At 60.9% G+C, this 57,549-nt stretch carries 49 protein-coding genes and 9 pseudogenes (2 of these 58 only partly in view); 25 read left to right on the top strand and 33 right to left on the bottom strand.

Annotated elements, in window-relative coordinates:
• The 6 genes from ABEB22_RS17185 to ABEB22_RS17160 form a co-directional block, all read right to left on the bottom strand.
• A protein-coding gene (locus ABEB22_RS17185; RefSeq protein WP_349295534.1) for an MFS transporter crosses the window boundary here: on the bottom strand, nt 1-933 show its 5' portion. Its footprint begins 399 nt before the window's first position; 933 of the gene's 1,332 nt are visible here — the first part of the coding sequence; its start codon is at nt 931-933; its stop codon lies off the left edge, out of view.
• A gap of 127 nt (nt 934-1,060) precedes the next feature.
• A complete protein-coding gene (locus ABEB22_RS17180; protein WP_339114695.1) occupies nt 1,061-1,888 on the bottom strand; it encodes an amidohydrolase family protein in 828 nt (275 codons plus the stop codon).
• A complete protein-coding gene (gene aroQ, locus ABEB22_RS17175; protein WP_349295533.1) occupies nt 1,881-2,339 on the bottom strand; it encodes a type II 3-dehydroquinate dehydratase in 459 nt (152 codons plus the stop codon). The genes ABEB22_RS17180 and aroQ overlap by 8 nt, the downstream gene beginning before the upstream one ends.
• A 458-nt stretch (nt 2,340-2,797) precedes the next feature.
• On the bottom strand, nt 2,798-3,943 hold the full coding sequence (locus ABEB22_RS17170) for a muconate/chloromuconate family cycloisomerase (RefSeq protein WP_339114697.1): 1,146 nt from the start codon (nt 3,941-3,943) through the stop codon (nt 2,798-2,800).
• 11 nt (nt 3,944-3,954) lie between these two features.
• Complete coding sequence (locus tag ABEB22_RS17165; protein WP_349295532.1) at nt 3,955-4,812, bottom strand: alpha/beta hydrolase; 858 nt, start codon at nt 4,810-4,812, stop codon at nt 3,955-3,957.
• Nucleotides 4,809-5,189, bottom strand: a complete 381-nt coding sequence (locus tag ABEB22_RS17160) for a hypothetical protein (protein ID WP_339114699.1) — start codon at nt 5,187-5,189, stop codon at nt 4,809-4,811. Before ABEB22_RS17160 ends, ABEB22_RS17165 begins: the two co-directional genes overlap by 4 nt.
• Before the next feature lie 176 nt (nt 5,190-5,365).
• Here ABEB22_RS17160 and ABEB22_RS17155 point away from each other — a divergent pair, with 176 nt between their 5' ends.
• Genes ABEB22_RS17155 through ABEB22_RS17145 form a run of 3 tightly spaced genes read left to right on the top strand, consistent with a single transcriptional unit; the run spans nt 5,366 to nt 6,775 of the window.
• Nucleotides 5,366-6,100, top strand: coding sequence for a class II aldolase/adducin family protein (locus ABEB22_RS17155; protein ID WP_349295531.1), 735 nt, complete (start codon nt 5,366-5,368; stop codon nt 6,098-6,100).
• 28 nt (nt 6,101-6,128) lie between these two features.
• Nucleotides 6,129-6,254 carry a hypothetical protein gene (locus ABEB22_RS17150; RefSeq protein WP_339114701.1) on the top strand — a complete coding sequence of 42 codons (126 nt, stop codon included), beginning with the start codon at nt 6,129-6,131 and terminating at the stop codon, nt 6,252-6,254.
• A 29-nt stretch (nt 6,255-6,283) separates the two neighbouring features.
• On the top strand, nt 6,284-6,775 hold the full coding sequence (locus ABEB22_RS17145) for a nitronate monooxygenase (RefSeq protein ID WP_349295530.1): 492 nt from the start codon (nt 6,284-6,286) through the stop codon (nt 6,773-6,775).
• Between the two features lie 42 nt (nt 6,776-6,817).
• On the opposite strand, the pseudogene ABEB22_RS17140 reads toward ABEB22_RS17145, so the two are convergent.
• The 10 genes and pseudogenes from ABEB22_RS17140 to ABEB22_RS17095 form a co-directional block, all read right to left on the bottom strand.
• Nucleotides 6,818-7,008: pseudogene (locus tag ABEB22_RS17140) on the bottom strand (transposase); the annotation flags it as partial.
• A 23-nt stretch (nt 7,009-7,031) separates the two neighbouring features.
• Nucleotides 7,032-8,678 carry an NAD(P)/FAD-dependent oxidoreductase gene (locus ABEB22_RS17135; protein ID WP_349295529.1) on the bottom strand — a complete coding sequence of 549 codons (1,647 nt, stop codon included), beginning with the start codon at nt 8,676-8,678 and terminating at the stop codon, nt 7,032-7,034.
• Nucleotides 8,679-8,697: 19 nt separating this feature from the next.
• Complete coding sequence (locus ABEB22_RS17130) at nt 8,698-10,050, bottom strand: hypothetical protein (RefSeq protein WP_339114704.1); 1,353 nt, start codon at nt 10,048-10,050, stop codon at nt 8,698-8,700.
• On the bottom strand, nt 10,047-11,273 hold the full coding sequence (locus ABEB22_RS17125; protein ID WP_349295528.1) for a pyridoxal phosphate-dependent aminotransferase: 1,227 nt from the start codon (nt 11,271-11,273) through the stop codon (nt 10,047-10,049). The genes ABEB22_RS17130 and ABEB22_RS17125 overlap by 4 nt, the downstream gene beginning before the upstream one ends.
• 10 nt (nt 11,274-11,283) lie before the next feature.
• The gene (locus ABEB22_RS17120) at nt 11,284-12,279 is read right to left on the bottom strand and encodes a D-2-hydroxyacid dehydrogenase (protein WP_349295527.1); all 996 of its coding nucleotides are present in this window, start codon (nt 12,277-12,279) and stop codon (nt 11,284-11,286) included.
• A gap of 82 nt (nt 12,280-12,361) precedes the next feature.
• A complete protein-coding gene (locus tag ABEB22_RS17115) occupies nt 12,362-13,624 on the bottom strand; it encodes an FAD-dependent oxidoreductase (protein ID WP_349295526.1) in 1,263 nt (420 codons plus the stop codon).
• A 106-nt stretch (nt 13,625-13,730) separates the two neighbouring features.
• Nucleotides 13,731-14,873, bottom strand: a complete 1,143-nt coding sequence (locus tag ABEB22_RS17110) for an enolase C-terminal domain-like protein (protein WP_406871194.1) — start codon at nt 14,871-14,873, stop codon at nt 13,731-13,733.
• A gap of 24 nt (nt 14,874-14,897) precedes the next feature.
• Nucleotides 14,898-15,701 (bottom strand): amino acid ABC transporter ATP-binding protein, encoded by an 804-nt coding sequence (locus ABEB22_RS17105; RefSeq protein WP_339114709.1) that lies wholly within the window; start codon nt 15,699-15,701, stop codon nt 14,898-14,900.
• A complete protein-coding gene (locus ABEB22_RS17100; RefSeq protein ID WP_349295524.1) occupies nt 15,701-16,363 on the bottom strand; it encodes an amino acid ABC transporter permease in 663 nt (220 codons plus the stop codon). The genes ABEB22_RS17105 and ABEB22_RS17100 overlap by 1 nt, the downstream gene beginning before the upstream one ends.
• A 93-nt stretch (nt 16,364-16,456) precedes the next feature.
• The gene (locus ABEB22_RS17095; RefSeq protein WP_339115111.1) at nt 16,457-17,290 is read right to left on the bottom strand and encodes a transporter substrate-binding domain-containing protein; all 834 of its coding nucleotides are present in this window, start codon (nt 17,288-17,290) and stop codon (nt 16,457-16,459) included.
• Nucleotides 17,291-17,529: 239 nt separating this feature from the next.
• Here ABEB22_RS17095 and ABEB22_RS17090 point away from each other — a divergent pair, with 239 nt between their 5' ends.
• From ABEB22_RS17090 to ABEB22_RS17065, 6 genes and pseudogenes are all read left to right on the top strand, one after another.
• Entirely contained in the window at nt 17,530-18,447 is a 918-nt protein-coding gene (locus tag ABEB22_RS17090; protein ID WP_339114711.1) for a LysR substrate-binding domain-containing protein, read from the top strand.
• An 80-nt stretch (nt 18,448-18,527) separates the two neighbouring features.
• Nucleotides 18,528-19,298: pseudogene (locus ABEB22_RS17085) on the top strand (IS3 family transposase); the annotation flags it as partial.
• A gap of 283 nt (nt 19,299-19,581) precedes the next feature.
• On the top strand, nt 19,582-20,313 hold the full coding sequence (locus ABEB22_RS17080) for a GntR family transcriptional regulator (protein ID WP_349295523.1): 732 nt from the start codon (nt 19,582-19,584) through the stop codon (nt 20,311-20,313).
• A gap of 77 nt (nt 20,314-20,390) precedes the next feature.
• On the top strand, nt 20,391-21,218 hold the full coding sequence (locus ABEB22_RS17075) for an amidohydrolase family protein (RefSeq protein WP_349295522.1): 828 nt from the start codon (nt 20,391-20,393) through the stop codon (nt 21,216-21,218).
• Nucleotides 21,219-21,242: 24 nt separating this feature from the next.
• Entirely contained in the window at nt 21,243-22,541 is a 1,299-nt protein-coding gene (locus ABEB22_RS17070) for an SLC13 family permease (protein ID WP_339114714.1), read from the top strand.
• Nucleotides 22,542-23,026: 485 nt separating this feature from the next.
• Nucleotides 23,027-23,401 (top strand): hypothetical protein, encoded by a 375-nt coding sequence (locus ABEB22_RS17065; RefSeq protein WP_406871183.1) that lies wholly within the window; start codon nt 23,027-23,029, stop codon nt 23,399-23,401.
• Here ABEB22_RS17065 and ABEB22_RS17060 read toward each other — a convergent pair.
• The gene (locus tag ABEB22_RS17060) at nt 23,350-23,610 is read right to left on the bottom strand and encodes a PepSY domain-containing protein (protein WP_349295521.1); all 261 of its coding nucleotides are present in this window, start codon (nt 23,608-23,610) and stop codon (nt 23,350-23,352) included. The two genes, ABEB22_RS17065 and ABEB22_RS17060, sit on opposite strands and share 52 nt — an antisense overlap.
• Nucleotides 23,611-24,473: 863 nt before the next feature.
• A pseudogene (locus ABEB22_RS17055) lies at nt 24,474-25,187 on the bottom strand (transposase); the annotation flags it as partial.
• 59 nt (nt 25,188-25,246) lie between these two features.
• On the opposite strand from ABEB22_RS17055, the pseudogene ABEB22_RS17050 reads away from it, so the two are divergent.
• Nucleotides 25,247-25,607 (top strand): annotated as a pseudogene (locus ABEB22_RS17050) (transposase); the annotation flags it as partial.
• 28 nt (nt 25,608-25,635) lie between these two features.
• Here the strand turns inward: ABEB22_RS17050 and tnpC are convergent.
• Nucleotides 25,636-27,201: pseudogene (gene tnpC, locus ABEB22_RS17045) on the bottom strand (IS66 family transposase).
• A 266-nt stretch (nt 27,202-27,467) separates the two neighbouring features.
• Between tnpC and ABEB22_RS17040 the strand changes: the two are divergent.
• Nucleotides 27,468-28,489: pseudogene (locus tag ABEB22_RS17040) on the top strand (IS110 family transposase).
• A 180-nt stretch (nt 28,490-28,669) separates the two neighbouring features.
• On the opposite strand, the gene tnpB reads toward ABEB22_RS17040, so the two are convergent.
• Nucleotides 28,670-29,020, bottom strand: coding sequence for an IS66 family insertion sequence element accessory protein TnpB (gene tnpB, locus ABEB22_RS17035; protein WP_406871182.1), 351 nt, complete (start codon nt 29,018-29,020; stop codon nt 28,670-28,672).
• A gap of 417 nt (nt 29,021-29,437) precedes the next feature.
• Here tnpB and ABEB22_RS17030 point away from each other — a divergent pair.
• Nucleotides 29,438-30,170 (top strand): annotated as a pseudogene (locus ABEB22_RS17030) (DDE-type integrase/transposase/recombinase); the annotation flags it as partial.
• Nucleotides 30,171-30,715: 545 nt separating this feature from the next.
• On the opposite strand, the gene ABEB22_RS17025 reads toward ABEB22_RS17030, so the two are convergent.
• On the bottom strand, nt 30,716-31,078 hold the full coding sequence (locus ABEB22_RS17025; RefSeq protein ID WP_339114716.1) for a metalloregulator ArsR/SmtB family transcription factor: 363 nt from the start codon (nt 31,076-31,078) through the stop codon (nt 30,716-30,718).
• Between the two features lie 283 nt (nt 31,079-31,361).
• Here ABEB22_RS17025 and ABEB22_RS17020 point away from each other — a divergent pair, with 283 nt between their 5' ends.
• From ABEB22_RS17020 to ABEB22_RS16995, 6 genes and pseudogenes are all read left to right on the top strand, one after another.
• Nucleotides 31,362-32,216 (top strand): ABC transporter substrate-binding protein, encoded by an 855-nt coding sequence (locus tag ABEB22_RS17020; RefSeq protein WP_339114717.1) that lies wholly within the window; start codon nt 31,362-31,364, stop codon nt 32,214-32,216.
• A 41-nt stretch (nt 32,217-32,257) separates the two neighbouring features.
• Nucleotides 32,258-33,397, top strand: a complete 1,140-nt coding sequence (locus ABEB22_RS17015) for an LLM class flavin-dependent oxidoreductase (RefSeq protein WP_349295519.1) — start codon at nt 32,258-32,260, stop codon at nt 33,395-33,397.
• Between the two features lie 10 nt (nt 33,398-33,407).
• A complete protein-coding gene (locus ABEB22_RS17010) occupies nt 33,408-35,252 on the top strand; it encodes a TRAP transporter large permease subunit (protein WP_349295518.1) in 1,845 nt (614 codons plus the stop codon).
• Nucleotides 35,253-35,303: 51 nt separating this feature from the next.
• Entirely contained in the window at nt 35,304-36,311 is a 1,008-nt protein-coding gene (locus ABEB22_RS17005) for a TRAP transporter substrate-binding protein (RefSeq protein ID WP_406871181.1), read from the top strand.
• Nucleotides 36,311-37,903, top strand: a complete 1,593-nt coding sequence (locus ABEB22_RS17000) for a gamma-glutamyltransferase family protein (RefSeq protein ID WP_349295517.1) — start codon at nt 36,311-36,313, stop codon at nt 37,901-37,903. The genes ABEB22_RS17005 and ABEB22_RS17000 overlap by 1 nt, the downstream gene beginning before the upstream one ends.
• Nucleotides 37,904-38,116: 213 nt before the next feature.
• Nucleotides 38,117-38,839: pseudogene (locus ABEB22_RS16995) on the top strand (bile acid:sodium symporter).
• Here ABEB22_RS16995 and ABEB22_RS16990 read toward each other — a convergent pair.
• From ABEB22_RS16990 to ABEB22_RS16945, 10 genes and pseudogenes are all read right to left on the bottom strand, one after another.
• Nucleotides 38,807-39,907: pseudogene (locus ABEB22_RS16990) on the bottom strand (IS3 family transposase). The pseudogenes ABEB22_RS16995 and ABEB22_RS16990 overlap by 33 nt on opposite strands.
• Before the next feature lie 112 nt (nt 39,908-40,019).
• On the bottom strand, nt 40,020-40,370 hold the full coding sequence (locus ABEB22_RS16985) for a RidA family protein (RefSeq protein WP_349295516.1): 351 nt from the start codon (nt 40,368-40,370) through the stop codon (nt 40,020-40,022).
• 41 nt (nt 40,371-40,411) lie between these two features.
• On the bottom strand, nt 40,412-41,533 hold the full coding sequence (locus ABEB22_RS16980) for an FAD-dependent oxidoreductase (RefSeq protein ID WP_339114722.1): 1,122 nt from the start codon (nt 41,531-41,533) through the stop codon (nt 40,412-40,414).
• Nucleotides 41,530-42,927, bottom strand: a complete 1,398-nt coding sequence (locus ABEB22_RS16975; protein ID WP_349295515.1) for a (2Fe-2S)-binding protein — start codon at nt 42,925-42,927, stop codon at nt 41,530-41,532. The genes ABEB22_RS16980 and ABEB22_RS16975 overlap by 4 nt, the downstream gene beginning before the upstream one ends.
• Nucleotides 42,924-43,226: a (2Fe-2S)-binding protein gene (locus ABEB22_RS16970; protein ID WP_349295514.1), complete on the bottom strand. Its 303-nt coding sequence runs from the start codon at nt 43,224-43,226 to the stop codon at nt 42,924-42,926. The genes ABEB22_RS16975 and ABEB22_RS16970 overlap by 4 nt, the downstream gene beginning before the upstream one ends.
• The gene (locus tag ABEB22_RS16965) at nt 43,198-44,337 is read right to left on the bottom strand and encodes an FAD-dependent oxidoreductase (RefSeq protein ID WP_349295513.1); all 1,140 of its coding nucleotides are present in this window, start codon (nt 44,335-44,337) and stop codon (nt 43,198-43,200) included. The genes ABEB22_RS16970 and ABEB22_RS16965 overlap by 29 nt, the downstream gene beginning before the upstream one ends.
• A complete protein-coding gene (locus ABEB22_RS16960) occupies nt 44,334-45,134 on the bottom strand; it encodes an ABC transporter permease (RefSeq protein WP_339114726.1) in 801 nt (266 codons plus the stop codon). Before ABEB22_RS16960 ends, ABEB22_RS16965 begins: the two co-directional genes overlap by 4 nt.
• Nucleotides 45,131-45,991: an ABC transporter permease gene (locus ABEB22_RS16955; protein WP_339114727.1), complete on the bottom strand. Its 861-nt coding sequence runs from the start codon at nt 45,989-45,991 to the stop codon at nt 45,131-45,133. The genes ABEB22_RS16960 and ABEB22_RS16955 overlap by 4 nt, the downstream gene beginning before the upstream one ends.
• A complete protein-coding gene (locus ABEB22_RS16950) occupies nt 45,988-47,064 on the bottom strand; it encodes an ABC transporter ATP-binding protein (RefSeq protein WP_349295512.1) in 1,077 nt (358 codons plus the stop codon). The genes ABEB22_RS16955 and ABEB22_RS16950 overlap by 4 nt, the downstream gene beginning before the upstream one ends.
• A gap of 104 nt (nt 47,065-47,168) precedes the next feature.
• A complete protein-coding gene (locus ABEB22_RS16945; protein WP_406871180.1) occupies nt 47,169-48,200 on the bottom strand; it encodes an ABC transporter substrate-binding protein in 1,032 nt (343 codons plus the stop codon).
• Nucleotides 48,201-48,244: 44 nt separating this feature from the next.
• On the opposite strand from ABEB22_RS16945, the gene ABEB22_RS16940 reads away from it, so the two are divergent.
• Entirely contained in the window at nt 48,245-49,237 is a 993-nt protein-coding gene (locus tag ABEB22_RS16940; protein WP_406871179.1) for a LysR substrate-binding domain-containing protein, read from the top strand.
• Between the two features lie 27 nt (nt 49,238-49,264).
• On the opposite strand, the gene ABEB22_RS16935 is transcribed toward ABEB22_RS16940, so the two are convergent.
• On the bottom strand, nt 49,265-49,690 hold the full coding sequence (locus ABEB22_RS16935; RefSeq protein WP_349295509.1) for a heme-binding protein: 426 nt from the start codon (nt 49,688-49,690) through the stop codon (nt 49,265-49,267).
• 15 nt (nt 49,691-49,705) lie between these two features.
• Nucleotides 49,706-51,835, bottom strand: a complete 2,130-nt coding sequence (locus tag ABEB22_RS16930) for a malate synthase G (protein WP_349295508.1) — start codon at nt 51,833-51,835, stop codon at nt 49,706-49,708.
• 87 nt (nt 51,836-51,922) lie between these two features.
• On the opposite strand from ABEB22_RS16930, the gene ABEB22_RS16925 reads away from it, so the two are divergent.
• From ABEB22_RS16925 to ABEB22_RS16900, 6 genes are all read left to right on the top strand, one after another.
• Nucleotides 51,923-52,723, top strand: coding sequence for an IclR family transcriptional regulator (locus ABEB22_RS16925; protein ID WP_349295507.1), 801 nt, complete (start codon nt 51,923-51,925; stop codon nt 52,721-52,723).
• A 93-nt stretch (nt 52,724-52,816) separates the two neighbouring features.
• On the top strand, nt 52,817-53,926 hold the full coding sequence (locus tag ABEB22_RS16920; RefSeq protein WP_339114734.1) for an FAD-dependent oxidoreductase: 1,110 nt from the start codon (nt 52,817-52,819) through the stop codon (nt 53,924-53,926).
• 28 nt (nt 53,927-53,954) lie between these two features.
• The gene (locus ABEB22_RS16915; protein WP_339114735.1) at nt 53,955-54,947 is read left to right on the top strand and encodes a TRAP transporter substrate-binding protein; all 993 of its coding nucleotides are present in this window, start codon (nt 53,955-53,957) and stop codon (nt 54,945-54,947) included.
• A 67-nt stretch (nt 54,948-55,014) separates the two neighbouring features.
• On the top strand, nt 55,015-55,521 hold the full coding sequence (locus ABEB22_RS16910) for a TRAP transporter small permease subunit (RefSeq protein ID WP_339114736.1): 507 nt from the start codon (nt 55,015-55,017) through the stop codon (nt 55,519-55,521).
• Nucleotides 55,518-56,810 carry a TRAP transporter large permease gene (locus ABEB22_RS16905; protein ID WP_349295506.1) on the top strand — a complete coding sequence of 431 codons (1,293 nt, stop codon included), beginning with the start codon at nt 55,518-55,520 and terminating at the stop codon, nt 56,808-56,810. Before ABEB22_RS16910 ends, ABEB22_RS16905 begins: the two co-directional genes overlap by 4 nt.
• A 21-nt stretch (nt 56,811-56,831) precedes the next feature.
• Nucleotides 56,832-57,549 carry the 5' portion of a hydantoinase/oxoprolinase family protein gene (locus ABEB22_RS16900; protein ID WP_349295505.1) on the top strand. The gene runs 1,304 nt beyond the window's last position, so the window shows 718 of its 2,022 coding nt (coding positions 1-718); the start codon lies at nt 56,832-56,834; the stop codon falls past the right edge of the window.

Raw genomic sequence — 57,549 nt, 5'->3', positions numbered from 1 at the left:
CCGTCCGATACGGTCGGCCAGACGCGCCCAGAGCGGGATCGCGACGATGGCAACAATATTGGCCAGCACGATCACCCAGAGCATCGTCGAACGCTCGACCCCCATGGTCTGCACCGCGAAATTGAGGCCATAGATGGCCGAAAGGGTGGAGGTGATCGAGGCGAAAGCGGCGAAGAGCACCTTGAGCACATCCGGCAGATAGCCCAGACGGATCAGCACCCGCAGCGGGTTTTCCGTCTTTCCGCTCCCGGTCTGCCGGTCCTCGAACACTTCCGGCTCGGGCACGGCGCGACGGATCCACCATGCGATGGCCATCACGACGACGCTCAGCAGGAACGGCACCCGCCAGCCCCAGCTGAACAGCGCCTCTTCGGGCAGCGCCGAGATCGGCAGGAACACTGCCACCGCGAGCACCTGACCCGCCTGCGTCCCCGCCATTGTCGAACTGGAGAAGAAGGCACGGCGTCCATGCGGCGCATGCTCGAGCGTCATGGAGCTCGCCCCTGCCCCTTCGCCCGCGACCGCAAGCCCCTGACACAGGCGCAGGAAGACCAGAGCTACCGGCGCCCAGCCACCCACCTGTTCATAGGTCGGCAGCAGCCCGATAAGGAACGTGCAGACCCCCATCCCCATGAGCGTCAGCAGCATGACCGTCTTACGCCCGAAGACATCGCCGATATAGCCCATCATGAACGACCCGAGCGGGCGGGCGATATAGGCGATGGCGAATGTTGCCAGCGACAGGATCGTGGCCAGCGCGGGATCATCGGACGCAAAGATGATATGGTTGAACACCAGTGCCGCCGCACTGCCATAAATGAAGAAGTCATAATATTCGAGCGCTGATCCGATCCATGCCGCGACTGCGGATTTTCGGGAATTGGCGGATGTGGGCGCGGGCGCCTCTACCTCTATATTGGTTGTTGTATCCATTCTCTCCTCCTTGGACCTGTGGCGGATGTGCCTGCACAGTGCCGGGCGGGTCGGTCAGCTCCGCGCATATTCCTATCGGCCACCCGTCACAACCGCCTCCGACGCAAGTGACGGCAGCGGTTCGCGGTCAAAGCTGCGAATTACCCCAGAACAGCTGTAATGCAGTGTCGCGCAGCACCTGGCGACGCGCCGTTTCATCGGGGAAATAGCGTTCCACCAAGGGCCGCAGGGGGCCGTAATCCACCCGCTCCGGCACCCGCAGGAACGGCCAGTCCGACCCCCAGACGCAGCGCTCCGGCCCGAAGGCCGCGATCAGTGCCCCGATGAACGGATCAGCAGCTTCAAACGGCCATGGAAACGGCGCAAACTTATGTTGGCCCGAGATCTTGATGGCAGTCCGTTCGCGCGCGGCCAACCCCAGAAGGGCCCTGAACGCTGGCGCATCGAGCCCCGCATCCAGATCGGGGCGACCGCAATGATCGATCACCACCTGCGCGGGGCTTGCCGCGATGATCGGCAGCGCATCGAAAATACCCTCGCCCGCAAACTGGATATCGAGCACCATATCGAGATCGGCCAGACGGCTGGCCATGGCGCACCATGCGGGCACATCCACCGGCCCCATCGCCATCATGCAGGCCACGCCCGCCACGCCTTGCGCCTTAAGCACGGCGAGATCCTCGCTCGACATATCGGGCGATACCATCGCAATTCCGCGCCAGAGCCCGCCCGATTGCGCGATCGCCTCCAGCAGCGCGCTATTATCGGTGAAATAGCCCGAAGTGGGCTGCACCAGAAGCGCGCGTTCGACACCATGGGCCGCAAAGACCGCGCGCAATTGCGCAAGCGTGCCGACCTCGGCACCTTCGGGATGATAGGGCGCCTGCGGATGATAGGGAAAACGCGCGGGGTCAAGAATATGCAGATGGCAGTCGATCAATCCGGCCTCAGGCATCAACCCTGGCCCCCAGCACCGCCATCGCACGCAGGACGCATAGCTCGTAGCCCTGAATGCCGAAGCCCGCAATTACGCCATCGGCACGCTGGCTGATGAAGGAATGATGGCGGAAGCTCTCGCGCTGGTGGATATTCGATATATGACATTCTAGGACCAGACCCTCGAAGGCATTGAGGGCGTCGAGAATGCCCACCGAGCTGTGGCTATAGGCGCCGGGATTGATGACAATGGCCTCCGATACCCCGCGCGCCTCATGGATCGCATCGATCAGCGCGCCTTCATGGTTCGACTGCAAGAACCCGATCCGCGCGCCAGCGGTCTGCGCCAATGCGGTGCAATTCGCCTCGATATCGGCAAGTGTGTCATGGCCGTAATATTCCGGCTGGCGCATGCCCAACAGATTGAGATTGGGCCCGTTGAGCACCTGAATATGAATTGCCTTGGGCATAATACCTCCTTCGCCGGTTATCCGGCGGGAGAAGCTCTCGCGGCGGGTTTCCCCGTCTACAGCCCTGCTCCTCCCAATGATCCGCCGCGTCGCGGCGCACCCTCCTCGATCTGTAAGCGCCCTCCAGCGCCACGTTCTTCCCGTCCCGAAAGAGCCCGTTCCTCTTTCGGGCAACCCAGCTATATTTGGCACATCTCGGGCATACAAATACCGAATGCCCCCGAGATCATAACCCACAAGTTATATTTAATTCAGCCTAGCCGAGAGACATTCGGAGCATCCTGCAAGCGAAGGATTGATTTGATTGTAAAGTTTTAAGAGCTTGTCCAATATGCAGAGGGAACAGGCTTGCCAATATATGACTGGAATTCACAGTTAAGTGAGACAAACGGTCTATCTAACGGCAAAGGCCCCGCGCTGGAAAAGCGTGGAGCCTCCATAACCATGAGGAATGGGGCTCAGCCAGAGACGCGCAAAGCGGTCCGACCATTGTCACGGTCATATTTCGCGACCTGCTCGGGGTCGAGATCGACACCGAGCCCCTTGCCCTGCGGCAGATGGATCATGAAATCCTTATACTCGATCGGCGTCTGCAGGATCTCGTCGGTCAGCAGAAGCGGCCCGAACAGTTCCGTCCCCCAGCGCATCTGCTCGACGGTCGAGAAGAGCTGCATGGCCGCGGCGGTCGAGACCCCCGCTTCGAGCATGGTGCCCCCGTAAAGCGCGATGCCGGCAGCCTGCGCGATGGACATCACCTCGGAGGCGCGCAACAGCCCGCCCGATTGTCCGATCTTGATCGCGAAGACATCGGCCGCCCCTGCCCGCGCGACACGCATGGCATCAAGCGGCCCTTGCAGCACCTCGTCGGCCATGATCGCCACCTCGAAGCCCTCGGTCAGCTTTGCCATTCCCTCGACATCCGTCATCCGCAGCGGTTGTTCGATAAGTGTCACACCAGCCTCCTGCAGGGCACGGCAGCCATAGCGGGCGTCTTGCAGGCTCCATGCCTGATTGACATCGACACGCACCTCGCCACGGTCGCCCACCGCTCTGGCAATGGCCGCGACATGGGCCACGTCCCCTGCCACGTCGCGCTTGCCGATCTTCAGTTTGAAGATCCGGTGGCGGCGGGTTGCCAGCATTTCCTCGGCCTCGGCGATATCCATCTCGCTATTGCCCGAAGCAAGCGTCCACGCGCAGGGAAGCGCCTTGTGCTGCGCACCACCCAGCATCTCGTGCACCGCCATATCACGCCTGCGCGCGAACCCGTCCCACAGCGCCATCTCCAGCGCGCAATGGGCGATCGGGTTTCCCTTGGCAACCTTTTCCATCAGGACCCGCGCCGCATTCAGGTTGTCGGCATCGAGCCCGATCAGCGCGGGTGCCAGATAGGTATCGATGGCCGAGCGGATGCTTTCGGGGCTTTCGGCGCAATAGTTCAACCCGCCGATCGTCGTCCCCTCGCCAATGCCCACAGACCCGTCGGAGAACCGCATCTCGACCAGCACAAGCGCCTGCGAGAGCATGGTCGTGACCGACAGCACATGGCCGCGGATGGTCGGAATATCCAGAATGCGGGTGGTGATCTTGTCGATCGTTACCATCAAGCCTCTCCTTATTGCGCAGGCACCGGCTGGCGCATTTTGGCCAGACCCTCGACAAAGAACGGACGGAAGCCATCGGGATGTTCGGACATCGGGAAATGGCCGACCTCGGGCATGACGGCAAGCGTCGCACCCTTGATAGCAGCGGCGGTGCGCTTGGCATCTTCGGGGGTGCAGGTCAGATCATAGGCACCGACAATGATATGCACCGGTGTCCTCTCGGTATCGATATCCTTCAACCGCCCGATCAGACTGTCATCCCTGGTGTAGAAGCTCAGATCGCCACGGAACACGCCCGGCCCCGATTGCTGGAACATCCAGAGCGTATTCCAGCGCTCGTTGAGCGGTGCGAAGGGGCTGATATTGGTCGAGACCAGCGCAGCTCCCATCTCGCCACCATGCGCATCGGGGCGGTGGAACCAGTCGATATCATACCATGCCGGCTGGAAATCCGAGGCTTCAATGGCGATGAAGCCCGCGAAGGTATCGGCATGGAGCGCCGCCAGCTGCAAAGCGATCCGCCCGCCCATCGAGGTGCCCGCCAACACGGGCCGCTCCAGCCCCAAGGCTTCGACGACCTTGAGAATGGTCTCGATATAGGCTTCCGTCGTAAGAAGATATTCCTCGGTCTGGAAGCCTTCGGGCGGCAGCGATTTACCATGCCACGGCATGTCAAACGCGATAATGCGGTGATCGCGTGTGATCTCGGCATCATTCATGATATGGCGCCATTGGCGGGTGTCCGCGCCCGCCGTGTGTAGACAGAGCACGGGCACCCCCTTCCCTGCCTCTTCGAAATAGATCCGGCGGTTAGTCCCGTCCGAGAGTGTGACCGTCACATAACGGCCAGTGATGGCTTCGATACTCATAGCTTTATTCCCTCGGTGGGGCGCGGTAGCGCCATGAATTCCTTGAAGAACCGCAGATTCTTTACCAGCGCCAGAATATCGCCGGTGATCCGGCCACGACCGATCTTCACCAGACCGAAAATATCGTGGAATCCGGGCGCAGGGCGGGCCTTCCAGAATTCATCCAGCGCCGCGCGATCGGTGCTGAACGCGAAGCGATAGGGGATTTTCTTCGAGGGCCCCGGCTGGATCTTGACCAAAGAGCCCTTCTCGAAGCTCAGGTAGAACTCCTCGCCTTCCACCTCTAGCAGGACGGTTTCCGAAAACAGTGCGCCCAAGCGCATCAGATGGGGGCTGGCGTTGTGCCGCCGCGCCATATCTTGCAGAGTCTCTATCATATCCCCTCCTCGAAAGTGCTTGGGCCACAGGTTCGGGGATAACGGGACAGCGGACAATACCGGCGGGGGTATCGACTGATACCGCGACATCGAGGCAACCACCACACTTGAAGATCGGCCATAGGGGCCTAAAACTGGCCACCCTACCAATGCCCATAAGAGTAAGGACAGGCTCCATGTCCCCCGAAGAGAAAAAGACCCGCGAGGATCTGGCCGCCTGTTACCGGCTGGCCGCCAAGCACCGGCTGACTGACCATATCTATACCCATATCACCGCCCGTGTGCCGGACGAGGAAGGGCATTTCCTGATCAACCCCTATGGCTGGCTCTGGGAAGAGATCACCGCCTCCTCGCTGGTGAAGATCGACACCGAGGGCAACAAGGTCGATGGCAGCCCGCACCGGGTCAATCCGGCGGGGTTCACCATCCATTCGGCGGTGCATATGAACCGCCATGATGCCGCATGGATCATGCATACCCATACCCGCGCAGGCGTCGCAGTGTCCTGCATGGAAGAGGGGCTGATGCCGCTCAACCAGATCTCGCTGCAATTCCACAACCGTATCGCCTATCATGATTTCGAGGGCATTGCGCTGGATCTGGCGGAACGTGAGCGGATCGTGCAGGATTTCGGCACCCATCCGGTTCTGGTGCTGCGCAATCACGGGCTGATCGCTACGGGGCGCTCGGCCGCCGAGATGTTCTCCAACATGTTTTATCTCGAGCGCGCCTGCGAGATCCAGATCGCGGCCACCTCGTCGGGGCGCCCGTTGCGCCTCATCGATGATGCGATGGCCGATCACGTCTATCAGCAGACCGTGCAGATGCTGGAGGATGACGGTGATCTGACCCTTGAATGGGACGCCCATCTGCGCTCGATCCAGGGCAAGGGCACGGATTACCGCCTCTAAGGCGCGCACCCTGACGGGAGAGATCGCAATGCACTACCGGAGCTGGCTCACGCAGGAACTGTCCCTGACTTACCCTATCCTTATGGGCGGCATGATGGGACTGGGCCGCGCCGAACTGGTGGCGGCAGACCTGCCGAATTGCTGGAGCTCCTGAAACCTGCGGGAGTTAAGGTCTTACATAAGGTGCCCACCACACGCCATGCGCTCTCGGCCGCGCGCATGGGGGCGGACGCCGTCATTCTGATCGGTGCCGAGGCCACCGGCCATCCGGGCACCGAGCTTATGGGAAGGTTTGTCCAAACGGCCGCGGCACTCCGCGCTCTTCCGGTTGCCGTGATCATGGGCGGCGGCATAGGGCATGGAAGCCAAATACTTACCGCCCTCGCACTCGGCGCAGCGGGGGGTCTTGTCGGAACCCGCATGATGGCGGCGAGGGAATCCGTTCTGCATCCCGGGCTGAAGCAGCGCGTGATTGACAGCGACGGCAGCGACACACGGATCATCCACCGCATTTTCAATCACCACCGCCGAGTCATGATGAACGCCACGGTCGGTCGAATCCTTGAAAGGGAAGAGGCCGGGGGCAGTGAGTTCGAAGCCTACCGGCCCCTTGTTTCAGGACCAGCTGCACGAGAGGCGCAGAATGGTCTGCGCCACTTGGGCGGTCCGGTTTGAAAGTTAGTGCATCGTGGGCCTTTGATCTATGGGCACGATGCTTTCGGGCGCTGGTGGGCGATCGCCTTGGGAACTCTGCGGGCGCAGCGTGTTGTACTGCTGGCGCCAGCGTTCGATTAGGATCTGGGTCTCTCTTGAACCGAACAGAACACCTCCCCATCCAGCAGTTCGTCGTGAAGCCTGGCGTTGAAGCTCTGTTCATAGCCGTTTTTCCAAGGCGATCCCTGATAAATAGCAATCTTCGCAAATTGTCTCCTCATGGCGCGTCGGGCAGCTTGGCAGGACCAAGTTGGGGATAAAGGTCTCCCGGCCCGAGGTTGGTGACAAGGGTTTGACCTCCCATATGCGTCATGATGCCCCAGACCGCATTCAGCGCGGTCTGGACAGCACCTTCAACCCATGCGGGCGTCCAGCTGACACCGTCGCCGGCCAGAAACAGCCCGCGTTGGGCTTCGGGCATATGCTCCTGCATGAAATGGCCATAGATGCGGTGGTTATAGCGGTAATGACCGGGCAAAGCGCCCTTGAAAGCGCCGAGGAAGTTCTCGTCCGCCTCCCAGCTGACGCAGATCGGCGCGCCGCGGATATGGGAGGCGATATCGACATCGGGATAGATCTTGGCCAACGCCTTCAGCGCCAGATCCACCCGTTTTTCGGCCGGAAGCGGCAGCACCTTCAGCGCGTCGGTCATCCACGAATAGCTCAGACAGATCACGGCGGGCTTATCCGGCCCGTTATCGAAGAAATAGGTGCCACGGGTATGACGGTCGGTCAGGGTCATCGACATGACGGGCCTGCCCGTCGCATCTGTATCGTTCCAGAAGGGACGGTCCACCATAACGAAGGTCTTGGCCGCCTGCATATAGCGGGTGCGGTCGAGCGCCATCCATAGCTTCTGGTCAAAGAGGCTCTCCTCGACCTCGATCGCGGTGGTCAGAAGATGGGTCTGGCAAGTGCTGAGCACCGCAGCATAAAGCGTCTCATTGCCCCATTGATCTCGCAGCAGGATGTCCTTGCCCGCCCGCGACAGCGCGGTCACGCGCGAGCGGGTCGCGCCGCCATTAAGCGAGGATAGCGAGGTGCCCTCCGGCCAATGCGCGCATTCAGGCGTGGCCCGCCAGAGCCTGTGCAATAGCTGCTCGACCCCACCTACCACATAACGCTGGTGGTCATCGAGCTCCAGAAGGTTCACCCGCAAGATCTCCAGCATCGAATTGGGGAAATCGCTATCCCAGCCACCAGTGCCGAAACCCACCTGCCCGAACATCTCGCGATGGCGGAAATCAAGCGCGCGGAAGGCTTCGGAATGGGTGACGAAATCATAGAAGGTGCGCTCGTCCCATTGCGCAACCAGCGGATCCCAGAGCGCCTTGATCGCGGCGGTATCGCGCTGTCGCACGGCCTCTTGCAGGGCCTTGAAATCCGACTGGTCTTCCAGCGCCTTGGTATAGGCCTGCGCGATCTCGCGGTAGATCTGTGGCAGATCGTCGAGGGAGCGCGCAAAATGCGTCTCGCCTTCAAGATCGATCACGGTCGAACCGGCAGCATCGGTCAGCGGGTTCGGGAAGGGGGCGGTTTCGCACCCCATGAGGTCCAGATAATGGTAGAAAGCGCGCGAGGAGACCGGAAAGCGCATCCCGCCCAGTTCGGCCACCACACCATCGCTGCCCTCGAAGACCTGCGAGCGGAGCCGCCCGCCGAATTGCGCGGACTCATAGATCACCGGTTTCAGGCCCAGTTTCATCAGCTCATAGGCTGCGATGATCCCCGCAGCGCCTGCGCCGATCACGGCGACTTCCGCGCCAAGGCTTGCCTCGGGCAGGCTGCCCAGCCCTGCGGGATGGCTGATCCAGCTGTCATAGGCAAAGGGGAAATCGGGTCCGAAAGCACTGAGGGTTTTCATGAAGATCTCCGTTCGGGTTTTAGCCGCCAAGGGAATAGACAAGGGCGATCAGGCAAGCCCCCATCGCGCCACAAACCAGCACAAACCGCAGGTTCCAGCGATGGGCCACATGCGCGGCCGAGACATTGCAGAACCGCGCGACGATCAGGTTCATCGCGCTGATCGGGTTGACGCAGATCGCCAGTGCCCAACCGATACACAGTGTCAGACCAAGCGCAAGCGGATGCGCCTGACCGAGCGCCGATGCACCGAAGATTTGCGCCGCCAGCACCACCATGATCGAATTTGGCAGATAGAGGGCGGCAGCCAGCGGGATCAGCACCAGCAGGATCAGCAGCGTGGGCAGGCTGGCAAAACCGGCGCCGGACAGAACCGCCCAAAGCGGGCTCGACTGGATCGCCAGCGACAGTGCCGCTCCGATGACATTGGCCGAAAGAAACAGCGCGCCCTCATTGCGCAGATCGCCAAGGGCACCCAGGGCCTGGGTAAAGCGCTGCGGTCCCGCCTCCGTCTCGAGCGCAAGCCAGAGAAATGCGAAACAGGGTAGCACAATCACCGCGCAAAGCGTGAAACTGAGGCCGCTGGTATGGTGCAGCGCGATAGAGGCCCCCAGAAGCGCTGCGGCAATAGCCAGAACAGCGGCTATGGCTCGCGGGTCTCGGGTGTCGGTGGAAGCGCCGCCCAAGCGCGCGGCTGCGGGCAGAAGCGGAAAGCGTGTGGTCACTGCCATCACAGCGACCGTAAAACAGAAGGCCAGACCGACAAGGGGCAGCGCAGGGACATTCGCCACCCCTGCGGTGACAATGGCAAAACCCAAGGACATGGGCGACCAAATCGACACCAGCGCCGCGCCGCGCATGGCGGCGATCACCATGGCCGCAGCCCCGTCCGCGTCCTTCTCGGACCGGCGCGTCAGATCGCCGATCATCGCGATAATACCCACGTTGAACATCAGCGCCATGAATTGCGCGCCCACCAGAAGCGCTCCATAGCGGCGCTTGGGCGGCACCGAAAGCAGCGTCCGCGCGGCGGCCTGCGTGATCGCGGCACGTTTGACAGGCTGGCGCAAAAGCCCCAGCACCATCATCAGCGCGGCGAAGCCCGTGCCTTGGATCACCGCCGTGTAAAGCGCAGGTGCCCGTTCTGGGGTAAGCAGGCTTACGCACAGCAAAGCCGCACCGGCAAGCCCTGCAAAGACCCGCGCCAGAGGCAGAAGCCGCCCCCATTGGGTGGCAATCCACAGCACGGCCAAGGCCCCCGAAAGCGCCTTGAGCTGCGACAACCCCAAGACCGCACCCGCAATTAGCGTGCCCAGAAGCCCCAGTTGCAGCCAGACCCCAAGCCCGAGGGTTGCAGGGCGCGCGATACTCATGGCCGGACCAGCCCCGCACAGGCTTTGGTGATGCGGGCCATGGCCTCGGTCAGCTCGGCCTCGGAGGTCGCATAGGAGATCCGGAAGTAGGGTGACAGGCCGAAGGCCGCACCGGGCACCATGGCGACATGGGCGGCTTCCAGAAGCCACGCACAAAAATCGCGGTCGCTTTTCAGCGTTTTGCCTTCGGGCGTGGTAGAGCCAAGCAGCCCTTCACAGCTGGCAAAGGCGTAGAAGGCGCCTTCGGGTTTGCGGCAGTAAAGCCCCTCGATCGCATTGATCGCATCAACCACCAGATCGCGGCGGGCGCGGAAGCTTGCGCAGCGTTCGGCTAAAAGGTCTTGCGGGCCGGTCAGTGCCTCGAGCGCCGCCGCCTGTGCGATAGAGCATGGGTTCGAGGTAGACTGGCTCTGCACCACGGTTATTGCACGGATCAGCGCCTCGGGGCCTGCGCCATAGCCCAACCGCCAGCCGGTCATCGCATAAGCTTTGGACACGCCATTCACGATCAGCGTGCGCGCCTTGATCGCGGGTGACAGGGCGGCGGGGCTGACAAAGGCGAAATCATCATAGACAATATGCTCGTAGATCTCGTCCGAGAGCAGCCAGACATGCGGATGACGTTCGAGCACTTCCAAGAGCTTCAGCGTCTCGTCCACGCTATAGGCGGCGCCTGTCGGATTGGAGGGCGAGTTCAGCATCAGCCAGCGGGTTTTGGGCGTGATTGCCGCCTCCAGCTGTTCGGGCGTCAGCTTGAAGCCAGTCTCGCCCGAGCATTGCACCGTCACCGGCACGCCGCCGCAGATATCGACCATCGCGGAATAGGTGGTCCAATAGGGCGTGGGGATCACCACCTCGTCGCCCGCATCGAGGGTTGCCATGAAGGCGTTGAAGATTACCTGCTTGGCGCCTGCGGTGGCGATCACCTCGGCGGGGCTGTAATCGAGCCCGTTCTCGCGTTTGAACTTTTGCGCGATGGCTGCACGCAGGGCGGGGGTGCCGGCAAGGGGGGTGTAGACCGTCTGGCCGGCAAGGGCCGCGCGATGGGCGGCCTCAATGACGTTGTCGGGCGTGGCGAAATCGGGCTCGCCCGCGCCCAGCACGATGACCGGATGGCCTTGGGCCTTCAGCTCGGAAGCCCTTGCGCCGATCTGAAGAATTTCCGAGACTTTCTGCGCGGCCAGCCGTTTGGCGGGGCGGAAGGTGGGTTCTGTATCAAGCATCGAGCAATCCTCAGACGATCTGGTTGACCAGGTCGCTGCGACCATCCCAGAGCCGTTCAAGGTTCTGTTCAAGAAGCGACAGCACATTCAGCTCGTAGCGGCGGGTTTCGCCTGCGGTATGCGGCGTGACCACAACGTTTTCCATCTTCCAAAGCGCGCTCTCGGCGGCCAGCGGCTCTGCGGCAAAAACATCCAGCCCCGCCCCAGCAATCTTGCCCTCGGCAAGTGCTTTGGTCAGCGCCGCCTCATCGACACAGCCGCCCCGTGCCACATTGATCAGAAGCGCCGTGGATTTCAGAAGCGCGAGCGCCTCGGCGTCGATGATATTGGCGGTCTCTTCGGTCAGCGGACAGCTTAGCACCAGCACATCCGCCTGCGGTAGAAGTGATTTGAGGTCGGTGAAAGCATGGACCTCATCGGCATGGCCACGGCCCTTGGCCGGATCACGACGCACGCCGATGACCTTCATATCGAAAGCTTTTGCGATCTTGGCAATCCGGTCACCGATGCCGCCGGTGCCGACGATCACCATGGTTTTTCCCGGAAGCTCGTCCTCCCGCAGCATCGGGTCGCGTTGCTCGGGGCGCCAGAAAGCCTTGTGCTGGTTGTCGCGCGCTGTGGCCAGGCGGCGGGTCAAAGACAGCATCAAGCCAATGGCATGTTCGGAGACTGCATTCATATTCACGCCCTGCCCCGAGGCCAGACGAATGCCCTGCGCGGCAAAACCCGCCTTGTCATACTGATTGGTGCCCGAGCTGACAGACTGCAGATATTTCAATCGTTTGGCATGGGGAAGCAGGTCGTTTTTCCACATCATCGAGGTCACCAGAACATCGACGTCGGGGATCACTTTCAGCAGGTCGTCATAGGTGCTGACCTGAAGGGTCTCGATCCCCGGCGCCTGACGGGCAAAGATCGGTTTCATGTCATAGGCGCCATGGGCGAAACAGATTTTGATCTGGTCCATCGGCGGGATTAGAGCGGTGATGGGGCTATGGTCCGTCATTGCAGAACTCCATTCAGAAAGGTGCGAGAGATCGGGCCACGACGCGCGTAGCCTGTTGGGAGGTTTGTTTTTGGTTTGGGTATTAGCCGAAGCGGCTGATGGAATAGGGAGCGGCGTCTATTTCGGGCCGCTTGTTTTCAAGGAGATCGCCCAGCAATCGGGCCGTCGCTGGTGCGGTATTCAACCCGACATGGCCATGACCGAAGGCATGAAAAAGCCCTGAACAGCGTCGCGAGGGACCGATCACCGGCAGACCGTCGGGCGTCGAGGGGCGGTTGCCCTGCCAGCGCCTCAATGCGCCTTCCGTCACCTTGAGGTCGGGATAGGTCGCCTTCAGATGCCCGAGTAGCACATCCGCACGGTGCCAGTTGGGCGGCGCCTCCGTCGATGACAGCTCGACCTGCCCAGAGGCACGCAGCCGGCCCGCCACCATTGTGTTAGCCATTTTGCCATCACTCGGCATCACCGGACGGGACGGGGTCACATTTGGATCGACGACCTCAATATGATAGCCCCTTTCGGCCTCGAGAGGGACCTTGTCGCCCACGCTTCGCGCGATGTCGGCGGAATGGATGCCCGCTGCCACGACGGCCATATCGCAGGCTAGGACTCCACCTTCGTGACGGACTCCCGTCACCTGTCCGCCTTCCTGCACGATACCGGTTGCGCGACGCGTGACACAGTCTGCACCCAGCTTGCGTGCATAGGCGATTATCGACGCCGTATACCGGCCCGGATCGGTACATTGCCCCCCCTCAGCGACCAGAACACCAAAGCGGTAATGGTCGGACAGGGTCGGCTCCAGCTCTTTGAGCTCGGCATGCCCGAGTTCGCGGCAGTTCACGCCCAACTCGCGGCGCAAGGACCATGTCGTTGTTTCGGCCTCGAAGGCTGCGCGGTCGGGAAAGACATACAGCAGACCGTCCTGCCGGATCAGATCGGCATGACCGATCTTCTGGGCGAGAGCCTGATGCCGCGCGACACCATTCTGCAGCAAAGCATTCAGCGCGCGGGCGGTGTAGCGTAACTTTGCCTGCGTACGACCCGCATTCAGGAAGCGCCACAGCCATGGCATCAGACGCGGCAGGGAAAGCGGTTCAATAGACAACGGGCCGTTGCGGTCGAAAAGATACCCCGGCACTTTGCGCCACAGGCCCGGAACCGACATCGGAATGATGGATGCAGGCGAGATGAAGGCACCGTTGCCATAGCTTGCGGCTTGCGGACCGCCAGGCTGATCCGGCTCGAGGATCGTTACGCGGTAGCCGCGCTCGACCAGTTCAAGCGCAGTGCAGGCTCCGATAATCCCACCTCCGATGACGGCGATATGCTTTTGATGTTCCATCGCACGAGCGATCCTTCTTGAATGACGCGCCTGCCTTCAGGCAGCCGGTGTCGTTATCCGGCGGCACAGGCCACCGGATCCCGGTATAAATGCAATGTTCCGTGCGTCAGGCCGTCGCGAGCACGCGCGCATTGGCGTGAACCGATGCGTCGGTCACCTTGATCCCAAGCCCCGGAGCTTTGGGGACGACCACCGCACCTGCCTGATTGGGGATACGCTCTTCCAGCACATCCTCGGTCAGAACGTGATGGGGCATGTAGAATTCGCACCCCAATGACATGCCGGGCGTCGCGGCGATAAACTGCGTCCCAGCCGCAAGAGCGATGCCGCCTTCCCACAAAGTGCCGCCATAGCCGGGCAGTCGGTGGGCATCGGCAATCGCCATGATCCCCTGCCCCTTCAAGAGGCCACCCGCTTTCATCAGCTTGACCGAAATCGCATCGGCGGCTTTCATGCGTATGACCTCGAGAAGATCGTGCGCATCGAAACAGCTTTCATCCGCAAGGATCGGCGCATCAAGCTTTTCACGGAAGCTGGCCATCGCCGCCAAGGCGTCTCTTGGAACGGGCTGCTCGATAAACGTCGGGGCGAATTGCGCGACATCGCGCAGGGTCGCCATGGCACCAAAGGGCGCAAGCGCCTGATTATAGTCAAGCCGCAGGTCGATCCTGTCCCCAAATTCCGAGCGCATCGCCTCAAGATGCGCCATATCGACGGCATGTGGTTTCACGCCGGTCTTGACCTTGAAGATCGTGTTCCCCTCGGGCACCATCTTCTTCATGCGCTCCATATCCGCATCGAAATCTGGATCCGCAATCGAGAAGGATAGCGGGATCGTATCCCGCACCCGTCCACCGAGAAGCTCTGCCACCGACAGGCCCGAGCGCTTGCCGAGAATGTCGAACATCGCCATCTCGATGGCCAGCTTTGCCTCGCCATGACCGATAATCCGACGGTCCATCGCAGCCATCAGTCCACGGATATTCGACAGCGGCCAGCCGATCACAAGCTCGCGCAGATAAACGTCTATTGCGGCAAAGGCCGCCTCGGATGTGCCGGTGAACACTTCCCACGGCGCAGCCTCGCCCCAGCCTTCGATTCCGTCCTTCGAGACCAGACGCAGCAGCACACGTTTGACAGTGCCTTTCACATCCCCCACGCCCTGCTGGCGCGCCATCATGATCGGGCTTTCGATCAGATAAAGGTTCAACGTCGCAATCGTATCGTCGGAGCGCGTATCGGGCGCCATCATCTGTTCCAGAACCGTCATCGGTCAGTCTTTCTTTTGTTCTGCATGAAAATGCGAAAGGAAATTACGGGTCGCCTCTTCCCGCGGTGTATCGATCACCTGCCGCGCAGGCCCGTCTTCGACAACAACCCCGTCACGCATGAAGACGACGCGATCCGCCACCTCCCGTGCAAAGGCGATCTCGTGGGTGACGATCACCATCGTCATACCTTCACGCGCCAGTTCCTTCATGGTGGCCAAAACCTCACCTACCAGTTCGGGATCTAGCGCCGATGTTGCCTCGTCAAAGAGCATCACCTCCGGCTCCATCGCAAGGGCGCGGGCAATGGCGACGCGCTGCTTTTGACCACCGGACAGGGTGTTAGGCATCTGCCGGGCCCGATCTGCAAGCCCTACCTTCTCAAGCTGGGCCATCGCCAGCTTTTCGGCTTGGTCACGCGACATCTTGCGCACCTGCATCGGGGCCTCGATGATATTCTCCAGCACGGTCAGGTGACCGAACAGGTTGAAGCTCTGGAAGACCATGCCCGTGCGTGCCCGAAACGCCGCAAGGGCTTTGGCACGGGGAACACGTGCGCCCTGGCCGAAGCTGAACGCGGTCTCGCCAACGCGGATGGCACCATCATCGGGGATCACCAACAGGTTGATACAGCGCAGCAGGGTCGATTTTCCTGAACCCGATGGCCCGATCAGCGCAACCACCCCCCCCGGCTCGACGGTAAAGTTGATATTGCGCAAGACCTCCAGATCCCCGAAGCTTTTGCGCAGGGCGCGGACATCGATCATCGGCTCGTCGCCCGAAGCGGCAACACGGCTATACGCGGTCATCAGCGATTACTCCCGAATTTCTTCTCGCGGTGGCGGACATAGATGGTCAGCGGCAGCAAGATTATGAAGTAACCGGCGGCCACGGCAGTATAGGTTTCCAGAGGGCGGAAGCTGTCATGCGCCGCGATCTGCCCCTGATAGACAAGGTCGGGTACAGCCAGAACAGATACCAAAGACGTATTCTTGAACTGCAGAATCGACTGGTTCATGAGCGCGGGCACCATACGCCGGACTGCCTGTGGCAGGATGATCCGGCGCATCGTGCGGGCGGGCGTCATACCAAGTGCAAGCCCTGCCTCATTCTGCCCCGTATCGATCGAAAGCACCCCGCCGCGGATAATTTCGGAATAGAACGAACCGCCATAGCAGGACAAAGCAAGGATCGAGGCCGTAATCGGGGTCAGCTCCAAGCCCGTCAGGATCGGCAATGCGTAATAGCACCAGATCAGTTGCACAAGGATGGGCGTGCAGCGAAACAGCTCGATCACTGCGATAGACACACCGTTTACAAAGCGGTTTTTGAGCAGCATTCCGCCCGCGCCCAGCAATCCGACCAGAAGGCCTCCGGCCACCACGGCAACCGTCAGGGCGCAGGTAATGCCAAGACCTTCCAGAAAGAGCCAGCGGTAGGTCCATAGAATGCTGAAATCCCACTGATACATGTCATTCTCCGATAAAGCCCGTTGACAGACAGGCGTTTGACCACGACGCGGCCGTGTTCTTCCCGCCAGATGCGACGGGAAGAACAATTATGCTTAGATGCTGAAGCCGGGCGGGAAGTCTTTCTCGGTGACACCAACAAGACCCATGTTCTTGATGATCGCGTCCTTGACGAAGCCATTCTCGCGATGTTCTTCGATCCACGCATTCACGAAGTCCTGCCACGAGGTATCATCTTCGCGGCGGTAACCTGCATTCGACGTCGTGGAATCGACCGGATCAGGGATCACCAAGGTGCCGATCGAGGGATTTTTCGACACCAGTGCCAGTGCCAGAATAAGCACCAGACATTGGGCATCGGCACGACCGGTCATGACGGCGGCAGTCGCGTCGGATTGCGTTTTCAAGCGAACGACGTTTGCATCGGGCAGATGGCGGGTAACAGCCGCATCATGCGAGGAGCCTGCATCCACTGCAATCGACAGTTCTGCCTTGTCGAAGTCTTTCCAGGTTTTGCCCTCGACACCCTTTTTCGTCACCAGCGAAAACGCGTTCTTGAAAACAGGTCCCGAAAAATCGATCACCTTCTGACGCTCGGGGGTCGGGTTAAGGCCAAAGAAGACGTCAAGTTTGTTGGCTTGGAGTTCCAATACCGAATTGCCCCATGTCGTCTCGGTGATATCGAGCTTTAGACCCAGATCATCCGCAAGCTTTTGACAGATATCGATATAGAAACCGCGCCATTTTCCGTCAGTGACGCCCTTTTGATAATAGGGCGCTCCGTCGGCAATGCCGCCGATACGCAGCACGCCCGATGCCTTAACTCGCTCGAGCGAACTTTGCCCTTGAGCAAACGCACCCTTACCGGCAACCAGAGCACCGGCCGCGCTTGCGCCAAGCACGGTGGCAAATCTCCGTCGATTCATCATCTCGTCGTTCCTTGTCCTGTTGGTGACAATTCCCATGGCTTTTGATCATGATTAAATAGAGGGCAAAAAATGCCACTAAAGATGAAGATATGACCGAAAGCTGGAGCACATAGAAGTTATAGTCTGTTTTTTAAGCAAGAGTCTTATTGTTTACCCTGCACTATACGAGTTACATCGAATTCTACTGGAGTTAAATTTCGTAATTCTGGCTTTCGTATGATCTTTACTCATGATGGAAAATGGTTAGACGGTTCATCCCATCCCTTGCCGACTTGCAGGCCTTCGAAGCGGCCGCGCGTAATCTTAGCTTCACTAAGGCGTCCGACGAACTGGGCGTCACCCAAAGCGCCATCAGTCGTAATATTGGCAATCTGGAAAAGTATCTGGGTTCCGCGCTCTTTAATCGGGCAGGACCACGCCTTGTTCTTACAGAACTTGGCTCAAGGTACTATTCTGATATCCCGAAGATCCTAGATCACCTCGAAGAAGTATCCATCGATGTCGTCAGAGGACGCCGCGCCCAAGAAGCGTTGCAGATAGGCGCCACGCCCACGATGATGACCCGCTGGCTCATGCCAAGATTGCCGGAATTCCTACAACACCATCCCGATATCAAGGTTGAACTACGTATTATCAATGACGCCGAGGACTTTGCTGAAACGAAGATCGATGTCAGCATATTACGCGGCGCCGGCCAGTGGCGGAATACGCGTGCGATCGAGTTATTTCCTGAACAACTCATCGTCGTCTGCGCGCCAGATATGCTCAAGACGATAGCACATACCCGTATATTCGACTTTGACACTATGCCCGCACTTCAGAATGCATCAAGGTCAAGCTTATGGCTTCATTGGCTCAGACTGAGCGGTACAGACATGACTGGAACCATTCAGGGGCATCGCTTCGCCAATAGCGACATGCTGATAACAGCTGCGCAAAAAGGTCTCGGCTTTGCGGTAATACCTGAACATTACATCTATAATGAGCTCTCTGAAGGCACCCTTGCAGCACCATTCGGCGATGCCTGCTCTTCCGGTACTGGATATTGGGTCACCGTTCCCGAAAGAAAATGGGACGACACTCGCGTTCAGCTATTTCGCCAGTGGATATTGAATTACGTCAAACGTGAAGGCCGAAATAGGGCTCAGAGTCATTGAGTTCGTCTGCCCTGGTCTTTCCCCACTGAAGTGGTCCACCTTTTGGGATAGTTTATCCCGTATGATGGAGGACGACTTGGATGGCAGGCAAATGCGAGAAGCCGGAAGATATTGTCATGACGCTGCGTCAGGTTGAGGTTTTGCAGGGTCAAGGCGCGAAGCTGGCGGATGCGGTGCGCCAGATTGGCGTGACCCAACAGACCTATTACCGCTGGCGCCGTGAGTTTGGCGGGATGAACCGCGATCAGCTCAAGCGGTTGAAGGAACTCGAGAAAGAGAACACGCGGCTTAGACGTGCCGTGTCGGACCTGACGCTCGACAAGCTGATCCTTACGGAGGCGGCAAAGATGAGGGGCGTATAACAAACCCTCCGGTGGAGGGTTTGTAGCCCCGAACGCGCAGCCTTATTAGGCCTTCGCGTCGTCGTCAGTGCATCGACCATGTCCGCACGGCGCTCGCCATCTCCGAACGCCGTGCCTGTCGGGCTTTGGGACAGCACAGATCGACCCCACGCAAGATCCCGCTCGGTCGTCAGGACGAAGCCTTGGCTCGACCGCTGACATCACTGAACTGGCACGTCAATACGGACGGTATGCTATCGCCAGATCGCCGGTTTGTTGAATCAAGCGGGATGGTGCGTCAATCATAAGCGGGTCGAACGGATTTGGCGACGCGAGGGGCTTAAAGTCCCGCAAAAGCAGAAGAAACGAGGGCGGCTCTGGCTAGCGGATGGCTCCTGCGTGCGGCTGCGGGCCGAGCGGCCGAACCGCGTCTGGTCCTATGATTTCGTGCAGGACCGGACGGCAGACGGGCGGGCTTACCACATGCTCAATATCGTCGATGAATTCACCTAGGGGCGGTGCTGGTGATACGTGTCAAGAGCCCGCGCGACAGTGTTGCCGTGCGGGCTCTTTTCGGTCTGGGCACGCTCGTGGGCTCATTGCGGCGCTTGAGCCCCCACCACCAGCAATCGACGATCTCATGGGCCCCTCCAACTTTCGAGGCGATGGCCGGTGCTGCTCGCCCGTCATCAGGCGCCGCGGCAGGTGCAGGATGGCTAACTCCTATAGTTCTATATAGAAGTAATTGACTCTCGGTCACATCCAGCGTAGAGCGACACTGGGAGAGAGTATTATGTCCGATAAAATGCCAAATACCGCAGATCGCCGTCTGCCGGCTTATTTGCGCCTGCGCGATGAATTGGCGGCGCGTATTGCGGCGGGGGAATGGGACGCATCAGAAATGCTGCCCTCGGAAAACGCACTGACCCGCGAGAGCGGCCTGTCGGTCGGGACGGTGCGAAAGGCCGTGCAACAACTGGTTGACGAGGGTCTTCTGGAGCGCCGTCAGGGCGCGGGCACGTTTTTGCGCAAACCCGCCTTCGACAGCAGCCTGTTCCGCTTTTTTGCCCTGCGCGATGGGGAGGCGCCGTCGACTATCCCTGTCAGCCGTCTGATCGCACGGACCCGCGCCACCGCGCCCGAAGCGGTCGCCCGCATCCTGGGCACCAGCGACTGTGTCAGGATCGAGCGGGTACGCCTGTTGCAAGACATCCCGTGGCTGTCAGAAGACATCTGGCTGCCGCGCGCCCGCTTTGACGGGATCGAAGCAGTGCCCGAGATGGAGATCGGACCGCTTCTCTACCCCTTCTACCTTGGCCGCTATGGCCAGTTCATTGCCCGCGCCGAGGATGAGGTTCGGTTTGGAAAAGCCACGGAAATTGCCGCCGAACGGTTGAACCTGCCTGCGGCCGCCCCTGTTGCCCTGATCGAGCGCACGGCATTTGCGCTGGATGGGCAGGCTCTGGAATGGCGTCTGGCCTGCGGCGCGGCCGATCGTTTCCGCTACCGAAGCCGGATCAGCTGACCCACCCGAGATCCCCCTTCCCACCCCGCCCTGATCTCGCAGGCGGATGCCTGCTGTTCCAAGCGAAGAGATGACAAATGCCAGACAAGACGCCCGACATCACCGGTATCGACACCCATGCGCATATTTTCTCTCCCGACCAACCCATGGCCGAGGGACGCCGCTACACCCCGGATTACACCGCAAGGCTGGAAGACTGGCTGGCACATATGGCCGATCACGGCCTCAGCCATGGTGTCCTGATCCAACCCAGCTTCCTCGGGACCGATAACGGGCTGATCGCCGAGGCCATCAGCCAGCATCCGCATCATCTTCGCGGTGTGGCGGTGGTGGATCCCGAGATGTCCGAAAGCGCTCTGGCGCGGCTTGATGCGCAGGGGTTCGTGGGCGCGCGGCTCAACCTCGTCGGCCGGCCGCTCGAGGCCTATGACAGCGCGCAATGGCAGCGATTTTTCCGGCGTCTTGCCGATCTGGGCTGGCAGGTCGAGATCCAGCGCGCCTTCGAGGATTTCGCCACCATCGTCCCGCCCATCGCGACATCGGGCGTGGCGGTGATGATCGACCATTTCGGCTTGCCCAAAGGCGGTATCCGCCCCGAGGATGCCGCGCATCGCGCAGTGCTCGAAATGCTGCGCGCCCATCCGAACGCCTATGTGAAACTTTCGGCGCCTTATCGCAGCGCGCAGGATGATGTTGCCGCCCACCGGTCCTTCGAAGCATTACGCGAGGCCTGTGGCGGTGTGGCACGCTTTTGCTGGGGCAGCGACTGGCCTCATACGCAGCACGAAACCGCTGTCAGCTATGACGACCAGATGACGCGGTTTGCCGCGCTCGTCCCCGACGCGGATGACCGCGCGCGCATCCTAGTCACAACACCCGCGGACCTGTTCCGCTTTAGCAAGTAACCATCGACGAGAGAGGGAGGAACCATGAGCCTCGTTGTCGTATTGGCCATCGTGGCCGCTATTGCCTTGGGATATAAAACCCGCATCAATATCGGCCTCTTCGCCATCGCCTTCGCCTATCTGATCGGCAGCTTCGCCATGGGCATGAAGCCCAGCGACATCATCGCGATGTGGCCGCTGAAAATCTTCTTCGTAATTTTCTCTGTCTGCCTGTTCTACAGTTTTGCCATGATCAATGGCACGCTCGAGAAGCTTGCGGGCCATCTGCTCTGGGCCTGCCGTGGCATGCCGTGGCTGCTGCCCTATGCCATCTATCTGACCGCGACGGTCATCGCAGCTATGGGCGCGGGCTATTACACGGTTCTGGCCTTCATGGCGCCGATCACCCTGATCTTGTGCCGCCGCACCGGAATGGACCTGATCCTTGGCGGCATGGCGGTGAATTATGGCGCGCTTGGCGGTGCCAATTTCATGTCGAGCCAGTCGGGCATCATCTTCCGCGGCCTGATGACCAATGCGGGTCTGGACGATAACAGCGCCTTTATCAATGCCGCAGCCATCTTCGGGGCAACCTTCGTATTGCCGCTGGTGGTGATTACGGTGCTGCTTTTCCTGACCGGCCGCCACCGCGTGATTGGCGGAACGGGCGATGCCTTCACCCGCCCCGAGCCGCTCGACAGCCGGCAGCGCGCGACCCTGTGGCTGACGCTTGCCATGATGGCCATCGTGCTGGCCGCGCCGCTTGCGCATCTGGCCTTCCCGTCCTCGACAATGGTCACCTATATCAACTCCAAGATCGATATCGGGCTGATTGCCAGTATCTTCTCGGTCATCGCGCTGCTGATGAAGCTGGGAGACGAACGTAAGGCGATCGCCTCGCTGCCGTGGGGCACGCTGATCATGATCTGCGGCATGGGCATGCTGATCTCGGTGGCGATCAAGGCGGGCACAATCGACCAGCTTGCCGGCTGGATCTCGACGACCATTCCGGCCCATCTCGTGCCGCTGGCCTTCGGGATCGTGGCTGCGATCATGTCGCTCTTCGCCTCGACGCTGGGCGTAGTAACACCTGCGCTTTTCCCGATGGTCCTGCCGCTGGCCGCCTCGCTGGGGCTCAGCCCGATGCTGATGTTCACCGCCATCGTGGTGGGCGCACAGGCAACGTCGATTTCGCCCTTCTCCTCCGGCGGTAGCCTGATCCTCGGCTCGGCTCTCGATGATGAAACGCGCGGATCGCTCTTCACGCGGCTTCTGCTCCGTGCAGCGCCTTTGGGATTTGTCGCAGCGCTGGTCTGCAACCTGATCCTGACTTTCGCCTTCTGAGGCCAAACTCAGCAGGCTGCGGCACGGCGCAAGTGCTGTGTCGCAGCCTGACTATGGCATCGGCCCTGAGCCGTTGGCGGACCCACGATGCTCGCAACCTCGACATCTGCCGGTTGTTCAAGAGCATAGAGGATGGCCCGGACGATCGCTTCCAGGGCCATTCCGATCTCGCCAATCCCGCTGTCGCTCCTCTCCCTGACCGAGGGGTTCGATATGGTCAGTGCCTGCGTGACGCGGCAAACGCGTCTTGGGGTTGGGCGCTGTCATTCCCGGCAAAGAACCGGTTGGAGTTCGTGGCCGTGCAGCGGGGAAGGTACGGGACGTCGAGGGAAGAACGCGCACCGAACCCGATGAAAGCCAAGGATGTCTGTCTTATCGGGACGATGGATTAAGCCGTCTCAGGTGCCCCGGCGCTCACGCCACAGGACGGACGGCACCTCTTTGAAGATCACCGTAAGGACTGTGTCCGACTCGGCGGGAACGCGTTGGTTTTGATCGGCGGGACGGTCAGCTTCTCAGGGCCGAATGCCGACTTCCTGTTGGATATTGTGCCGGACTTCATGCCGGTTCAGCGCCGCACCGCTGGGGCCGAAACCATCTCGACCCTCCTGTCGCTCATGTCGCAGGAGATCGAGCGAGGCGCGAGCGGCTCTATGATCTTGGGCGCACAGCTGGCAAACCGCGCCTCGGGCGGGCCTATCAGCCCCCAAGATCAGCCCCTTGACAATCATCGCCATGGCCACCGTCCAATGGGTCAGCCACACCAACGGATCCCAGATCTCGGGTGCCAAAGACTGATGCCGCGGCATCAGTCGCTTTCCTTGATCTTGACGACATCGCCCGAGGTCGGATCGATATAGACTTCCCAATGGGCTTTGTCGGCATCATCACATTCGGCTTCGATCATCCCGTCTTCCGCGCCGAATTTTGTGACGGTGCAGCCGGCATCCGCCAGCGCGACACTGGCCGCCTCCGGCGTCGTGCCAATATGATCGCCGATGGCGGGCATGGTGCAAGCAAGCATGGGAGCTGCGATGAGGGCAGTGGCAAGCAAAATCGTTTTGGTCATCAAGGTTGTCCTCCGAAAAATCCCGTCCGTCCGGATGGCCTGGGGATGCCTGACGCCCGCTGCCCCGACCGCCCGTAAGCGGCTGCTTATGATCATAAGCAAAACCCGCCGGTAACCGAGATTGCGGCTTTAAGGCGCTGGATGGAGGCCTTGCGCGCTGATCGGCGCCGCATGCCGCACCAGCGCGGGTCAAACAGACCAGCCTCAGAAAGCGGGGCGCCTCAGTTCGAAATGTGATCCCCGATCACCGGCGCGGCAACCCGCGAAGCGACAGCACCGACCACGCCCATGAAAAGCAGTGCCATCAGGACAAATCCCAAGCCAGCGACAGCCACGGCCCGCATGATCGCGCGCTTCTGACCGAGCTGAAGAGCATTTCCGACATCCGGCGCCGCTCCAAGATCGGAGAGAAAAGGGGGGGGGGGCGGCCGGCAGGTGTCGATCCCCCCTATCCCGACCGCAGCCCCATCGCCCTTATCCACCATGCGCCACGGGCGCCAGTTTTACAATTTCGAGGTGCTGCGGCAGCTTCAGGCAGAAAATCGCGCCCCGATGGAAGCCGATCCATATGGCCGTGCGGCCCCGCGCAAACCCCGTGGCGACCGCCCGCGATCTCGTTGCGGCCATCGACCGGGCGGCGACGCCCAAAACATAGGTCCGGCCTAGATCTTGCATCTTTGTTACAAGTCGGTCAGCCCTCTGGTGATCTGGAGAAGGGCGCGGTAAGGCGCTGGGGCGATGCCCTCGCATTTTTCTTCCGCCGATCGAAAGGGCCACTTAGGACATCCTGTCCGTCGTCGAATGATTTGGAACAAGCGGCCTGATACTGGAGCGGAGGGCTTGGGTTTATCGGGTTCAGGGTACGCTGCTTGACGTTTATGGTTCAAGCGGCGGTTTTGGATGGTTTGCAGTTTGATGCGTCTCCTTTCAGCAAGGATGGTTTCACCGCGCCGGAAGGAGACGCCGGCTGGGGTCAAGTTGCTGATGCTCTCGTGGTATCGGTGATTGTTGTAGTGATTGATGAGGGCTACGATGGCGGCTTCAAGTTCGCCCTCCATGAAGTAGTTTCTAGCAGGATGCGGTTTTTCAGGGTCTGGTGCCAAGGCTCAATCCTGCTCTGGGTCTGCGGATGCATCGGCGCACCATGAATATGCTGCACGCCTTTGTCTTCGAGGTATTCCGCCAGATCCCCCGCAATATAGGATGAGCCCACTCAGCAGCCTAGGCTTGTGCAGCACCTTGGCGCTGTCGCAGCCCGATGCAGCCAACGCGATGTCGAGTATATCACTCGGCCATTGTTCTTGAACCAATGGCGAACAAGGCCTCGTCATCCTCAGCCCGCATGCTGGCGCAGAGTTTCCAGCCGATGACGTAACGCGAGTAGTCGTCCAAGACCGTGGACAAATAAAACCAGCCCCAGCCGATGACTTTGAGGTAGGTAAAGTCGGCTTGCCGCATCGGGTTGGGCGCCATGTTCCTGTCTTTGAACTCATCGTTCCGGCTGACCCTCGAACCAATGGCGGGCGGCCCTCACCCTTGATAACGACATAGGCGGGGCTGGTGATTAGGTGACCTGCCCCCCGCGAAATTTCTCACCGTAATGTAGAGTCTGCGCCAACCCTGGAGGAGCAGACACATGCGAAAGAGCCGCTTCACCGAGACGCAGATAATCGGGATGATCAAGGAACAGGAGGCCGGAATGCCGACTGCGGAGGTGTGCCGCAGGCACGGCCTGAGCACGGCCACGTTCTACAAACTGAAAGCCAAGTATGGCGGCATGGAGGCTGCGAGGCTAAAGGCCCTTGAGGACGAGAATATCAAGCTCAAACGTTTGCTGGCTGACACCATGTTGGAGAACGTCGTCTTTAGAAACCTGCTAGGAAAGAACTGACGACATTGATCAAGCGGCGAGATGCGGCGCGTCCTTGGTGATGTGGGATCATGCCATCTCGCAGCATCGGGCGTGCAGGCTTGTTGGTGTCGACCCCAAGACAGTCGTAAGCGGTGTCTGCGCCCAACGCGGGATCAGCTTGACGAGGTGAAGTTCCAGGGAAGTAGCTCGTCGGTCCTGTTGGCCTGGTGACCGGCGGCGATGGCTTCCAAGGCCGCCTTAAGATAGGCGAAGGGCTCCACCCCGTTGATCTTCGCGGTGGCGATCAGGGAGGCGATACGGGGCCAGGTGCGACCGCCTTCGTCATGCCCGGCGAAGGGTGCGTTCTTTCTCGTCAGGGCAATGGGGCGGATCAGGTTTTCGACGGCATTGGAGTCGATCTCGACGCGGCCGTCGCGGAGGAAGGTCTGCAGGCCGGCCCACTGGCGATGGATGTAGGTCAGATTTTCGCCGAGGCGCGACTTGGCCGAGATGCGCAAGCGCCGTGTCTGCAGCCAATTACCTAACTCGGCCACGAGGGGCGCGCTGCGGGCCTGACGGGCCGACAGACCTTGGCCCGGGCTCATACCCCGGATCTCGGCCTCAATGCGGTAGAGCTTGGCGATACGCTGAAGGCCTTCAGCGGCGATCTCCGAGCTGTCGCGGTCGAAGACTTCCTTCAGCTTCCTGCGTGCGTGTGCTCAGCAGTGGGCAACCGTGATCGGCGCGCCGCCCCTGCGGGACGGGCGCGTCAGCCGGTCACAACCGGTGTAGCCGTCGAGCTGCAGGATACCGTCGAAGCCCTGAAGGATCTGTTCCGCGTGGGCGCCGGCTCGGCTGGGCTGATAGGTGAAGACGACACCGGGCGGGTCTTCTCCGCCCCATCCGCAGTCGTCACGGGCCAGGGCCCAGAGGTGTCCTATCTTGGTTCGGCCGCGTCCGGGGTGAAGAACCGGAGCCGTGGTCTCATCCATGAACAGCTTTTCGGAGGATTTGAGATGCTCGGTCAACCGATCGATCACAGGGCCAAGGTGGAACGCAGCCGTCCCGGCCCAATCAGCTAGGGTGCTGCGGTCGATCTGGATGCCGGAGCGGGCAAGGATCTGGCTTTGTCTGTAAAATGGCAAATGGTCCGCAAACTTCGAGACCAGGATATGCGCGATGGCCCGCTCGGTCGGCAGCCCAGCTTCGATCAGCCGGGGCGCCGCAACAGCTTGCGTGACCCCGTCCGGGCAGATCCGACAGGCATATTTCGGGCGGATGTCGACCAAAACCCGAAGCTGCGCCGGAATGATGTCCAAGCGCTCGGTGCGGTCCTCGCCGATCCGGTGCATCCGGCCGCAACCACGTCGCCATCGTCGCTTGGACCGATGGCGCGACAATGGCGACCAATCAAGGCTCGCAGGCTCAAGGACGCGCTCGATGCGCGGCAAACCTGCAGGTAGATGGCCGAGGTTGCGCTGTCGTGACCGGCGCGGCGTCGTGGTGGATGGCGCAGCCTGTTCCTTGCGGGTCTCGACCTCGGCCACGGCTGTTTCCAGGTCTTCAAAGGCCAGCTGCCGATCGTCCTCGCTCAGCTTCTCGGACCGCTTGCCATGCACGAGATGCTCCAGCCGCCGGTTCGCTTCCTTTAGGGCGCCATTCTCCTGCATCACCGCCAGAACGGCGGCGCGCTGGCTCTCGGGGATCACGGACAGGTCGATGGGCGGGGCGCTGGACATGGGCGGATTATACTGCACCAAATGCGCCAAGGCCCTGTCATTCAGCAGGCTGAGTCACTCTGCCACAGCCGGTCGGCGCACCTCCAGTGACCGCACACGGCGCCTGTCCAGGCCGGCAAACAGGGCTTTGAATTGTGCCTTGTTCAGTGTCATGGCCCCGTCGCGGAGTGAGCCATTGTCCGCCAATGATGGTGTGGATGGCCCCACCAAACGGCATCGCGATGTGCCAGGGTGGGTCTGAGTACAGCCACCGAAAGGAGCCATCCATGGAACAGCCTATCACGATCGGCCTCGATCTGGCCAAGAATGTCTTTCAGGTTCATGGGGTCGATACGACCGGCAAAGTTGTCTGTCGCCGCCAGTTGCGGCGGGCGCAACTGCTGCTGTTTTTCTCGCGGCTTGAACCGTGTGTTGTGGGCATGGAAGCCTGCGCCGGGGCGCATTACTGCGGGCGGGAAATTGCCGCGCTGGGGTGTGAGGTCCGTCTCATGCCACCCGCTTACGTCAAGCCTTATGTGAAGCGAGGCAAGACAGACGCGGTGGACGCGGAAGCCATCTGCGAAGCGGTCACGCGCCCGACGATGCGCTTTGTGCCAGTGAAATCGGCCGAGACCCAAGCCGCTCTGCTTGACCATAAGACGCGGGATTTCCTCGTACGGCAGCCTACGCAGATCATCAACGCGATCCGGGCGCATATTGGCGAGTTCGGCATTGTGGTGGCAAAGGGCATCCAAAACGTTGAGCGTCTGATCGCTGCCGCTCGAAACATGCCGGAAGCCGCACGAGCTGCCGTGGATATGATGGCCGAACAGCTTCAGGGCACGTGAGGCATCGGATCGATGCGGTCACGGCACGGATTGCTGAGAGCCAAGCTGATGATCCGCTGGCTCGGCGTTTGGCAGCGGTGCCCGGAGTAGGAGCTATCTCTTCCAGTGCCTTTGCCGCGACGACGCCAGATGTGAGTGCGTTCCGCAGTGGCCGAGATTATGCGGCTTGGCTAGGCCTGACCCCACGCGCACATTCCAGCGGCGGCAAGGAACGACTCGGGCGGATATCAAAGGCCGGCAATCGATATCTGCGACGGCTGCTATACTTGGGAGCTATGGCTAGGATTAGTGCGCGGCGCGTCCGGCGAACGACACCCACGAATGCTACGCCCGACTGGCTGGACCGAATGCTCGACCGCAAACCGGTGAAGGTGGTCGCAATCGCCCTAGCCAACCGTATGGCACGCACGATCTGGGCGCTGATCCAACGCGGTGACAGCTATCGGGCGAGTTTGGCATGAAATGATCAAGACCGGCCACCCGCACTGAGCGGGTAGCCCAGGAGATGGTGAGGCGCAGCGTGAGGTGATGGCATAGGGACGGTAACAGCGGAACGGAACACCCAGTTCGGACCGAAGCGCCTTTGAGCGCGTGCCATTGATCGGGACCTGTCCGCCGGCTGACTTCATCAAGGCGCGCAGCTATGATGCTGCAAATTGACGCCGTATACATGGCCGCGACCGACCGGAATGCCAGACCCAAACAAAGCTCTTGCCAAGGGGCCATCCATACACGGTCCGAGCGACGATGGCGAACGGCCAGGTGAAGGTGCTTTCCTCCAAGCGCTTGTAGGCCATGACTAGGCCGCTGCCGTCCCAGAACAGGATCTTCAGCCGGTCGGCCCGCTTCGAGCGGAAGACGAAGACCGTTCCAGTGAACGGATCTTCCGCCAGTGTAGACTGGACCAGCGCCGCAAGGCCGTCATGGCCTTTGCGGAAGTCGACCGGCTTCGTCGCCACCAAGATCCGCACACCCTGCGAGGGCATCAGCATGACTGCGCCTCCAGCGCGTGAACGATCTCCGCAATTCGGGCGTCTCGCACATCCTGGCCGAGTTCAATGAGGATCGAGCCCCGGACAATCCGGACTGGCGCCTCGGCACGGGGCCGCTCCGGCTCAGAAGCAGCCGTGGTCTCTTCCCGGACGACCAGAGGAGCGAAAACCGGCTCATTGATCTAGTAGCGCGCCGCGACACCCGAACACCGTCACCCCAAGCTCCAAGGTCTCGGAGACGGCCTGCGCCTTAACATGATCCGGCCGACGCCTCTCGCCGGAGGCGAAGACTTCAACACCCAGCGCCGTGAGGAACGAACTCTTTGCGAGCATTGCGAAACGCACTCCTTTTCTTCGGATGCGTATCAACTCGCAATCACTGGTCCCGTCAGCAATGTGGGGCGGCGACACCGCTTACAGACAGTCCGGCGTGAACGCCCGCCGGACTACGCAGATATCCGCAAGGAGATGCAGGGGATCGCCGCCACGCGGCGCAGGTTCGGCTAACGCCGGATTGGCGTCCTGCTGGAGCGCAAGGGCATGAGCATGAACCACAAGAAGCTCTACCGGATCTATCGCGAGGAAGAGCTGTCCGTGAAAAAGCGACGCGGCCGCAAGCGAGCGCGTGGCGCAAGGACCCCTATGCCATCGGCCGCGGGCGTCAACGCGCGCTGGTCGTTGGACTTTGTATCCGACAGCTTCGGTGCCTCGCGGAAGTTCCGGATCCTCGCCGTGATCGACGATTGCACGCGCGAATGCCTGTGCCTCGCGGCAGACACCAGCCTCACTGGGGCAAGGGTTGCCCGAGAGCTCAGCGCCCTTATCCGGGTCTACGGCAAGCCCGGCTGCATTGTCAGCGAAAACGAGACCGAGTTCACGAGTCGGGCGAACTTGAAATAGGCCGACGAGAATAGCGTGTCTTGGTGCTACATCGATCCGGGTAAGCGTCAACGGCAGCCTGCGGGACGAGTTGCTCAACGAGGAGATCTTCGACAGCCTGGACGACACACGGAGGAAGCCGGCGCTCTAGCGCTACGACCACAATACGGACCGCCCGCATTCGTCCCTGGCCAACCAGACGCCACAGAAAGCGCGCCGGACGGGGAACCAGAATACCCAAATCCAACCTGCGGATTCTCGTTATGAATGAGTGTCCGGCAGGGGGCAGGTCACAGGGTCGAAGCCGAGACAGTTGCTTATCTCGTCGCCAAGGGAACAGGCGTCTCACCGCGAAGCGAAAATTACCTCGACCAATACCAGGGGGCCTTCGATGGGTTGGACCTGCATAGAATCATGAGGGTGGCCAGTGAGGTCGAGAAGGAACTGGACCTTCCATTTCCCAGAGTGTGGCTATTCCAATGATGTTCGAGCCCCCCCATTCTGCGCGACCCGCCAAGAATGTGGACACGTCCGAACGTCCACAACGGGCTACTCCCGTCCGCGTTATGGGACGCCGCGTTCGACAGCGGCCTTTTCACTTTCGAGGATGACGGAGTCCCGGTATAATCGGATCAACCTGGTGAGCAGGCACGTTTCAGCATGCATGCTTCGACCAATTTGGCCCTGACAGCTGATCACAAGCGCTCCCTTGAATGGCACAGCTCCGAGGTCTTCAGGACCTTGCCATTTCAAGCGAATAAATAGGCCATCGGTTCGGAGGACCCTTGGCCCCGCTAACCCGTTGGGCCGAGTGTCCTAGTCGAACATATCCATATCGCCGGGAAAATTGGAGCGCTTCTGCATGAGAAGGTCGTTAAGCTCGGCAAAGATCAGGCGAAGCGCCTGGATCAGCGGCAGAACCCTTGCGTCCTCGATACGGTAGATCACGGAACGGGCTTGCCGCATGCCGACAATGAGATCCGCATCCCTCAGGATCGACAGTTGTTGGGACAAAGTAGGCTGGGGAATACCGAGATCCTCCTCGAGCTCAGTGACGCTGCGCGGCGCGTCCATCAAGTGGCACATCACAGCCAGCCGGTTGGGGTTGGCGAGGTGCTTCACAAGCTCGCTGGCTTCCTCGACACTGTGACAGACTCTTTCAGGCTTGCGTTTACTCAAGATATTTCTTTCAGAAATTATAGAATGACTGATGAGGCAAGTATCCGCCCCTCTCCATCATAGCCTTGCCGGCGCGTTCAAAAAAGCGAAATTTTAGAGCACGCACTACAGGTTGGAGTCCTGATTTGCTGAAAACTTAACCGGATATCGCATTTTCCTCTACAGTAACCCGGATTGCAGAGGCAAAGTTTGACAATGGATCGCACACCTAATCAATTAATAAAAAGATAAACTATTATTCTAAATCACCCCTACCCGACTTGATCCTTGAAGGAGCGGAACTATGCTGAAAATCGGCGTGCACCCTATGAACCTGCACCTGAGGCTCGCGCAACTCTGGCCCGGGCTGTTCGATGGCGCGAGCGTCGAGTTCCACAGCTACGTCGAAGGCCGGGACACGGGCGAACTGATCGCGAAGAATACGATCGCGGTCGGCGGCACCGGCTCCACCCCGCCTCTCATCGCCCAGTCCGAAGGCAAGCCCGTCATCTACCTTGCCGCCTCGGCGCCCCGCCCCGCGAACGGCGCACTTCTCGTCGCGCCCGACAGCGAAATCGCCGCAATGGCCGATCTGAAAGGCAAGCGCGTGGCCCTGATCGACGGCTCGTTCCACACCTATTTGCTTGCGCGCTCGCTCGAACAGGCAGAGCTCGGCCTCAAGGACGTCATACGCTGTGAAATGTCGCCTCAGGACTCTCGCAAGGCTCTAATGAAAGGCGACGTGGATGTCTGGATCGCCATGGCGCCGATGATCGAACAGTCGATCGAAAGCGGCGAAGCGAAGCTCCTGTCCCTTTGCGGCGCGACGATCCCGAACCGCTCGGTGTTCTGGACCCTCAGGGACAGCGAGGCCACAGATGCCGAGCTCGAAGCTTTCGTCGCGGGTCTCGTCCAACTGGGCAAGAACATCGCGGCCGATCCGGAACACGCAGCATCCCTGTTGGCGGGCGAGCAAGCCGACGGCAAGGCTGTCGCGACTTGGAAAAGCGTCATCGTCGGCCGCGACTGGACGATCGTCCCCGCGACCCAATGCCTTGTCGTCGAGCAGCAGCAGGAAGCAGACACCTTGCACGCTCACGGTGATTTCAGCACCCGGATCGAGATCGAGAAATTCCGCCCGATGGCTACGACCGTCTGAACGGCGAGCAGAAGGGCAAGACTGTAAAGTTGGAGACAAATATGAATGTGCTTTGGTACATGTGCGCCCCCGACGGGCACTACCCGTGGAAACCAGAAGGATCGCGAACCGTAGACTACGGATATTATAAGCAACTTGCGCAGGCCTATGACCACCTCGGCTACACGGGCGCGCTGTTTGCCACGGGCGCGCATGACGTCTGGGTCCTCGCATCTGCGATGATGGCCGCCACCGAGCGGCTGAAGCTTTTGTGTGCGGTCCACCCGGGCGTCGTCGCCCCCACGCTTCTGGCCAAGATGGCAGCGACCCTTCAGGAATTCTCCGAAGGACGGACGCTTCTCAATATCGTCTCGGGCGACGCCAAGATGATGGGCGCCTATGGCTTCACCATGAGCCACGACGAGCGCTACGAGATGGCGGACGAATATCTCACCATCTACAACCGGCTGATGAAGGGCGAGAGCGTCACGCAGGATGGCCGATATTTCCCGACGGTCGGCGCGAAACTCGCGCTTCCCGTGAGCGGGGACACCGCACCGCCGCTGTGGTTCGGCGGGTCGTCCGACAAGGCCATCGATGTCGCGGCCAAACACGTCGAGACCTACTTGAGCTGGGGCGAGACGCCCGAGCAGATGAAGGAGAAGGTCGAAAAGGTGCGCGCCAAGGCCGCCGAATATGGCCGCGAACTGACCTATGGCGTGCGCTTGTACGTGATCGTGCGCCGGACAGACGAAGAAGCATGGGCCGCAGCGGCCGACATGTACGACCAGATGGATGCCGCCTCGATTGCGGGTAACCAGAAATTCGTGGGCGGCACCGACTCCATCGGCCAGCGCCGGATGAGCGCCATGCATGGCGGGATAAAACCGGACAATCTGCGTGACCTCGAGGTTGCCCCCAACATCTGGGCCGGTATTGGTCTGGTGCGCCCCGGCCCCGGGAGTGCGATCGTTGGTAGCCCCGACACTGTGATCCGCACGCTCGAGGAATTCAGGAAAGCCGGCATCGACACCTTCATACTGTCCGGGATGCCGCTTCTCGAGGAAGCCTACCGCTTCGGCGAGCTGGTTCTGCCGAAACTCGACGTCAGTCGCGAAGACCCGAAGCCCGCGCGCAAGCAGTTCACTTGGAACACGCTGTTCGATCGCGATCTCGACGCAAAAGTCAAGCAGAACGCGTAAGGAGAGTCACATGGGATCGAGCCTGATTTCGAGCGATAGCCTTTCATTGGGGCTGGCCAAACCGGCACGTCGCCTCCTCGCGATCCTCGAACATGTTTTCGGAGGAGTGGTCGCCTTCGGGCTCGCCCTTCTGCTGGCTCTCGTGCTTGCAGGCTTCGTGATGCGCTACGCGTTCTCGTCTTCTATTCTGGGTGCCGAGGATGCCGGCAACTGGCTTTATGTGGCGATCACGGCCGTCGGGGCGCCTTTGGCGCTTCGTTCGGCCCTCGCCATGCGTCTCGACATCATCCACGTGCGTCTCGCCGACCGTCCGCGGATGGTCGCGGATGTCGTCGCCGAAGCGCTAACCCTGCTGTCGGGCCTCATTCTCGCACATGGCAGCAGCACTGCCGCGCGGATCATGGGCGGCACCAACGCAGCGCTCGGTCTGCCACAGTGGGTGCCCTTCGTGGTGTTCGGCATCGGCGGCGCACTTGTCATGCTTTTCGTCGCGCTGGACCTGATCGCCAAGGGCCGTCCCGAAATCCTGATCGGCGCTGCCGCATTGGCGAGCGTCCTGTTCTGGTGCGGGCAACAGGGCTTTCTCCTGTCGCTGCCCCTCGCCCCCAGCCTCGCGATGGGGTTGATCGTCGTCCTGGGCCTCGTGGTCGCGGCTCCGCTCCCGCACGCCTTCTTTGCGGCAGCCTACCTCGTCATCCCGCTCGGTAGTGCCCTACCCGAACCCGCGCTCGTAAACTCGGCGCTGTCCGGCATGATGAAGTTCCTGCTTCTCGCAATCCCGTTCTTTCTGCTTGCAGGCATTCTGCTGACGAAATCGGGCGTCGCCGGACGACTGGTGCAGTTCGCGGATGCGCTCGTCGGACACCATCGCGGCGGTCTTGCCCAAACGACCCTCCTCACAAATCTGCTCTTTGCAGGCGCGTCTGGCTCCTCGATCGCTTCCGCTGCCTTCGGCGCAAAGATGTTCCAGCCCGAACTTCAAGCCCGCGGATATGCTCCAGAAAAGGCCGGAGCGATCATCGCTGCAACCTCGGTGCTAGACAATGTTATCCCGCCCTCGATCGCCTTTCTCATCATGGCGACTGCTACCAACCTGTCAGTCGGAAAACTGCTGTTTGGCGGGCTGTGGGCCGGATTGCTGCTGGCGATCGCGCTGTTCGTCGTCATCCGTCTCACCTGCCACGACACGCCGGTGAGCGCGCGCAGCGACGGGCGGACCCGCGTCACGCTGGGACTGCGGGCCATTCCGGCCTTCGGACTGGGGATCATCGTGGTCTTCGGCATCCGCCTCGGCTTCGTTACCACGACCGAGGCCGCAGCTGCCGCTGCCTTCTACACCTTTCTGTTGAGCCTGTTCTACGGCCTGAAAACGCGCGGCCTGTACGATGCTTTCCGCCAAGCCGGCACCGAAGCGGCGGCGATCGCGCTTCTCATCGCGTCCGCCGCGCCCTTCGCGTTCCTTCTTGCAGTCGACGACATATCCGGAGCAATCGGCGCCGTCGCGGATCTGCTCGGCAGCGGCCCCGTCGCGGTCCTCGCTCTCTCGGTCGCCATCCTGTTAATTGCGGGCCTCGTCCTCGATATTGGCGCCGCCATTCTGCTGTTCGCGCCGCTCCTTCTGCCGCTCGCCACGGCCACGGGCCTCGATCCGGTTATCTTCGGCGTCATCATAGTCGTGAACCTTATGATCGGCGGCCTCACACCTCCTTTCGGTGTGCTGATTTTCGTCGTCGCAGGCGTGACCCGCATCCCGACTGCCGCACTGTTCAGGTCAGCCCTGCCCCATGTCCTGACCCTCGCCCTCGCCCTCTTTGCCATCTGCCTCTTCGCACTCGTGCAGGCAGGCCTCTTCTGAGCCCACAAGGCACGCACGCATCAATTAACCAGCCCAAATGGAGACCTCCTAGTGACCAAATCCTTGATCAACCGCCGTGGCCTTCTCAAAGGCGGAGCTTACGCCGTTGCAGGGGCGCTCGCGGTCCCTGCCTATGTCCGCCGGGCCTTTGCCGCGCAGCAGATCACGGTGGCCTCGCTCATGGCAGAGGAAAAGCCTGAAACCCTGATCTGGCACAAGATCGCCGAAATCGTCGAAGAAGCGATGCCCGGTGCCTTCGCCTTCAACATCGTGCCGAACGCAGCCCTCGGCGCAGAACAGGAAGTCGCGCAGTCTGCCAAACTCGGCTCCGTGCAGGCCTCACTCTCGACCATCTCGCTCATGTCGAACTGGGTGCCGGAAACCCAGATCTTCGACCTGCCGTTCCTGTTCCGTGATGCAGCCCACGTCCAGGCCGCCAGCGAAAGCAGCGTCGGCGACGAGCTCAAGGAAAAGCTCGCAGGCGAAGGTTTCGTGGTGCCTGCCTTCATCAACTACGGCGCGCGTCACTTGCTGACCAAAACCCCGGTCGCGGGCCCCGCACCTCTCGCGGGCATGAACATGCGCGTGATCCAGAGCCCGCTGCATACCAAACTTTGGCAATCCTACGGGGCGAACCCGACCGGTATCCCGATCGTCGAGACCTACAACGCGCTTCAGACCGGCGTCGTCGATGCGATGGACCTCACCAAAAGTGCCTATGCCGGCTTCAAACTCTACGAAGTCGTGCCCTATCTCACCGAAACCTCCCACATCTGGGCGACCGGCGTGGTCTATTACTCGCAGATGTTCTGGAGCACGCTATCGCCCGAGGCCCAAGAGGTTCTAGCGGCCGCTGCAGTCGAAGGAGCGGCCTATTTCAACGATCTCATCGTCGCTGACGAAACGAGTTCGATGGAGCAGGTCACCGCAGCCGGTGGCGAAGTGGTCCAGCCGACCGAGGTGAAGGCCTGGGTCGCCGGAGCGCGGCCCGTCTGGGAAGACCTCGCCCCCACAGTGGGCGGCATGGAGAAGATCGAAATGCTCTACGGGCTCGCCTGATGCTCGAAACACCGATGAGCCTGGGGGGCATGGTCACTGCCCCCCACCACCTTGCCGCCCATGTCGGGCGGGATGTCCTGCGCGATGGCGGCACGGCGATCGAGGCCGCGGTCGCTACTGCCGCGGCACTTGCGGTGGTCTATCCGCATATGACGGGGCTTGGCGGGGATGGGTTTTGGCTGATTGGCCGCGGCGGTTCCGAGCCTCCGCGCAGCCTGCACGCGACGGGACGGGCTGGGCGAAAGGCCGTTCCGGGACTCTACGAGAAAAACGGTCTGAATTCGGTGCCATGGCGTGGCCCCCTCGCCGCCCTGACCGTTCCAGGAACTGTATCCGGATGGGAGGCAGCCCTCGCGCTCTCCGCACAATGGCAGCCGCCTTTGCCACTTGAACGGTTGCTCGAACCCGCGATCCACTATGCCGAAGCGGGGTTTCCCGTCACCCGCAGTCAGGCCCGTCTTTGCACAGCCAAACGTGCGGAACTGGTCGATGTTCCGGGATTTTCCGATGTCTTCATGCCCCAAGGCAGGCCGCCGGAAGAAGGCGAGATTTTCCGCCAGCCCGCCCTTGCCCGCACCCTGCGCCAATTGGCTCGCAACGGCCTTCGCGATTTCTACGAGGGCGAGGTCGCGGCCCAGCTTGCCGCCGATCTCGAGGCCACGGGCAGCCCGGTGACCGCTGAGGATCTCGCCACGCATAAGGCCGAGTGGCTCGAGCCCTTGGCCCTCGAGTTGCCGCACGCAGGCGCTACGGTCTGGAACACGCGCCCGCCGACCCAAGGGCTGGTCTCGCTCATGATCCTCGGCATCGCCGACCGTCTCGATCTGGGGGTGGAAAGTTCGTTCCGACATGTTCACTGTCTTGTCGAAGCCAGCAAACGTGCATTCGCTGTGCGTGACCGCCACATCGCCGACCGCACGACCGTGCCCGCACCCGAACAGTTTCTCGCGTGCGAGTTTCTGGACCGAGAAAGGCGCCTGATCGACACCGCCCGCGCCGCGACTTGGGGCGAGCAGACGCATCCTGGCGACACGATCTGGATGGGCGTCACGGATCATGCCGGGCGCACCGTAAGCTTCATCCAGTCGCTCTATTACGAATTCGGCTCTGGCCTCGTCTCGCCACAGACCGGCATCACGCTGCAGAACAGGGGTGCCTCTTTCCGGCTGTCAGGAAACTGGAACATGCTCGCGCCGGGCCGCCAGCCCTTCACGACGCTCAATCCGGCAATGGCCGCGTTCCGGGACGGCCGTCAGTTGACCTATGGCACTATGGGCGGCGAAGGCCAGCCGCAGACGCAGGCCGCGATTTTCACGCGGCTCGCTCGTTTCGGACTGCCACTCCAAGAGGCCGTGACGGCCCCGCGCTGGTTGCTGGGCAAGACCTGGGGCGAGGGATCGCTGAGCCTCAAGATCGAGAGCCGATTCGACGACGACGTCATCACCGCCCTGCGCGAAGCGGGCCACGATGTCGAGGTGACAGGCCCATTCGAGGACTTCATGGGTCACGCGGGCGCCATCCTGCGCCAACCCGACGGAGTGCTTCGCGGAGCAACCGACCCCCGCTCGGATGGAGCGGTCTCTGCGATTTGAATTCAAGGATTGCACTTGAACGGGCAAAGGATACGGACAATGCGACATCTCAAACGCATCGCCATCGATGCCTACATGCTGCTGTTCGGCATAGCACTCGCGGGGGCCTTCCCACCTGCGCGAGGCGCAGCAGCAAAATAGCTTGGCACCATCAGCTTCTGGGCGGTCGCCCTGCTGTTCTTCCTCTACGGCACGAAACTCGACACCAAAGCGGTGCGTGCGGGTTTCCTGAACTGGCGATTGAAGGGTCCTACCTACGCGGCGACCTACCTTGCCTTCCCGGTGCTGAGCCTTCTGGTCGTCGCAATCTTCGGATCGGTCCTGAGCCCCGAATTGCAGATGGGCCTCCTGTTCCTCTCGATCCTTCCTTCGACGGTTCAAAGCTCCATCGCCTTCACCTCGATGGCCCACGGCAACGTGGCTGCCGCAATTTGTGCGGCATCGGTGTCGAACATCGTCGGCGTCATCCTGACACCGATGCTCGCCGCCGTCGTCATCCATTAGGGCGGCGAAGGCGCATCCCTCGACGCGATTTTCAAGATAGGCCGCCAGATCATCGCGCCATTCGCGCTCGGCCAGATTCTGCGTCCCTTCGTCGGTGCATTCGTGACGCGGCACCGGATGTCCGCGATGCTGGTCGATCGGGGAGCCATCCTTCTGATCGTCTACGCGGCCTTCAGCGCGGGCACCGTCGGTGGCCTGTGGGCACAGAACCTGCTGGCGCAGCCTGATCGCGCTGGGAATGATCGTTCTCGTTTTCCTCGCCCTGATCTTTTGCGGTCCCACAAGAGCCTCGCGAGCGGGCACAGGTCGTCTTGGAAATTCGACCAGTTTGCCGCGGTGCTAAGCTATAGAATTGGTTTGATTTCAGGCGGCAACCTTCAGTTTCGGAGATCGTCTATCTTAGGCCTCGTCCGGCGTCATGATCCCATGTGATGAGTGCGGGCGTCTTTCGTTGTGGTAGCAGATCCCGTCACCGATCCCGTCCTGGGCCTCGGAACCGGTTTCGAAGGCGTTCAAGTAGATGCATTCGTATTTCAGGGATCGCCAGAGCCGCTCGATCCTCCGGTTGTCGATCCAGCGCTCCCGACCATCCATCGAAATTTTGACCTTCACATTGCGCAGCACGTCAGTGAAATCGATGCTGGTGAATTGCGAACCTTGATCGGTGTTGACTATCTCCGGGGTGCCGTATCCGGCCAGCGCTTCTTTTAAAGCCTCGACGCAGAACCCCGCGTCCATGCTGTTCGAGAGTCGCCAGCTCAGCACCTTCCGGCTGTGCCAGTCCATGATGGCCACGAGATAGAGAAATCCTCGGCGCATGGGAATATAACTGATGTCAGCACACCAGACTTGGTTGGGCCGGGTGATGGGTAAGTCTTTCAGAAGATATGGATATATCTTGTGCTCCGGGTGTTCCGTGCTGGTCTTCGGTTCCCGGTCAGATCGGCACCAAACGTATGAGCTTCATCAGTCGCCGCACACGATGCCGCCCGCACTTGTGTCCCTCGCGAGCCAGGTGCCGGGCCATTTTTCGGGCTCCTTACCACGGCGTCTCGAGAAACTGCCGGTCGATGATTTCCATGAACTTCCGGTTCTCGGCGCTTTCTCCGTGCGGCAGGTCAGAAGAGGGTTGAGCGCGCCAGTGACAGCAGGCTGCATGGCCGCCGGACACTGAGATCGGGACGGTCTTTCTTCACCGCTTTTTGCCTCCAGTGCCGAGGATGAGACTTGAGGCTTCCGACAAAAAATCCCGTTCCACGACCAGCTGGCCGATTTGGGTTACAGCTTTTCGACCTCTGCTGCCGATATCGTCGGCTCCGCGAACGCCTGGCCGTTGAAGCCCTGTGGCATGTTCTCAATCGCGGTCCGTTTCCAGCCGCTGATCATCGTGGGGTGGATGTCATACTTCTTGGCGAGTTCGGCCGTCGTCAGTTCCTCGCGGATGGCTTCCAGAGCCACCTGCGTCTTGAACTCTGCCGAATAGCGTTTCCGTTTGGTCATTTCTGTGCGTTCTTCCTCAGGCGCTACAGCTTAGCACCTGGTCCGAAATCCCGGGACCACCTCTGCGCGGCAAGGCGGCTTTGCCGCGCACCCCTGATATGCTCGTGAGCGTTCAACGGACTGCTGAGACCACGACCTCGATCAACACATCCTTACCTAAATTAGCCACACCAATGGTGGCGCGGGTGGGCAGCTCGTCGGCCGCGAGCCAGTCGAGCCATGCCGCGTTCATCCCCTCTTTCTGGTCGAAATCGGTAATATAAAGCATGGCAGTGACGAGCTTCTCCTTGGAAGAGCCGACTTCTGCCAGAAGCGCGTCGATCTTGGCGCAGATCTGGGCGGTCTGGCCTTGCATATCGAGACCTAGATCATCGGCGATCAATCCACCGAAATGCAGCATTCCATCCACTTCGACGATGCGGTGGTTAATGCGGGTTTTCATATGGCGGGTAATGGTGGTCATGCAGATATCCTTCCTATGGAGCATGAATGCGCGGCACTGCCTCAGGCAAAACGCGCGATGGAAAACGGAGAAATCGGGGCCTGTGTGTGGCCGGTGGCGATCAGTTCGGCCATGATATCGCCCACCCCTGGCCCCATCTGGAACCCGTGGGCCGAAAAGCCGAACGCGTGGAACAGACCTTCGTGGCGGGCCGAGGGGCCGATGACGGGAATATCGTCAGGCATGCGCCCCTCGACACCCGACCAGCTACGCACAATGGTGGCCTGCCGCATGATCGGGAACAGGTCCATCGCCGTCTCGGCGGTGCGGCGCAACTCGGGGAAAAGGATCTCGGACTGATTTTTTGTGGCATCGGCGCGCCCGCGCCGTCCGCCACCGATAACCACGGTGCCATTCGGCATTTGCTTGAATGACAGGGGCCGTCCCGCAGCCCCTACCACAGCATCGCAAAAATGCGGCAGGCGGGCGGTCACGATCATCATCGGCGCTATCGCTTCGACGGGGGCATGCTCTCCCAATCGGGCCGCCAGAGCCCCCGCCCACGCGCCCGCACTATTAAGAAGCTTCGGCGCGCGAAACGCTCCCGCATCTGTCAGAGCCACCCAGTCCCCGGCATCGCGCGTGACATCAGTGACGGTGAGGCCCTCATGAAAACGCACCCCCAGCTTTGCGGCTTTCTGGCGAAAGGCAAAGGTGGTCCAGTAAGGCTGGGCAAACCCATCGGTGAGTGAGGCAAGTCCCCCCACTGCATGATCGGCCACCGCCGGAAGATAATGGCGCAGCTCGGAGCGCGACAGGATGGTTTCATGGGTAAAGCCCATGCCGTTCAGATCGGCGACACGGGTGCGCAGCCGGTTCAACTCGACCTCCGTCTCGGCAACCTTGATCTGGGGCGCCACCTGAAAGCCGGTATCATCGTCCAGTAGATCGCCGATGCCGTGCCAGATCCCCATCGAATGCTGCGAGATCGGCACCTCGGCATAATGGCGCCCAAGCCGGCGCACGCCACCTGCATTCACCCCCGAGGCATGGCGCGCCACGCTGTCTTTCTCGATTACGATCACATCCAGCCCGCGCTTGGCCGCAAAAAGCGCCGCCGCGCAGCCATGCAACCCGCCGCCCACCACCACCAGATCGGCTGTCCGGCCAGTATGAGGGGTCATCTCACTACCTCGGGCGTGTCAGGTTCGGGGGCAAAGCCCGCCAGTTCCGACAGTTGCAGCGGTTTCAGCGGCGGGCGGATACGGTAATAATCGGTGACAGAGGGGCTTTCGCCCTTGGTGGCCGCGATCACACCCGCCACGGCCAGCCCGCAGATCCGACCCTGACAGGGGCCCATGCCCGTGCGCAAAAGCGATTTTACCTGATTGGGGCCGGGGGCGCCCAGACGCACGGTCTCGCGGACACTGCCTGCGGTCACTTCTTCACAGCGACACAGAAGCACATCATCGGCTGGGGCCAACACCTCCGGCGCGGGGGCATAAAGAGTTTCCAGAAGCGGCCGCACCGCGCCGTCACGTTCCAGCGCTGCGCGCAGGCGGGTCAACCGGCCGCCTTTCACCTCACGGCCCAAGGAACGCGCGATCTCAAGCGCCACCAGACGACCTTGAAGTGCGGCCGAAGCCGCCCCCGCAATCCCTGCACCATCGCCTGCCACATAGAGCCCCGCGACACTTGTCTGGCCCGCCGCATCGAGCGTCGGGCGGAAGCAATGCTGCGACGCATCCCAGTGGTGCGCGGCGCGCAAGAGCCGCGTGATCTGCTGGTTGGGCACAACACCCTGATGCAGCGCGATCGTGCCGCTATCGATGCGGTGGCTCTTGCCGCCAGAGGTGAATTCCAGCGCCTCGGCGGCACCGCTTCCCATGATCGCAAGATCCTGCGCATGGCGATAGATGGGCACGCCCGCCGCGCGCACGGCCTGCATCAGACGTAAGCCCTTGGTCAGATAGGTGCGCGCTTTCAGAGCCTTGGGCAGATGCTTGGCCGCCGAGAGCATCCGGCCCTTGGGGATATTTTCGACCACCGCTTTGGGCGGGCAGCCTGCCGCCACCATCTGCTGCGCCAGTAGCCACAATAGCGGCCCTGAGCCTGCCAGCACCGCATCGGGCTGCACCACACCAGCCGATTTCAGCAGGATTTGCAGCGCGCCTATAGTGGTGACACCGGGCAGGGTCCAGCCGCGCATAGGCATCGGGCGTTCAAGCGCACCAGTCGCGGAGAGGATCGCCCGTGGACGTATCTGCGAGGAGGTCCCCTCTTGCGAGACATCAATCATCAGATCGGTGCCGATATTCCAAACAGATGCACCGGCGCGATAGGCGGCAGAACTGGCGCGGAATGCCTCGGCCAAAGACCGGCCCGCGCTGTAATCTGCGCCTAAGATCGCCTCGCGCTTGGGCGTTACGGTTTCGATACCGCGATAGATTTGACCACCCGGACGGGGCTGCTCATCCAGCACCACGACCGAGAGGCCGGCCTTTGCAGCTTCGGTTGCGGCAGCCATGCCAGCAGGGCCTGCACCAATAACGGCCAGATCGACAGAAACGGCGCTCATAGCGTCACCTCCGCAGCACCCACCTGACGGCGGACCTCTAGACCCTCGCGCACTTCGGTCATGCAAGCCTGCCGGTTGGGAACGCCATCGATTTGGACCAGACAGTCAAAACAGGCCCCCATCATGCAATAGATCCCTCGCGGCGCGCCCGAGACAACACTATCACGTAGGTTGCGGATACCGGCGGCGGTCAGCGCGGCGGCCACGCTTTCACCAACCTGCCCCTCGACGGGCTGTCCCTCAAAGGTAAAGGTCACGAGGCGGCCGGTTTCAATGCGCCGAGGCGTGGACGGTGCCATTGGCAAATCTCCTTGAATGGAAAGCGTCGAATTCGGGGCCAAGCGCCCCTTGTGCAAGTGCAGGAGCCAGCGCCAACGCATGCGCTCCCGCGAGGGTTACGCCAGAATGGCAATTGACGGAAAACACGCCCGGATGTGTCTGCGATTGCTGGTAAATCGGGCAACCATCGGGGGTAAGGATACGCACCGCCCCCCAGCTACGCACGATGCGCAGCTGCGCCAGAGCCGGAAAACAGCGGATGGCATGGCGGGCCAGATCGCTCATCACGCTGGTACGACTTGCGGTGGAATAGCCGGTATCCTCGTGACTATCGCCCATCATGATCGTGCCTTCGGCTGTCTGGCGTAGAAGATGGGTGGGCATCGGCATCAGCGATCGGGCGCGCTCTGTCACGAGGATTTCGCCCTTTTCGGGGATCAATGGCAGATCAAGCCCCACCATCGGCGCCAGCCAGCGATTGCCATGACCTGCCGCAAGCACGACCTGCGCGCCACGGAAACGCCCCTTGGCAGTGGAAACCGCGTAGCCTGTGCCGTCCTTTTCGATGGTCTGCGCAGTGGCCTCATTGACATAGCGCCCACCCCTGATCTGAATCGCCTTGTGCAGCGCGCTTAACAGGTGCAGGGGGCTGGCGTGGCCGTCATGCGGGGAATAGGCCCCGCCCAGCACATCAGGCCCTAGGCCCGGAAAGATCTCATCCATCTGCTGGCGGTCTAGCATCTCGGCGCCATAGCCCAGATTGCCGTTATAACCGCTCATCCGTTCGATCTGTTCACGCTTGCGAGCCAGTTCATCCTCGGAAAGGCAAAAACTCAGCCCGCCCGGTTTGTGATAGGCGGGCGAAATCCCGCTATCCTGTTCCAACTCACCTGCAAACTCGGCCCAGACATCGGCCGAACGGCGCGACCAGCGGGCGTATTCGGGCATAAACTCGCCCTTGGAGGACACCCAGACCAGGCCGAAATTCCCGCGGGAAGCACGTAACGCCACATCACCTTCATCAAGCATGATCACGCGTTGGCCCGCCCGCAAAAGCCCGTAAGTCATAGCCGCGCCAACTAACCCGCCACCGATGACGATGGTGTCGACGGACTTATCTTCGATAGTCATTTCTTTCCCTCTCCGATCAACAACCGGTCAAGCCCGTAGATGCGATCGACGATAATCATCAGGACCACGGTAAAGATAATGGTGACGGTCGAGACCGAGGCCACCAGCGGATCTGTCGTCTGCGCGATATAGGAGAACAGGCGCACAGGCAGTGTGGTGGTGGACGGGTTCACGATGAAAATCGTAACGGTCAGCTCGTCGAAACTGGTGATAAAGGCCAGCACCCAACCACCAACGATACCCGGCACAATCGAGGGCAGAATGATCCGCCGGAAAATCGTCCAATCGCTGGCGCCAAGTGCCGCTGCGGCTTTCTCTGCGTCGCCATCAAGCCCCGTCACCGAAGCCAACACCAGCCGCAGGATGTAGGGAGTAATCACAATCACATGGCATAGCGTCAGTCCGAAGAATGTCCCCGAAATACCGATCATCGACATGAAGCGCAGGAATGCGATGCCAAGGATGACGGTGGGCACCATCAAGGGCGACATGAAGAAGGCCAGAAGCGCCTCGCGGCCCTTGAACTTCTGCCGCCCAATCGCCAAAGCTGCAGGTACGGCAACGACAGTGGCCACTGTTGCGGCCCAGAAACCCAGCTTGAGGCTGATCCATGCGGCAGCGATGAAATCGGGATTGTCCCAGATGGCGCGGAACCAGCGTAGCGATAGCCCCGAGGGCGGGAACTCCAGAAAGCCCTCGGGCGTCAGCGACACGCCAATCACCACAATAATCGGGGCCAGCATGAACAGCGCAAAGAGCCCCATGAAGACCTTGGCGAAGATACCGTTATGTCTCATGCGTGGGCCTTTCCAAGACGGGCCTCGATCAAGCGGTTCCAGCTGACCATGATCACCAGCACCGACACCAGAAGCACAATCGCAATTGCCGCGCCCAGCGGCCAGTTGAGCGTGTTCATGAACTCGTCATAGACCACGGTCGCCACTACCTTCATGCGCCGCCCGCCTAGAATGGCCGGTGTGGCAAAAGACGAGGCAGAGAGGGAAAAAACGATAAGCGAGCCCGACAGAACCCCGGGCATTGCCTGTGGTAGCACCACGCGGCGGAAGGTGGTCCATGCGCTGGCGCCCAGGCTCTCGGCGGCGGCTTCTGTCGAAGGATCTCGCCGTTGCAGCGCGGCCCAGACCGCAAGGATCATGAAAGGCACCATTACATGCACCAGCGCCAGCACGATGCCGCCGGACGTATACATCATCTTGATCGGCATATCGATCAGCCCCCAGTCTTTCAGGGCGGTATTGATGACGCCACGATTGCCCAGCAGGATCGCCCAACCGAGCGTGCGCACCACTACCGAGATCAAGAGCGGCCCAAGCACGACAAGGATCATCACAGAGCGCATCCTTGACCCCATCCGGCTCATGAAATAGGCCATAGGGACGCCGATCACCGCGCAGATCAGCGTCGTTACCAGCGCGATGGCAAAAGTGCGCCCGAAGATCTCCCAGTAATAGCTGTCACCGAAGACGGCGACGTAGTTATGCAGACTGTAATCAGATCCGATGCCTTTGTAGAAATCGAAACTGTGCAGGCTGAGAGTGAAAGTCATGATCAGCGGCACAAGCAGCATCGTGCCAAAGAGCAAAAGCGCCGGTGCGCTTAGCGCCCATGCGCGACGGGTGGGGCTATGGCTCATAGGCTTAGCCCCGTAACCGGCCGGCCCTCGGCTGGCAGAATGCGCAGATGCGCCTCTTCCCAGTCCAGATGCACGGTCTCGCCCAGATCGGCCACGGGCTGGCCGGAGTTGGGGCGCAGCACCATCAGCGCGCCGATCATTGTCTCGACCCGCATCAACCATTGATCACCAAGGAAAATCCGTTCGATCACTGTGCCGGAGAGCTTGCCATCCTGAGGCCCTAGAGTGATCCGCTCTGGGCGCATAGCGATTTCAACAGGGCCGGTCATGAGATTGACGGCAGGCCCGTGCAGCGTAAGGCCACCACAGTCCAGTACCGATCCCTTCTCTGAGGTTGAAATCAACTTGGCCGGTAGATTGTTGCTTTTGCCGATAAAAGACGACACGAAGGAATTCTTCGGATGTTCGTAGACATCAAAAGGCGCGGCATCCTGTTTCAGCTTTCCCTTTTCCATCACGATCACCTTATCCGAAAGTGCCAACGCCTCGGACTGGTCATGCGTCACCATCAGTGTGGTCACGCCTGCCTCGCGCTGGATGCGGCGCAGTTCTAGCTGCATCTCCTCGCGCAGTTTGGCATCAAGGTTGGACAAAGGCTCGTCAAGCAGCAGCAGTTCCGGCTCGATCACCAGCGCACGCGCCAGTGCCACCCGCTGGCGCTGTCCGCCCGACATGGCGCGAGGATACCGATCAGCCAGATGGCTCAGATGCACAAGATCAAGCGCGGCCGTCATACGGCGTTTGATCTCGGGTTTCGGAGTTTTGCGCATATCCAGACCGAAGGCCACATTCTCTGCCACGGTCATATGCATAAACAGCGCATAAGTCTGGAACACGATGCCGAGCCCGCGCTTGCGCGCCGGAATGCTTGCGAGATCACGGCCATTCAGCGTGATCTGGCCGTCCGAGACATCCTCGAAGCCCGCGATCATCTGTAGCGTGGTGGTCTTGCCGCAGCCCGACGGCCCCAGTAGAGACACGAAACTTCCGCGCTCGACGGAGAAGCTGAGGCTGTCAACAGCGGTGATCAACCCGTAGCGTTTCGTGAGATTGGTCAGTTGGAGGAAAGCCATCGGCCTGTCACCTCTCTCTTGTGGTTGGCCCTGCGGACGTGCCCTCAGGGCAAAGGCACCGGCGCAGCCGTCGGGCCGCACCGATGATGGTCACGAAGGCAAAATCAGCGCTCGACCTCGCGCGCCCAGCGTGCTGTCCATGCCTGACGCTCGGGGTTGATTACGTCCCAATCCACGGTCTTAAGGCTTTTGATCTTGTCGCCATAGGGCAGACTCTCGGCAAGTTCGGGCGGCAGCTCGGCCTTTTTATTCACCGGACCCGCGCCCATCGCATCGGCGATCTTCACCTGAATCTCGGGGTCCAGAAGATAATCGATAAAGGCCTGCGCATCATCGGGGACATTGCTCTGCACCACAGGGCACGCCGCCAACATCAGTGCCACTGCGCCTTCCTTCGGATAGGCAAATTTTACCGGGAAGCCGGTATCTGCCAGCGACTTGACGCGCCCCGACCCCCAGATCGACAGAGCGATTTCGCGGTTCTGGAACAGCTCAGACATCCGTCCCGAAGAGGGCTCGAAGACCAGAACATTCGGCGCCACCTCATCGGCCATGGCTTTGAAGCCCGGATCGATATCACTCTCGCTACCGCCCGCATCACGTGCAAGCATTACCAACGCATGCAGACCGTAGGTATTTGAGATCGGCGGGATCGACAGGAGTTGGTCGTATTTGGGGTCTTTCAGATCTTCCCAGCTCGACGGCGGCGCCCAGCCCTTTTCCTTGAACAGCTCGGCATTATAGGCAAACCCTGTCGCCACAAAACCGATACCCACGGAATTGCCGCTGATCTTGGCAAGGTCATAGACGTCGCCCATGACCGGCGCGTCCTTCATCGGGGCGCAGAAACCAAGGGCATCAGCTTGATACATCGGACCGTCATCCAAGATCACCACATCCAGTTCCTGTGCCGATTTCTGCGCTTGCAGTCGGGCAAGGTTCTCGGTCGAATTACCCGGCACATAGGCAATCTTCACATTATGGGTTTTCTCGAATTCCGGAATGATCAGCTGTTTCATCAGTGTCTCGAAAGAACCACCATAGCCCCCCACAGTGAGGGTGGGTGTATCGGCCAGAGCCATGTTTCCGACAAGCGACATCGCAGCGGCCAGAGCCACAGTTTTGTAATTTTCCATGATTTCCCTGTTGAATTGGTTATATTTATTGAACCCATGTTTCATTGGGTTTTGCCGTTAATCAAATGAGTTTATATGCAAAGGCTATACCATTTTGTTATGAGGATTTCATGGCTCGCCCGAATATCAAGCAGATCGAAGCTTTCAATGCAGTCATGAAAGGCGGTTCGGTGACACGTGCTGCCGAAGTGCTGTTTCTGTCGCAACCGGCGGTCAGCAAACTCGTACATGCGTTCGAGGCGTCCTGCGGGCTCAACCTATTTCTGCGCGGAAAGGGGCGGCTGACGCCCACGCCAGAGGCGCGGCGCCTTTTTGCGGAGACCGAGAAATTCATGTCAGGTGTAGAACGGGTGGAGATGGCCGCCCGCGCGATCCGAGATGCCGAGCGCGGCGATCTGACCATCGCGGCCTTTCCCGCTCTCAGCTTACGGATGCTTCCACGGGTCGCGGCGCGGTTCCTACGGGAGCGGCCAGAGGTGGATCTAACGCTCCTGACCCGCAACTCGCCCGAGATTGCAACTGCGATGCTGTCACGGATGACAGATTTCGGAATCTCGCTGCTGCCAACTCGCGAACCCGGATTGCGTTGCCGTCCGTTTGCCGATGTCTCTATGGTTTGCGCGCTACCGCCCGAGCATCCGTTAGCCGCAAAACAACTGATCGATCTACGAGATCTCGACGGAATACCCATGATCAATCTGGGCACCGATGATCTGTCGCGCCGCGTGCTCGACGAGGCACTGGCGCACATGGGCAGCAATCCACAGCAATCAGTAAAGGTGGAGATGGCCGATGCCGCCTGCATGCTGGCCGCCCATGGTCAGGGTGCGGCCATTGTCCCTTCTCTCGCGACCCTCGGATGGGAGAAGAACGGGCTTGTTTTCCGGCCGCTTGCGCAGGAGGTCAAGATGACGGTGTGGCTCTATACATCTGCATGGGAGCCCCTGACAGCGCTTGCGCAGCATCTTCTCGGCCAGATCCGTGAGGAAATCACCGAGGTCGAGACCATATTTCGCCAATATCCCTCCGCCTCCTAACAGCGACAGAGGGACTTGTCTGTAGGTTCAGCCGATCATTGCGAGGAACGCGTCGATGCCGGCCTGCGCGACCGCGCGGTCCTGATCGGGGGTGCCCGAGGACACGCCGATCCCGCCCACGACCTCGCCATCTACGATTACCGGCAGGCCACCGCCCACCACCATCAGCCGGCCCCCGATGGCCGAGCCGATCCCGTAGGCGGGCGCGCCCGGCTGGCTGGCGGTGCCATAGTCATGGGTGGCCTTCTTGGCGCCCGAGGCGGTGTAGCTCTTGTCGATGGCGATGATTGAGGAGGTGACCTTGCCGCCATCCATCCGCTCGAAGGCCACCAGATTGCCGCTCTCGTCGGTGATGGCGATGCACATCGGCACACCGATCTCCTCGGATTTGGCGCGCGCGCCCGCGATCAGCACGCGGGCATCCGCGATATCGACACGTTTGAGAGTAATCATATCCGTTTCTCCTTGTCAGGCCACGGCCTTGGCGGCGCGGCGGGCGAGATGCAAGAGCGGCTCGGTATATCCCGAGGGCTGCGAGGTTCCCTCGAAGATCAACGCGCGTGCGGCATCATAGGCCGGACCCGCATAGGCGGGCGCCATCGGGCGATAGGCCGCATCTCCCGCATTCTGGGCATCCACCTTCAGCGCCATGCGCTGCAGGCTGTCTTCCACCTGCTCGACCGTCAGCAGGCCATGGAGCAGCCAGTTCGACAGATGCTGCGCCGAGATCCGCAGCGTCGCACGATCCTCCATCAGCCCCACATCATGGATATCGGGCACTTTGGAACAGCCGATCCCCTGATCGACCCAGCGCACCACATAGCCGAGGATCGACTGGCAGGAATTGTCGAGCTCGCCCCCGATCTCGGCCTCGCTCAGGACCCGCTCGCCCAGAAGCGGCAGCGTCAGCAGGGTCTCGAGCGCAGGCTCCTCGGTCTGTGCGATCTCGGCCTGACGCGCGGCCACATCCACCAGATGGTAATGCAGCGCATGCAGCGTGGCCGCCGTCGGGCTCGGCACCCATGCGGTGGTAGCCCCTGCCATCGGATGGCCGATCTTCATCGCGATCATCTCGGCCATCATATCGGGCTTGGCCCACATGCCCTTGCCGATCTGGCCGCGTCCCGTCATCCCCGCGCCAAGCCCTGCAAACACATTGCGCGCCTCGTAGACATCGAACCATGCGGCCGCCTTCATCTCGGCCTTGGGCACCACCGGCCCCGCATAGGTCGAGGTGCGGATCTCGTCACCGGTGCGGTCGAGGAAACCGGTATTGATGAACACGCAACGCTCGCGCACGGCGGCGATGCAGGCGCGCAGATTGGCCGAACTGCGGCGCTCCTCATCCATGATCCCGAGCTTCACGGTATTGGGCGCAAGCCCCAGAACCTCTTCGACGCGACCATAGAGCGTATTGGCAAAGGCGACCTCTTCGGGACCATGCATCTTGGGCTTGACCACATAGATGGAGCCCTTGCGCGAATTGCCGACGCCCTCACGCGCCAGATCATGCAGGGCCGCCGCCACGGTCACCATCGCATCCATGATGCCTTCGGGGGTGGGCGCGCCCTCGAAGAGCACCGCGTCCGTATCCATCAGATGGCCCACATTGCGCACCAGCAAAAGCGCCCGCCCCGGATGGGTAACCGGCTGCCCCTGCGGGTCCAGATAGGTGACATCGGGAGCCATGCTGCGGGTCATCTCGCGCCCGCCCTTGGTGAAGCGGGCCGACAGGTCGCCCCTCATCAGCCCCAGCCAGTTGCGATAGGCCGCGCATTTATCGGCCGCGTCCACCGCCGCGATACTGTCCTCGAAATCCTGGATGGCGGTCATCGCACTCTCGGCGATCACATCGGAGATCCCCGCCAGATCGACCGCGCCGATCACCGTCGAGGCATCGATCACGATACGGATCAGCAGGCCGTTGACGCGCAGCATGATATCGCCGCCTTCGCTATAGCCGGCAAACTGCGCCGCATCCTCCAGCGTGGTGACCCCGGTCTGCGTGGTCACAGCCAGTGCGCCATCCACCACCTCGAGCGCGGTGACCGAGGCCCATGAAGCCTCCGCAAGCGGCGCCACCTGATCGAGATGCGCGCGCACCCGCGCGATCACCTTGCCCCCGCGCACGGCGTCGAAGTCACGGCCTTCGGGCGCCCCCTCGATCGCATCGGTGCCGTAGAAGGCGTCATAGAGACTGCCCCAGCGGGCATTGGCGGCATTGATCGCGAAGCGGGCATTGGTGATCGGCACCACAAGCTGCGCCCCCGAGACCTTCGCGATCTCGTCATCCACATTCCCGGTGCTCACCTCGAACGGCGCGGGCGGCTCGACCAGATAGCCGATCTCGCGCAGGAAGCCCAGATAGGCACTCTGGTCGTGGGGCTGGCCCTTGCGGGCGATATGCCACGCGTCGATCTGCGCCTGAAGCGCCTGACGACGTGCCAGAAGGGCCGCATTCACCGGCATCAGATCGCGCAGGATCGCGGCATACCCGGCCCAGAAGCGGTCGGGGGTGATATCCCTGAGGATCTCGGTCTCGGTCAGATGGGCCAGTTCGGCATCCACGGCAAGACCGTGGCGGGTCACATAGGGCATGGGGGTCTCCTGTCTTTGCTCCTGACTAGCGTTCCGGCGCAGCGCGCGATAGAAATGGAAAAATACTTTTCACGATATGGAAAAGAGATGGGCCCGATTGCCAAATCCGAGACACAGGGGGGCGTGCAATCCGTCACGCGGGCACTCGATCTGATGCGGGCGCTGGCGCGCGAGGAAGAGGGCCGCCGCGTCAGCGATCTGGCAAAGGAGACGGGGCTTGCGGTCTCCACGGCGCACCGGCTGCTGACCACGCTCGAGCTGTCGGGATTTGCGCAATTCGACAGTGCCACGATGCTCTGGCATGTCGGGCGCGAGGCCTTTGCCGTGGGCGCGACCTTCGGGCGGCGGCGCAATTTCGTGGCCCCCGCCCTGCCCTTCCTGCGCCGCCTGCGCGATGCCACCCGCGAGACCGCCAATCTGGGGATCCTCGAGGGTGACCGGCTGGTGACCGTCTCACAGGTGGAAAGCCGCGAGATCATGCGCGCCATCTCGCCGCCCGGCGGCACCGCGCCGGTCTTCTGCTCGGGGATGGGAAAGGCGATCGTGTCGACATGGGAGGAGGCCCAGATCCGCGCGCTGATCGGGCGCGTGGGCCTGCCGCGGATCACCGCCCGCAGCCTCGCCACCCCCGAGGCGGTGCTCGCGGATCTGGCGGCCTGCCGGCAGCGGGGCTATGCGGTGGATAACGAGGAACATATCACCGGTCTGCGCTGCGTGGCCTCTGTGGTATGGTCGGCGCAGGCCGAGCCCGTCTGCGCGATTTCCATCTCGGGGCTGGCCGCACGCCTGCCCGAGCAGGATCTGGACCAGATCGGCCAACTTGTCCGGCAGGCCGCACACCAGCTGACACAGGCTTTGGGCGGCACAGCCCCCGAGGCAGTGGTATAACATTTTCACATATCAACTAAATACATTGCTATTTGCATTATGATCGGATGCGCCCCCTGATAGGCCCAAGAACATTCAAGCAAGGCGCGCGACGTGGAAGACCTCGGAACATTCGATGTAGCTGTAATCGGCGGCGGGCTGGTGGGCACTGCCACAGCCCTCGGCATGGCCGATTTGGGCGCGAGCGTTGCCATTCTGGATGCAGGTGACATCAATTTCCGCGCATCGCGCGGCAATTTCGGGCTGGTCTGGGCCCAGAGCAAGGGCGCGAACAGCCGCGATTACGCCACATGGACACGCAGCGCTGTGACCGCATGGCCGTGGCTGCAGGACGAATTGCGCGCACTGACCGGCGTCGAAACCGATCTACAAAGCGGTATGGGGCTGCATCTTTGCCTGAGCGAAGAGGAATACCACGCCCGCGCCAAAATCATCGAAGGCGTTGCGGGCCATAATATTGCAGGCGATGATACCCGTATGATCGACCGCCAGCAGGTGGCCGAGATCATGCCTCAGATCGGCCCAAAAGTGTATGGTGCTTCGATTTCCTCGCTTGATGGCGCCTGCCAATCGCTTTCGCTTTATCGCGGCCTGAGCGAGGGGGCACAGGCCAAAGGCGCGAAACTCTTCCCCAATACGCCGGTCACGGCGATCCATCCGTTAGATGACGGCTATGAGGTCATCGCGGGCGTACGCAGGCTGCGCGCCACCAAGATCCTACTGGCGACGGGCGTGGCCAATAACGAACTGGCCGCCCCTTTCGGCTTTCCGCCCATGGTACGTCCGCAGCGTGGCCAGATCCTTGTGACCGAACGCGCCAAACCGATGCTGCCCTGTGTCACCTCATGGCTACGCCAGACCTCCGAAGGCACGATCCTGATCGGCGACACAAAGGAAGAGGTCGGACTGGATGACCGCTCGACCGCGCCCTCGATGATGCAGCTTGCCCGCCGTGCAACCGATGCCCTGCCCGAGATCGGCAAGCTACGTATCGTGCGCTCATGGGGGGCACTACGGGTTTTGAGCTTTGACGGCCTTCCCGTCTATGACGAATCCCCCACCCATTCCGGCGTTTTCGTGGCTACCACCCATTCCGCTGTCACATTGGCCCCCGCCCATCGTGGACCTCTGGCGCAATGGATCCTGAACGGCCAGAAACCGCCCGAATTCGCGTCCTTCGGGGCGCAGCGTTTCAATAAATAAAAAAACAAAGACCCAACAGGAGAATGATATGAAAGGCAGCCTTACCCTTGCATCCGCATTGGCCCTTGCCACCTTTACAAGCGGTGCCTATGCCGCTGATGTGACGTTGAAATTTGGCGGTATCAATCCCCCTGATGCCCCAGTCACGAAAGCCTCGAAATGGTTCGCGGAAGAGGTCGACAAACGCACTGAAGGTCGCGTGCATGTCGATTTCTACGAGGGCTCGCAGCTGGGCTCTGGCCCGCAGCAGATCGAGGCGATGGCCGTGGGCGCACAGGACGGTTATATCTCCTCCGGCTCTAACGCCTCGAACCTCGTAAAAGAATATGGCGTTATCGACACGCCGTTCCTGTTCAAAAGTAAAGAACACTTCCTGAAGTTCATGGACTCGGACATTGCCAAGGGGCTGAACGAGAAATTGCAGGCGGAATATAACGTCCGCATTCTCGCAACCAATTGGTTCCGCGAGCCGCGTGTCTTCCTGACCAAAGATGCCTGCGTCACCGGCCCCGAAGATATTGCGGGCAAACGCTCGCGCGCGCCGAACCTGCCGATGTTTGTCGAAGGCTGGAAGGCCATCGGCACCGTGCCGGTCACCGTTTCTTATGGCGAAACCTATATGGCCCTGAAGCAGGGTCTAGCAGACATGACCGAAAGCGCTGGCGAGCAAGTCTACTCCTCGAAATTCTACGAAGTTCTTCCCTATGTAACCGATGCACAGATGATGTATCCGCAAAACTCGGTCTATATCGCCGAAAGCTCCTACGAACAGCTGTCGGATGAAGACAAGACGATTGTCACCAAAGCGGCCGAGGATGCGGGCGATTACTTTGTCAAACTGGTGCAGGAGGCGGATGCGCCTAATCGCCAGAAGATGAAGGATGCGGGTGTCACATTCTGCGAACTCTCCCCCGAGGCACGCGCAGCGTTTCAGGAAAAAGTCTCCGTCGCGGTACCTGAATTCGAGGCCAATGGCCTGATCCCCAAAGGCTGGTGGGATAAGATCCAGGCGATGCAATAAGCCACAGATAACAGGCGGCGGGCGGATGCGCCCTCGCCTTCCCTTTGACCATTGAACGGGATCCGCTGTGACAACCCTTCTTACCCTGCTTCAGCGCGTCTTGCTGGTGCTGTGCTGCGCTCTGGTGGTCGTAATCATCGGCGCGCTCTCGGTGCAGATCGTCTCGCGCTACGTGTTCAACGCACCGGTGCATATGACCGATGATATCGCCGAAATCTCGCTGGTCTGGCTGACCTTCATGGGCGCAGCCATCGTCTATCGTGACAAAGGCCATATCGGCGTGGAAATCATCGCCAGTATGAAGAACGCCGCGATCCGCCGCGCCGTCCATATCAGTCAGCATGTGCTGGTGGTGGCCGTGATGGTGGAAGTGCTCTTCCACGTCCAGCACCTCTATCCGCTGATGTCGCGCCTTGAGGTGGGAACAGTGCCCAAAACCTTATGGACCACGAAATTCACCCTGATTCTGTTACCATTCGGCGTGGGCGCGGGCCTGACCATTCTTTTTGCGCTGGAAGGGATCTGGCGCGAGATCACGGGCAAGGCTCTGCCGGTGAAAGGAACTGCCGAATGACCACGATCATCTTCCTCATGCTTTTCTTCGGACTTCTGGGGCTGGGTCTTCCGGTGGCCTATACAATGCTGGTGACCTCGGCGGTCTATATGCTGATCGCGGGCCTGCCCGACCTGCAGCTGACATTGCGGGCCTCGGGCGGGGTCGAAAGCTTCTCGCTGCTAGCGATCCCGATGTTTCTTTTTGCCGGCAACCTGATGAACGGCCTGGGCGTTACCGAACGGATCTTCAACTTTGCGGGCGTTCTGGTGCGCCATGTAACAGGCGGCCTTGGCCATGTAAATGTGGTGGCTTCAATCCTCTTCGCGGGCATGTCCGGTTCGGCTGTCGCCGATGCCGGCGGGCTTGGCGCGGTCGAGATCAAGGCGATGGAGCAGAACGGCTATTCCACGCGCTTCTCGGCCGCGGTCACCGCCGCTTCCGCCACCATCGGGCCAATCATCCCGCCCTCGATTACGCTGGTGGTCTATGGGTTTCTGTCCGAGGAATCCGTCGGCAGGCTGTTTCTTGGTGGCGCGCTCCCCGGTCTTCTGGTTGGGCTGGCGCTGATGGCCATCGTTTATGTGCTCGTGAAGACCGGCCGTGAGAGCGCGCCGCGACTGCCGCGGGCCTCGGCAGGCGAGGTGGGCACCGCCTTCCTCCGTGCCCTGCCCGCGCTGATGGCACCTGTCATCTTGCTGGGCGGCATCCTTGCGGGAATATTCACACCGACCGAGGCCTCCGTGGTTGTGGTGATCTATATCCTGATTATCGGCTCCATTTCGCTGGGGTTTGATCTCAGGACCATCCTCAAGTCGCTGGAAGATACCGCGCGCACTACAGCTTCGACGCTGTTCATCATCGCGGTCTCGGCCGTCTTCGGTTGGATCATCTCGATCCAGCAGATCCCCGTTCAACTGGTTGATGCGATGCAGGGGATGTTTGTCTCGAAAGAGGCCGCCATTGCGTTGATCATCATCATCCTGCTGATCGTGGGGATGTTCATGGAGGTGCTGGCCGCATTGGTGCTTCTGACCCCCACCCTTCTCAATATCGCACATAGTTTCGAGATCGATACTGTGCATCTGGGCGTGATGGTTGTCGTGACCATGATGATCGGCACAATCACCCCGCCTGTGGGCCTTGTGCTCTATACCGTGATGAATGTCGCCAAGATCAAGATGGGCGAACTCGTGCGCTCGCTCCTGCCCTTCTATCTTGCGATGGTCGTGGCCGCGATCCTGGTCGCTTTCATCCCACAAATCACCCTTTTCCTGCCAGATCTCCTGATGCCTGTGGCGCAGAAGTAAGTAATATAAGGACGCACTCTCATGTATCGTATCGGCTTTGATGTCGGCGGAACCTTCACCGATTTCACCGCAATCGACACGGCCAGCGGCGCAGCCACCCATTTCAAGACCTCCTCGACACCGCATGACCCGTCGGAGGCTATCGAAACCGGGCTTCGCCATTTCGTCGAGGATCTGGGCATCCCCGCGACCGAGTTTGAGTTCGTGGGCCATGGCACGACGGTCGCCACCAATATGGTGATCGAGCGTCGCGGCGTGCCCACAGGCCTGATTACCACCAAAGGCGCGCGAGACGTGCTGGAGATCGGGCGCCAGACCCGCCCGCATCTGTTTGATTATTCGATTACCAAACCGGAGCCGCTGGTCGAGCGCTATGTGGCGCTCGAGGTTAGCGAGCGTCTGAATGCCGATGGCGAGGTGCTGATGCCGCTGGACGAGGCCGAGGTCATCGCCGCTGCCCGTGCGCTGCGCGCAGCGGGGGTTCAGGCAGTGGCAATCTGCTTCCTGCATTCGTATCGCAATCCCGCCCATGAACGCCGCGCGGCCGAACTGGTGCGCGCCGAACTGCCCGACGCCTATCTCTCGATCAGCTCCGACGTGTTGCCCGAGTTCCGCGAATTCGAGCGTTTCTCGACCACCGTGATCAATGCCTATGTCGGCCCGCGCATGGACCGCTATCTCGAACGGTTCATCTCCCGCCTAGAAGACGTCGGCTTCGAGACCGGACCCCGCACGATCC

The organism is Thioclava sp. 'Guangxiensis' (assembly GCF_045348365.1).
GTDB lineage: Bacteria > Pseudomonadota > Alphaproteobacteria > Rhodobacterales > Rhodobacteraceae > Thioclava > Thioclava kandeliae.
Note: the sequence above shows the minus strand (reverse complement) of the source record. Positions and strands in the feature narration are given on the sequence as shown.

Coding starts and splice junctions, on each gene's coding strand:
- ABEB22_RS17180 (WP_339114695.1), bottom strand. CDS start 1,888: ATGCCTGAGGCCGGATTGATCGACTGCCATCTGCATATTCTTGACCCC.
- aroQ (WP_349295533.1), bottom strand. CDS start 2,339: ATGCCCAAGGCAATTCATATTCAGGTGCTCAACGGGCCCAATCTCAAT.
- ABEB22_RS17170 (WP_339114697.1), bottom strand. CDS start 3,943: ATGGTAACGATCGACAAGATCACCACCCGCATTCTGGATATTCCGACC.
- ABEB22_RS17165 (WP_349295532.1), bottom strand. CDS start 4,812: ATGAGTATCGAAGCCATCACTGGCCGTTATGTGACGGTCACACTCTCG.
- ABEB22_RS17160 (WP_339114699.1), bottom strand. CDS start 5,189: ATGATAGAGACTCTGCAAGATATGGCGCGGCGGCACAACGCCAGCCCC.
- ABEB22_RS17155 (WP_349295531.1), top strand. CDS start 5,366: ATGTCCCCCGAAGAGAAAAAGACCCGCGAGGATCTGGCCGCCTGTTAC.
- ABEB22_RS17150 (WP_339114701.1), top strand. CDS start 6,129: ATGCACTACCGGAGCTGGCTCACGCAGGAACTGTCCCTGACTTACCCT.
- ABEB22_RS17135 (WP_349295529.1), bottom strand. CDS start 8,678: ATGAAAACCCTCAGTGCTTTCGGACCCGATTTCCCCTTTGCCTATGAC.
- ABEB22_RS17130 (WP_339114704.1), bottom strand. CDS start 10,050: ATGAGTATCGCGCGCCCTGCAACCCTCGGGCTTGGGGTCTGGCTGCAA.
- ABEB22_RS17125 (WP_349295528.1), bottom strand. CDS start 11,273: ATGCTTGATACAGAACCCACCTTCCGCCCCGCCAAACGGCTGGCCGCG.
- ABEB22_RS17120 (WP_349295527.1), bottom strand. CDS start 12,279: ATGACGGACCATAGCCCCATCACCGCTCTAATCCCGCCGATGGACCAG.
- ABEB22_RS17115 (WP_349295526.1), bottom strand. CDS start 13,624: ATGGAACATCAAAAGCATATCGCCGTCATCGGAGGTGGGATTATCGGA.
- ABEB22_RS17110 (WP_406871194.1), bottom strand. CDS start 14,873: ATGGCGCCCGATACGCGCTCCGACGATACGATTGCGACGTTGAACCTT.
- ABEB22_RS17105 (WP_339114709.1), bottom strand. CDS start 15,701: ATGACCGCGTATAGCCGTGTTGCCGCTTCGGGCGACGAGCCGATGATC.
- ABEB22_RS17100 (WP_349295524.1), bottom strand. CDS start 16,363: ATGTATCAGTGGGATTTCAGCATTCTATGGACCTACCGCTGGCTCTTT.
- ABEB22_RS17095 (WP_339115111.1), bottom strand. CDS start 17,290: ATGATGAATCGACGGAGATTTGCCACCGTGCTTGGCGCAAGCGCGGCC.
- ABEB22_RS17090 (WP_339114711.1), top strand. CDS start 17,530: ATGGTTAGACGGTTCATCCCATCCCTTGCCGACTTGCAGGCCTTCGAA.
- ABEB22_RS17080 (WP_349295523.1), top strand. CDS start 19,582: ATGTCCGATAAAATGCCAAATACCGCAGATCGCCGTCTGCCGGCTTAT.
- ABEB22_RS17075 (WP_349295522.1), top strand. CDS start 20,391: ATGCCAGACAAGACGCCCGACATCACCGGTATCGACACCCATGCGCAT.
- ABEB22_RS17070 (WP_339114714.1), top strand. CDS start 21,243: ATGAGCCTCGTTGTCGTATTGGCCATCGTGGCCGCTATTGCCTTGGGA.
- ABEB22_RS17060 (WP_349295521.1), bottom strand. CDS start 23,610: ATGACCAAAACGATTTTGCTTGCCACTGCCCTCATCGCAGCTCCCATG.
- tnpB (WP_406871182.1), bottom strand. CDS start 29,020: ATGCTGATGCCCTCGCAGGGTGTGCGGATCTTGGTGGCGACGAAGCCG.
- ABEB22_RS17020 (WP_339114717.1), top strand. CDS start 31,362: ATGCTGAAAATCGGCGTGCACCCTATGAACCTGCACCTGAGGCTCGCG.
- ABEB22_RS17015 (WP_349295519.1), top strand. CDS start 32,258: ATGAATGTGCTTTGGTACATGTGCGCCCCCGACGGGCACTACCCGTGG.
- ABEB22_RS17010 (WP_349295518.1), top strand. CDS start 33,408: ATGGGATCGAGCCTGATTTCGAGCGATAGCCTTTCATTGGGGCTGGCC.
- ABEB22_RS17000 (WP_349295517.1), top strand. CDS start 36,311: ATGCTCGAAACACCGATGAGCCTGGGGGGCATGGTCACTGCCCCCCAC.
- ABEB22_RS16985 (WP_349295516.1), bottom strand. CDS start 40,370: ATGACCACCATTACCCGCCATATGAAAACCCGCATTAACCACCGCATC.
- ABEB22_RS16980 (WP_339114722.1), bottom strand. CDS start 41,533: ATGACCCCTCATACTGGCCGGACAGCCGATCTGGTGGTGGTGGGCGGC.
- ABEB22_RS16975 (WP_349295515.1), bottom strand. CDS start 42,927: ATGAGCGCCGTTTCTGTCGATCTGGCCGTTATTGGTGCAGGCCCTGCT.
- ABEB22_RS16970 (WP_349295514.1), bottom strand. CDS start 43,226: ATGGCACCGTCCACGCCTCGGCGCATTGAAACCGGCCGCCTCGTGACC.
- ABEB22_RS16965 (WP_349295513.1), bottom strand. CDS start 44,337: ATGACTATCGAAGATAAGTCCGTCGACACCATCGTCATCGGTGGCGGG.
- ABEB22_RS16960 (WP_339114726.1), bottom strand. CDS start 45,134: ATGAGACATAACGGTATCTTCGCCAAGGTCTTCATGGGGCTCTTTGCG.
- ABEB22_RS16955 (WP_339114727.1), bottom strand. CDS start 45,991: ATGAGCCATAGCCCCACCCGTCGCGCATGGGCGCTAAGCGCACCGGCG.
- ABEB22_RS16950 (WP_349295512.1), bottom strand. CDS start 47,064: ATGGCTTTCCTCCAACTGACCAATCTCACGAAACGCTACGGGTTGATC.
- ABEB22_RS16945 (WP_406871180.1), bottom strand. CDS start 48,200: ATGGAAAATTACAAAACTGTGGCTCTGGCCGCTGCGATGTCGCTTGTC.
- ABEB22_RS16935 (WP_349295509.1), bottom strand. CDS start 49,690: ATGATTACTCTCAAACGTGTCGATATCGCGGATGCCCGCGTGCTGATC.
- ABEB22_RS16930 (WP_349295508.1), bottom strand. CDS start 51,835: ATGCCCTATGTGACCCGCCACGGTCTTGCCGTGGATGCCGAACTGGCC.
- ABEB22_RS16925 (WP_349295507.1), top strand. CDS start 51,923: ATGGGCCCGATTGCCAAATCCGAGACACAGGGGGGCGTGCAATCCGTC.
- ABEB22_RS16915 (WP_339114735.1), top strand. CDS start 53,955: ATGAAAGGCAGCCTTACCCTTGCATCCGCATTGGCCCTTGCCACCTTT.
- ABEB22_RS16905 (WP_349295506.1), top strand. CDS start 55,518: ATGACCACGATCATCTTCCTCATGCTTTTCTTCGGACTTCTGGGGCTG.